The sequence below is a fragment of the Bacteroides sp. genome, from assembly GCF_052357945.1.
Lineage (GTDB): Bacteria > Bacteroidota > Bacteroidia > Bacteroidales > Bacteroidaceae > Bacteroides.
Map to the genome: position 1 here is coordinate 1 of NZ_DAWCXD010000014.1, position 57671 is coordinate 57671.

36 protein-coding genes, 1 tRNA gene and 1 pseudogene (1 of these 38 running past the window's edge) are annotated in these 57671 nt (G+C 40.7%); 22 read left to right on the forward strand and 16 right to left on the reverse strand.

The features are described 5' to 3' along the window. Positions 1–561: 561 nt before the first annotated feature. The 12 genes and pseudogenes from ACT8YW_RS05270 (at position 562) to ACT8YW_RS05325 (ending at position 20272) form a co-directional block, all read left to right on the forward strand. On the forward strand, positions 562–2061 hold the full coding sequence (locus ACT8YW_RS05270) for an IPT/TIG domain-containing protein (protein ID WP_444104250.1): 1500 nt from the start codon (positions 562–564) through the stop codon (positions 2059–2061). Between the two features lie 18 nt (positions 2062–2079). Next, positions 2080–5157 carry a SusC/RagA family TonB-linked outer membrane protein gene (locus ACT8YW_RS05275; RefSeq protein ID WP_444104251.1) on the forward strand — a complete coding sequence of 1026 codons (3078 nt, stop codon included), beginning with the start codon at positions 2080–2082 and terminating at the stop codon, positions 5155–5157. 15 nt (positions 5158–5172) lie between these two features. Beyond that, on the forward strand, positions 5173–7266 hold the full coding sequence (locus tag ACT8YW_RS05280; RefSeq protein WP_444104252.1) for a RagB/SusD family nutrient uptake outer membrane protein: 2094 nt from the start codon (positions 5173–5175) through the stop codon (positions 7264–7266). Between the two features lie 50 nt (positions 7267–7316). Then, a complete protein-coding gene (locus ACT8YW_RS05285) occupies positions 7317–8378 on the forward strand; it encodes a DUF4973 domain-containing protein (protein WP_444104253.1) in 1062 nt (353 codons plus the stop codon). 288 nt (positions 8379–8666) lie between these two features. Beyond that, positions 8667–9308 (forward strand): annotated as a pseudogene (locus tag ACT8YW_RS05290) (glycoside hydrolase family 88/105 protein); the annotation flags it as partial. 181 nt (positions 9309–9489) lie between these two features. Continuing rightward, positions 9490–10485: an endonuclease/exonuclease/phosphatase family protein gene (locus ACT8YW_RS05295; protein ID WP_444104254.1), complete on the forward strand. Its 996-nt coding sequence runs from the start codon at positions 9490–9492 to the stop codon at positions 10483–10485. Between the two features lie 105 nt (positions 10486–10590). Continuing rightward, positions 10591–13242, forward strand: a complete 2652-nt coding sequence (locus ACT8YW_RS05300; protein WP_444104278.1) for a glycoside hydrolase family 2 protein — start codon at positions 10591–10593, stop codon at positions 13240–13242. A 1-nt stretch (position 13243) separates the two neighbouring features. Beyond that, positions 13244–14389: a glycoside hydrolase family 130 protein gene (locus ACT8YW_RS05305; RefSeq protein WP_444104255.1), complete on the forward strand. Its 1146-nt coding sequence runs from the start codon at positions 13244–13246 to the stop codon at positions 14387–14389. Between the two features lie 74 nt (positions 14390–14463). Then, positions 14464–15567, forward strand: a complete 1104-nt coding sequence (locus ACT8YW_RS05310) for a glycoside hydrolase family 88/105 protein (RefSeq protein WP_444104256.1) — start codon at positions 14464–14466, stop codon at positions 15565–15567. Positions 15568–15741: 174 nt separating this feature from the next. Then, positions 15742–17775, forward strand: coding sequence for a hypothetical protein (locus ACT8YW_RS05315; protein ID WP_444104257.1), 2034 nt, complete (start codon positions 15742–15744; stop codon positions 17773–17775). Between the two features lie 31 nt (positions 17776–17806). Next, positions 17807–18796: a glycoside hydrolase family 43 protein gene (locus ACT8YW_RS05320; RefSeq protein WP_444104258.1), complete on the forward strand. Its 990-nt coding sequence runs from the start codon at positions 17807–17809 to the stop codon at positions 18794–18796. A gap of 84 nt (positions 18797–18880) precedes the next feature. Beyond that, a complete protein-coding gene (locus ACT8YW_RS05325) occupies positions 18881–20272 on the forward strand; it encodes an FAD-dependent oxidoreductase (RefSeq protein WP_444104259.1) in 1392 nt (463 codons plus the stop codon). A 479-nt stretch (positions 20273–20751) separates the two neighbouring features. Here the strand turns inward: ACT8YW_RS05325 and ACT8YW_RS05330 are convergent, their stop codons facing one another. From ACT8YW_RS05330 to xerD, 5 genes are all read right to left on the reverse strand, one after another. Continuing rightward, positions 20752–22278, reverse strand: a complete 1527-nt coding sequence (locus tag ACT8YW_RS05330) for a sensor histidine kinase (protein WP_444104260.1) — start codon at positions 22276–22278, stop codon at positions 20752–20754. A 125-nt stretch (positions 22279–22403) separates the two neighbouring features. Next, positions 22404–23942 (reverse strand): YifB family Mg chelatase-like AAA ATPase, encoded by a 1539-nt coding sequence (locus ACT8YW_RS05335; protein ID WP_444104261.1) that lies wholly within the window; start codon positions 23940–23942, stop codon positions 22404–22406. A 13-nt stretch (positions 23943–23955) separates the two neighbouring features. Beyond that, positions 23956–25026, reverse strand: a complete 1071-nt coding sequence (locus ACT8YW_RS05340; RefSeq protein ID WP_444104262.1) for a DUF4369 domain-containing protein — start codon at positions 25024–25026, stop codon at positions 23956–23958. 112 nt (positions 25027–25138) lie between these two features. Further along, on the reverse strand, positions 25139–26833 hold the full coding sequence (locus tag ACT8YW_RS05345; RefSeq protein ID WP_004323895.1) for a tetratricopeptide repeat protein: 1695 nt from the start codon (positions 26831–26833) through the stop codon (positions 25139–25141). 135 nt (positions 26834–26968) lie between these two features. Further along, complete coding sequence (gene xerD, locus ACT8YW_RS05350; protein ID WP_004323894.1) at positions 26969–27928, reverse strand: site-specific tyrosine recombinase XerD; 960 nt, start codon at positions 27926–27928, stop codon at positions 26969–26971. A 73-nt stretch (positions 27929–28001) separates the two neighbouring features. On the opposite strand from xerD, the gene aroQ reads away from it, so the two are divergent. The 5 genes from aroQ to ACT8YW_RS05375 are packed head-to-tail and all read left to right on the forward strand — an operon-like array spanning position 28002 to position 32166. Beyond that, a complete protein-coding gene (aroQ, locus tag ACT8YW_RS05355) occupies positions 28002–28421 on the forward strand; it encodes a type II 3-dehydroquinate dehydratase (protein WP_444104263.1) in 420 nt (139 codons plus the stop codon). A gap of 38 nt (positions 28422–28459) precedes the next feature. Then, complete coding sequence (gene pyk, locus ACT8YW_RS05360) at positions 28460–29917, forward strand: pyruvate kinase (RefSeq protein WP_444104264.1); 1458 nt, start codon at positions 28460–28462, stop codon at positions 29915–29917. A gap of 18 nt (positions 29918–29935) precedes the next feature. Further along, positions 29936–30580 carry an O-methyltransferase gene (locus ACT8YW_RS05365; protein WP_444104265.1) on the forward strand — a complete coding sequence of 215 codons (645 nt, stop codon included), beginning with the start codon at positions 29936–29938 and terminating at the stop codon, positions 30578–30580. 12 nt (positions 30581–30592) lie between these two features. Next, entirely contained in the window at positions 30593–30925 is a 333-nt protein-coding gene (rbfA, locus tag ACT8YW_RS05370; protein WP_004296522.1) for a 30S ribosome-binding factor RbfA, read from the forward strand. A gap of 17 nt (positions 30926–30942) precedes the next feature. After that, entirely contained in the window at positions 30943–32166 is a 1224-nt protein-coding gene (locus ACT8YW_RS05375) for an FtsX-like permease family protein (protein WP_444104266.1), read from the forward strand. Positions 32167–32954: 788 nt separating this feature from the next. Here ACT8YW_RS05375 and ACT8YW_RS05380 read toward each other — a convergent pair. Further along, positions 32955–33965 carry a 2-oxoacid:ferredoxin oxidoreductase subunit beta gene (locus tag ACT8YW_RS05380; protein WP_004302501.1) on the reverse strand — a complete coding sequence of 337 codons (1011 nt, stop codon included), beginning with the start codon at positions 33963–33965 and terminating at the stop codon, positions 32955–32957. Positions 33966–33968: 3 nt separating this feature from the next. Further along, the gene (locus ACT8YW_RS05385; RefSeq protein WP_444104267.1) at positions 33969–35819 is read right to left on the reverse strand and encodes a 2-oxoacid:acceptor oxidoreductase subunit alpha; all 1851 of its coding nucleotides are present in this window, start codon (positions 35817–35819) and stop codon (positions 33969–33971) included. A gap of 203 nt (positions 35820–36022) precedes the next feature. Here ACT8YW_RS05385 and ACT8YW_RS05390 point away from each other — a divergent pair. Continuing rightward, positions 36023–36094, forward strand: a tRNA-Arg gene (locus ACT8YW_RS05390). A gap of 174 nt (positions 36095–36268) precedes the next feature. Here ACT8YW_RS05390 and secDF read toward each other — a convergent pair. The 5 genes from secDF to ACT8YW_RS05415 form a co-directional block, all read right to left on the reverse strand. Further along, positions 36269–39292, reverse strand: coding sequence for a protein translocase subunit SecDF (gene secDF / locus ACT8YW_RS05395; RefSeq protein WP_444104268.1), 3024 nt, complete (start codon positions 39290–39292; stop codon positions 36269–36271). Between the two features lie 165 nt (positions 39293–39457). After that, on the reverse strand, positions 39458–41542 hold the full coding sequence (locus ACT8YW_RS05400) for a M3 family metallopeptidase (protein ID WP_444104279.1): 2085 nt from the start codon (positions 41540–41542) through the stop codon (positions 39458–39460). A gap of 31 nt (positions 41543–41573) precedes the next feature. Beyond that, positions 41574–42659, reverse strand: coding sequence for an endonuclease/exonuclease/phosphatase family protein (locus ACT8YW_RS05405; RefSeq protein ID WP_444104269.1), 1086 nt, complete (start codon positions 42657–42659; stop codon positions 41574–41576). A 4-nt stretch (positions 42660–42663) separates the two neighbouring features. After that, positions 42664–43569 carry a rhomboid family protein gene (locus ACT8YW_RS05410; RefSeq protein ID WP_128858323.1) on the reverse strand — a complete coding sequence of 302 codons (906 nt, stop codon included), beginning with the start codon at positions 43567–43569 and terminating at the stop codon, positions 42664–42666. Beyond that, positions 43550–44224 (reverse strand): rhomboid family intramembrane serine protease, encoded by a 675-nt coding sequence (locus ACT8YW_RS05415; protein WP_444104280.1) that lies wholly within the window; start codon positions 44222–44224, stop codon positions 43550–43552. Before ACT8YW_RS05415 ends, ACT8YW_RS05410 begins: the two co-directional genes overlap by 20 nt. Before the next feature lie 221 nt (positions 44225–44445). Here ACT8YW_RS05415 and ACT8YW_RS05420 point away from each other — a divergent pair, with 221 nt between their 5' ends. After that, positions 44446–44718, forward strand: coding sequence for an HU family DNA-binding protein (locus tag ACT8YW_RS05420; protein ID WP_004296482.1), 273 nt, complete (start codon positions 44446–44448; stop codon positions 44716–44718). A gap of 83 nt (positions 44719–44801) precedes the next feature. Next, positions 44802–46619, forward strand: a complete 1818-nt coding sequence (gene argS / locus ACT8YW_RS05425; RefSeq protein WP_444104270.1) for an arginine--tRNA ligase — start codon at positions 44802–44804, stop codon at positions 46617–46619. A 120-nt stretch (positions 46620–46739) separates the two neighbouring features. Here argS and ACT8YW_RS05430 read toward each other — a convergent pair whose 3' ends face one another. Both ACT8YW_RS05430 and topA read right to left on the reverse strand, forming a co-directional pair. Next, entirely contained in the window at positions 46740–48764 is a 2025-nt protein-coding gene (locus ACT8YW_RS05430) for an LruC domain-containing protein (protein ID WP_444104271.1), read from the reverse strand. 72 nt (positions 48765–48836) lie between these two features. Then, positions 48837–51182: a type I DNA topoisomerase gene (gene topA, locus ACT8YW_RS05435; RefSeq protein WP_444104272.1), complete on the reverse strand. Its 2346-nt coding sequence runs from the start codon at positions 51180–51182 to the stop codon at positions 48837–48839. Positions 51183–51521: 339 nt separating this feature from the next. On the opposite strand from topA, the gene ACT8YW_RS05440 reads away from it, so the two are divergent. Both ACT8YW_RS05440 and ACT8YW_RS05445 read left to right on the forward strand, forming a co-directional pair. Further along, on the forward strand, positions 51522–52127 hold the full coding sequence (locus tag ACT8YW_RS05440) for an HU family DNA-binding protein (RefSeq protein WP_004323869.1): 606 nt from the start codon (positions 51522–51524) through the stop codon (positions 52125–52127). Between the two features lie 58 nt (positions 52128–52185). Further along, a complete protein-coding gene (locus ACT8YW_RS05445) occupies positions 52186–53085 on the forward strand; it encodes an Rpn family recombination-promoting nuclease/putative transposase (protein ID WP_004323868.1) in 900 nt (299 codons plus the stop codon). A gap of 101 nt (positions 53086–53186) precedes the next feature. On the opposite strand, the gene ACT8YW_RS05450 is transcribed toward ACT8YW_RS05445, so the two are convergent. Together ACT8YW_RS05450 and ACT8YW_RS05455 are read right to left on the reverse strand one after the other, a co-directional pair. Next, on the reverse strand, positions 53187–54908 hold the full coding sequence (locus tag ACT8YW_RS05450; RefSeq protein ID WP_444104273.1) for a TonB-dependent receptor: 1722 nt from the start codon (positions 54906–54908) through the stop codon (positions 53187–53189). A 21-nt stretch (positions 54909–54929) separates the two neighbouring features. Continuing rightward, positions 54930–57671, reverse strand: partial view of a tetratricopeptide repeat protein gene (locus ACT8YW_RS05455; protein ID WP_444104274.1) — the 3' portion only. Its footprint extends 276 nt past the window's final position; the window shows 2742 of its 3018 coding nt (coding positions 277–3018); its start codon lies beyond the right edge, outside the window; the stop codon is at positions 54930–54932.

The window sequence follows — 57671 nt, forward strand, 5'->3', positions numbered from 1 at the left end:
ATTTGTTGTTAAAGATGGTTTGGGACTATTTTTTTATTAATTGGCCTGTTTTTATTACTATAAATGCAATGGTTTTTCTACTTTTGGGCAAATAATAAAATTCTTATGCTCGATTTTGTGTGAGCACATAATAAAAGAAAATAAATAAGGTAAAGAAAATGATGATTGTTTTTTATATGGTTAAGAAGGTTGTTTGAAGGATAATGTTTTTTATTTAAATTATATATAATGCAAAGACTTGTAATGAGTCCAACTTAAATCTTATGTAATGGATAACAAATATTTACTAATTGAAAAAATGAAGTGTCACTATGAGTGCATGCTGCTTGATGCATATGCTGGCGGGAATACTCTTGCTCCTATCGTGCGGAATCGGATAATAATGCTTCGATTGATGATTTTGGGAATACTACGAATTGCTATCTACAATTACAACCAAATGGTCTGAATACAATTAAGGTTTCTTCTACAGAAGAAAGTTTTGTGTTTCCTTTCCAAATTAAAGAAACTGAATAATCATATAAAATCAAGAGTTTATTAACAAATTTGCAGTACTAACTTATGAGAAAAAAAGTTTATTGGAAAAGTAGACATGGCTACTTATGGGGAGCTATGCTGATGCTGATTACTCTTTGCTTTACAAGCTGTAAGGAAGATGACGACCAAGTAGCAGGAGTATTTGATCCGAATACCCCCATAACTATCGCAGGATTTACTCCAGAATCATTAGGAGGAGGAGAAGATTTTGTTTTATATGGGAATAACTTTGGGAATGATATATCCAAGATTAAAGTCTCTTTAGGAGGTAAAAATGCCACAATAATCGGTGTAAACAATCACAATGTATACTGTTTGATGCCTATGGGAGCTTTTGATGGAGACATACAAGTAAGTATTCTAGATGATGATGGAGAGGTAATAGCTATTGCTGAATCGGAGAAGAAATATACCTACAAAAGGCAATGGCTGGTAAGTACTTGTGTAGGAACTTATTATAATGTAGGCAGTGATTATGAAGAAAAGGAAGGTCCTTTTGGCGACTGTGGAGCATTTAAAGATATATTATGGTTCTCTTGGGACCCCAAGTCTAATTTTGACAGGCTCTATTTCACGGGAAATTACAACCGATGCCGTTTAATCGATTTCAGCGTGGATAATGGTCCAGATAAAGAAAAAGGTTATGTTTACTATTTCACATCAGCTGATCAATTCGACCGTGTTTCCGTGATGACATGGACCATCGATGAAAATCAAGACATGATTCTTTCTCACAACCATTCCAGTGATTCCAAAATTGGTAATTACTTATTTACACGTTCTTCAAACTTCACGGAACAGTCTCCTTTGGGAATATATGCCCGTGGAGTAAATGGAACAATGGTACATCCTGAGACTAATGAGTTATATTATACTCGATATAGAGGCGGTGATATGTACAAATACAATTTTGACACCCAAGAAACGACATTTGTTTTTGCTTTAGCATACGCAACAGAAGCTTATAGATTAGTGATACACCCAACCGGGAAATATGCCTATATTATAGGTAATGAAAGAGATTTCATTTTACGAACAGATTATAATTATGTAACCAATACATTTACAACTCCATACACAGTAGTTGGGCAAGCCAACAGTCCTGGTTACCAAGATGGGATGGGAAGCTTTGTTCGTGTCAATGCCCCGTCGCAAGGAGTATTTGTTAAGAATAAAGATTATATCGGAACAAGATTAGACGGAGACGAATATGACTTCTACTTCTGTGATGCAGATAACCATTGCATACGAATATTAACCCCGGATGGCAAAGTAAGTACATTTGCGGGTAGAGGAAACGGTAAGACATCTGGTTATCAAAATGGAGAAGTACGTACAGATGCCTTATTTAACTATCCAAGAGCAATTGCATATGATGAAAAGCGTAACTGTTTCTATGTAGGAGATACAAACAATTGGATTATCCGTAAAATCGCACAGGAAGACGAAGATGATTATGATGATATTTCCGATGATGAAGAAGATAATAACATGGAAGAAGCGGCTTTGGAGAAAGAAAATTAGTAACAATAAACACACATAATGATGAGAAATTTTTTATTCACATGTATGCTGTTACTGGTTACTGTCGCTAATGTATGGGCACAGGAAAATATAACGGTGACAGGAACTGTAATGGATACAAACAATGAACCAATGATTGGGGTCAATGTATCTATCGAGAATATGCCCGGACTAGGAGCCATAACAGACATCAATGGTAAATTCACCATTAAAATGCCTCCCTATAATAAACTCGTTTTTACATATATTGGTTATGATAAGAAAATTGTTCTGATTAAAGAACAACGCGTAGTTAACGTAACAATGAAAGAATCAGAAGCCAACGTAATTGATGAAGTTGTAATTACTGGAACAGGTGCACAGAAAAAAATTGCAGTAACTGGAGCTGTAACCACTGTCGATGTAGACGATTTGAAAACCATACCTTCGACCTCTATTGCCGATGGTTTGGCGGGAGTTGTTCCTGGTGTCATGGGCATGCAGTCCAGCGGTCGTCCGGGAACAGTGTCTGAATTTTGGGTACGTAGTATTTCTACATTCGGTGCCAGCAATGCGGCATTGGTATTGGTCGACGGATTCGAACGGGATATTAATGAAGTGAACATAGAAGATATCGAATCGTTTTCTGTCTTGAAAGATGCATCTGCTACAGCTATTTATGGTAGTAAAGGAGCCAATGGCGTAGTATTGATCAATACAAAACGTGGTAAGGAGGGGAAGATCAATGTAGACGTGAAATTAGAAGGGTTCTACAGCACATTTACACAGGTGCCTGATTTTGTAGATGGTTATACCTATGCTTCCATGGCGAATGAAGCTCATACAACGCGTAACGAAGATCCCCTTTATTCAGCGGCAGAATTAGAGATATTTCGCAAAGGATTAGATCCAGACATGTATCCTAATGTAGATTGGTGGGATGTGGTTATGAAAGATGGAGCTTGGAGCTCACGTGCTACGTTAAACATGAGCGGTGGCGGCAAGACAGCACGTTACTTTGTTTCTGGAAGTTACCAAGACCAACAAGGTATGTATAAAGTAGACAAAGCTTTAAAAGAATATAACACCAATGCCAACTTTCGTAAATGGACATACCGTATGAATTTGGATATCGACATTACGAAATCAACATTATTAAGGGTAGGCGTTTCCGGTTCATTGCGTAAACAAAACGATACTGGAGCCGGACAAGATGATTTGTGGACTGCCATGTTTGGGTATAATCCGACAACAAGTCCTATTACCTATTCAGATGGGAAAATACCTGCAGATGAAAATTCGGATGCAAACTGGGGACGATATAATCCTTGGACATTAGCTACTCAAACCGGATATAATGAAAGTTGGACAAACAATATTCAGACCAACGTAACCTTAGAACAAAAGTTGGATTTCATCACCAAAGGATTAAGGTTTCTTGGACGTTTCGGGTATGATACCAATAACTCCAATTGGATTACCCGCAAAAAACATCCTGAACTATGGCAAGCTGTCAATCGCAATCGCGAGACCGGAGAAATTACATACCAGCGCATTGCAGAAGAACAAAAAATGACGCAGAGTTCCGGTTCGAACGGAGACAGAAAAGAATTTTTTGAATGGGAGTTACACTATGATCGCGGGTTCAAAGAACATCATGTGGGTGGGACACTGAAATATACCCAGAACTCCAAGGTTTATACGCAAGGGATTGGGACAGATCTTAAGAATGGATTGGCAAAACGTAATCAGGGACTTGCTGGACGTGCTAATTATAATTGGAACTATCGTTACTTTGTAGATTTTAATTTTGGTTATACCGGTTCGGAGAATTTCCATAAAGACTATCGCTGGGGATTTTTCCCGGCTATCTCCGGTGCATGGAACGTAGCTGAAGAACCATTCATTAAAAAGAACTTGGGGAAATGGATCAATATGTTCAAGATTCGTTATTCTTACGGGAAAGTGGGAAATGACAATTTAGGAGACGATCGCTTCCCCTATTTATACGATATTGAAACTATGAGTGACGGTGGTTACATTTTCTCTGACTATACATCAACAGCAATGTCATGGGATGGCATGCGTTACTCGTCCATCGCTTCTTCAGATGTAACATGGGAAATTGCCACCAAACATGATGCAGGCATCGATTTCTCATTCTTCAATGATAGATTAACTGGTTCTGTCGACTATTTCTATGAAACTCGTGATAACATTTACATGACTCGCAGTTATCTTCCTTGGATAGTAGGTGTAGAAAGTTCTCCAAAAGCAAATGTTGGTAAAACAAAGGCACAAGGATTTGACGGACATTTTGCATTGAAACAAAAAATAGGCAATGTAAATTTGACCCTCCGCGGAAATATGACTTACAGTAAAAATGAGGTACTTGCATACGATGAAGAGAACTCTATATATGGTTATAAACAAACTGTAGGACATCGAATCAATCAGGCAATGGGCTATGTGGCTTTAGGCCTTTTCAAAGACTATGATGACATCCGCAATAGCCCTACACAAAGCTGGTCGGAAGTAATGCCGGGTGATATCAAGTACAAAGACATTAATGGTGACGGCAAAATAGATACCAACGACAGGGTTGCAATCGGAGCCACAACGAAACCAAACTTAACTTATGGTTTCGGTATCTCTGCCAAGTGGAAAGACCTGGATGTGAACGTACACTTTCAAGGTGCCGGAAAATCAACCTACTTCATAGAAGGTTCATCCGTCTTTATGTTCCAACGTAAGGATTTCGGAAATTTATTTGCGTCATTAGCTAATAGTAATCGCTGGATATTAAGCGAGAACGAAGACCCGAATGCTGAATATCCCCGTCTGAGTTACGGCGGCAACTCTAACAACCAGCAGAAATCTACATACTGGCTGCGTGATGGCTCGTACATACGTTTGAAGACATTAGATATTGGTTATACTTTGCCGACTGCTTTGGTTAACAAAGTACATCTAAACAAAGTGCGTTTCTTCTTTGTAGGAACCAATTTGCTTACATTTTCCAAATTTGATCTTTGGGACCCAGAAATGGGAAGTACAGATGGGAAGGATTATCCGCTTAGTCGCACATTCTCATTAGGTGTATCTATTAATCTATAAACAACAGCAAATAATATGAAAAATATAATTCTAACATTATCAGTAGTTACAATTTTAGGATTTGGTTTTTCCGGATGTTCCGATTATCTGGATTCCGACTATCTTTTTGACGAGCGAATGACCATAGAAGATGTTTTTAGCAATAAAGACTATTCAAATAGATGGCTAGCCCGCGGTTATTATTTTTTAGGACATGATGATCTGCAAGAAGTATGTAGCAAAAAGCATATGCCCTTCAACTTTGCCGATGACATGTTTTTTGGCGATGGAGGTTATGAAAATTGGAGAAATGGCAATTATGATGAATCTGGATACGATGACAATAGCCAAGGGACATGGGAAAACGCCTACAAAGGTATACGTCAAGTTTCCATTTTCCTACACAATATTGACATGAATCAAGAATTTACAACAGAAGAAATAGCCGATTTAAAGGCTCAAGCACGTTTCTTGCGGTCTTATTTCTACTGGATGCTTCTCCGTACATTCGGTCCTATTCCTATTATTCCGGACGAAGGAATAGATTACACGCTGGATTATGAAGACTTAGCAATTCCTCGTAATACTTATGATGAATGTGCCAATTATATTGCCCAAGAGCTGGCAGCAGCAGCAGGATTGCCACTGACCAGAGGTTCGCAAAATATCGCACGCCCTACGCGTGGAGCCGCATTGGCACTTCGTGCACGCGTACTGTTATATGCCGCCAGTCCGCTGTTTAATGGGCAAGCGCCGGTAGAAGTACAAGCCGGCATGGTCAATCGAGACGGCACAGCATTGCTCTCTTCCACGTATGACGAACGTAAATGGGCTCTGGCGGCGGCAGCGGCAAAAGATGTGATGGACTTGGGTGTTTATGAGCTATATACTACTGGAGTCAGAACAGGTTCAACCGACCTTGCTTACCCAAACACACTTGAGCCACAGCCTGATCCCATTAATCATTTTGATGAGAAGAACTGGCCTAATGGATATAAAGACATTGACCCCTTTGAATCGTACCGTTCAGTATTCAATGGAACAGCTCCTGCTTATAGCAACCCCGAACTGATTTTTACACGTGGACAGAATCAAGGAAGTGAAGGTATTAATGTCATGGTACTTCACCAACTTCCACGCCGAGAAGGGAAAGGATACAACTCACATGGCATGACGCAAAAACAATGCGATGCTTACTATATGAAAGACGGGGGCGATTGCCCTGGGATGAATTCCATGTATGCAGGACAAGAAGGATATACCGATCCGCTTCGTTATAATAACGCGTCTAGACCTACTGAACTGGTAGCAGAAAATGAACTTGTAAATTATCCTGAATTAGGTCAATTAGGAACAGGCGTGTGCAAACAATATACCGGACGCGAGCCCCGTTTCTATGCATCGGTGTCTTACAACGGAAGTACATGGAATTTCCTAAATGCAGAAGCAGACCAAGATGAAGTTAAAAATGTTGCCATCTGGTATTATTTGGGGGATCCAAACGGTTTTAAACAAACATCTTACTGGTCACGTACCGGAATCGGAATTAAGAAATACGTACATCCTGATGATATAAGTAACACAACGGTTACTGCATACGATCAAAGTCGCATGACGAACAAAGTCGATCCAGCTATCCGTTATGCCGAAGTGTTGCTGATTTATGCAGAAGCATTAAACGAACTGACATCAGGCCAGACATATAACATCCCATCTTGGAATGAAAGTACCACTTATACTATCAGTCGCAACATTGATGAAATGAAAAAAGGTATTCAACCTGTCCGTATCCGCGCCGGTATACCTGATTATGAGAATGACATCTATCAAGATGCAAACAAATTTCGTATCAAGTTGAAACGCGAGCGTCAGATTGAATTGTTTGCAGAGACACATCGCTATTTTGACTTGCGCCGTTGGTGCGATGCTCCGTTTGAAGAACCGAAACATGTGTATGGATGTAATGCTTACTGTTCGGAAAACCAATACGTATTGTTCCATACTCCAGTAGAAACGCCATCCTTGCCCTCTATCTTCACTACTAAGATGTGGTTCTGGCCGATCAGCCACACTGAATTAAAACGTAATAAAGAGTTAAGTCAGAACGTAGGGTGGACAGATCCGGAATAAAACAAGTAAGTCGATAATTTTTTTTAGTCTGTTTTTAATACTAAAACAACATGAATAAACTATATATAATCTTTTTAGTAGCAACCACAGCTTTAGGTTGCGTGTCATGCAACAATGAGTGGGAAGATGAACAATTCTATCAAATGGCTTCCTTCAAAGCACAACCGAATGCCCAAGGAGTCACCACCACTTATGTACGCTATGTCTCAGAAGGAACAAGACAGTATAAACTACCTATTATCATTAGCGGTTCAACAATGAATTCTTCGAACAGAGACGTTCATGTAGTAGTTGATAATGATACATTAGAAACGTTGAATTATGAACATTATGGTGAGCGGGAAGAGCTCTATTTTCAACAGATGCCTGCAGATTACTACAGTTTTCCCGAAACAGTAACAGTTCAGGCAGGCGAATGTCAAACTGTATTACCAATCGACTTCAAGTTAGGTGGGGCCGATAATCAAACTCCTTTGGATCAAGCCGACAAATGGGTATTACCATTAACGATAGTCGATGATGAATCATATAATTATACGGCTAATCCGCGGAAATATTATCGAAAAGCATTGTTACGTTTTACGCCTTTCAACGATTACTCCGGAACTTATGATGGAACACAATTGCGAATAACGATGGAAGGTGCTCCTTCCGGTGAAGGTAATTTGCAGATCAACGAACACCGATCATTTGTTGTAGATGAAAATACGATTTTCTTCTATATGGGACATCGAGATATTGATTATTTAGACCGTAAGTTATACAAAGTCTTTGTAGAATTTACTGACGAAGATGTAGAAGGAGCACAGATCGGTGCTAAGAAACTTAATCTTTGGACTGACAATCCGGGAACCCAAGGAAATAATTTTACTATTCTCACGGAAGATGATAACGGAGATCCTTTTCAAGCATATTATACAAAATGGGAAGAGATGGATGCTACCAAACCTTATATGAAGCATATTTATATCATCCTATACATACGTTATGCATATGAGGATTATACTACTGCTCCGGGAGTACGTTTGAAATATACAGTCAGTGGTTCGTTATCTATGCAACGTGATTTGAATACATTGATTCCTGATGAGGATCAACAGATTCAATGGTAAAAGTGCTAATAAAAGTAAACATGGCTAACTGATGATTAATCTATGTTGCTAAACTGAAACGCAGGTTATCGTAAATTTTGATTTGATTCAGAATGGATTTGTGATAGCTTGCGTTTTAGACATTAAAAATGAAGACGTTTGTAACATTTATTTTTTAGATAAAAAATATGAAAATACACACTATAGGTTATTTTTAAACGTATGTTTAATGTTAGGTACTATTCTCTTTTTGTCTTGTGGCGGTGGTGATGATTCGCCACTTAATGAGAATGATCAGAGAGAAGATGATGGGCAGAAAAAGGATATAGTTGGCAAACTCGTTTATGGATTGATGATATGTATATGATTACAATTATACAGATACATGCTTATAAAGCGACTGGTGATATGAAATATGTTGAACGTGCCGCAAAAGAAATGGCAATGTATCTGGAGGAATTACAATGCTCAAATGGACTTTTCTATCATGCACCTGATGTTCCCTATTTGGGGGGACGTGGAAACGGATGGATGGCAGCCGGCATGACAGAAGTACTTCGCTTTTACCGGAATCAAGTCCGTATTATTCGCGTATTATACAAGGTTTTCAGACTATGATGACAAGCTTAAAGAATTATCAGACAGAAGAAGGGATGTGGCGACAATTGATTGATAAACCGGATTGTTGGATAGAAACGTCAGGTTCGGCAATGTTTACATACGCATTTATTGTAGGAGTGAAATTTGGTTGGTTGTCTCTAAAAGAATATGGAGAGGCTGCCCGTAGAGCATGGTTAGCTATGCTTACTTATGTTAATTCGGATGGTAAAGTCAGAGAGGTGTGTGGGTACCAATAATGATATACAATATTATTGTGCTCGGGGACGTAATACGGGCGATTACCACGGTCAGGCCTCTTATCTGTGGTGTACAACAGCTTTGTTAGAGTAGTAATTTATGTATTTTAATTGATATAATTTTGTTCTAACATAATTTATTGGTTCCATTTTTTTGTGAGTAAAATATTTTTCATATGATGGTTTATGGTTGTATCTATAAATAAAGTCGGTTGATATTAAATAATTTATTTATAGACTTATGTTTTTATTAGGATGAATAAATTCGTAAGATAATGTTGAAAAATACTTTGTTTGGGATTATCTTGACTGTTTTTAGCTTATTTTCAGCTTATGCTGAAGAGTGTGCAGGTTTTCCGCTTAATGCTAGTGGAGGAAAAGCTTATTATATTGAAATGGCAGCTGATGTAGATTGGAGAACTTCTGCTATTTGGGCAACACGCATTGTTACTAAGACTCTAAAGCTTGCAACCCAGAATTTATGGGGTAAGGAGACTTCTACAGTTATAGACTATTTTAACAAGATAGATGTGGATGTACTTTGTGCGCAGGAGTGTAGTAAACTTTCTGAAGCTGAAATAAAAGCACAGGGGCTTTATATACATACTCATTCGAACAATGGACAAGGAAAATGCAGTATCATATCACGTTATCCATTTTCAGGAATAACTCCGAATAAATATGGAGTTTATATCAACCTGGGTAAAGGGATTGTTGTCTTGGTGATGAACTGTCATGGTGCTTTTTATCCTTATGGACCTTATCAGTTGAATGGCATTGAATATAAAGGATTTCTTCCGACTACCGATGTCGATTATGTGATAAAAGTAAATAAAGAAGCACGTCAGGCGATGGTGGATAGACTGTTGGAAGACTTAGCTTCGGCTACTACTCCTTTTGTTTCTCTTTCAGGTGATTTTAACGAACCATCATGGCTTGATTGGACTGTAGATGCTCAATTGGCAGGTATAGTCCCTTATGTTGTACAGTGGCCCACGACTCGTTTGTTATGGGAAGGAGGAATAAAAGGAGATGCATACAGGACCATTCATTCGAATCCGGTGATACACCCTGGTTATACATGGACTCCTTTCCCAAGTATGAAAGATACTAGAGATCGTTTGGATCTAACTCTTTATACTTTGTCACCGAATACGACTGTAAGAGAATGTCAAATAATTGGTGAAGATACAAGTACATCGGATATTACTCTTTCGCCTTGGATTTTCGATCATAGAGGATTGCGTACAGAGTTTGTTTATACCAGATAAAATTTAAATTAAATATCAACAATCTTAAACCTATTAGTGAACATGTACAAGTTATCAAATTTTCTTTTTATTCTTTTATTGTTGTTCCTTTCTTCCCCTTTTTCCATGGGGCAAACTCCTCCGAATTTGTCAAGGTCATCAGATCGACTTTGGCTTGATTCTGAAATTGGTCATCAGGGCGACTACCAGTGGAAAATGATAAAAGCCGGAGATGCAGCAGACTCTGGCGAGAAGATCTCGTTATCAAATTATGAAACTGCCAATTGGATGTCCGCTATCGTACCCGGAACAGTGTTGAATTCTTTGGTATATAATAAAAAATACCCGGAGCCTTATTATGGAATCAATAATAAGATTGAATCTAAATTGATACCGGATATTTCTGAAACCGGACGTGACTTTTATACCTATTGGTTTCGGACAGATTTTACAGTCCCCCAGTCATTCAAGGGAAAAACTGTCTGGTTACAGTTGGATGGTATCAACTACCGGGCAGAAGTATGGGTGAATGGTAACTTGTTGAGCACGATAAACGGCATGTTCATTCAGGATTATATTGATGTTACGGATTTTGTGAAAATTGGGGAAAGCAATGGATTGGCTATTAAGGTTTATCCGGTAGATGTTCCCGGAAGTGCGAAGCCTAAATCTTGGGGGGCAGTTGGTGAGTTCCATAACGGTGGAAACGGTAACATTGGTTTGAATACTACGATGTTGATGACTGTAGGTTGGGATTTCACTTTTATGGATGGTATCCGTGACCGTAATACAGGTATATGGAAAAATATTTCTCTCTATGCTACAGGCAGAGTAGCATTACGCCATCCTTTCGTTAAATCTGAACTGAGAAAACCCGATTATGACCAGGCACGTGAGACTGTATCTGTTGAAATTATCAATCCATCGACCAGTAACCGGGTAATCAGTTGCAAAGTGAAGGGTGAAATTGTGGGTGAAAATATCACTTTTGAAAAGACCTTCCGACTGATGCGTGGAGAAGAAAAAATAGCTACCTTTACTCCTGAAGACTTCCCGCAACTCATCATTAACTCTCCAAAACTGTGGTGGCCTGTCAATAAAGGACCACAAAACTTATATGACCTGAAGCTGACAGTGTCAGTTGATGGCAAAGAATGTGATTCTGTGAAAACAAGATTCGGTATTCGTGAAATTGTCTCGGATAGAAAAACTCCCGATAAATCACGTGTCTTTTATGTGAACGGCAAACGATTATTTATTCGTGGTACCAACTGGATACCGGAAGCCATGTTGAGAACTTCAGATGAACGTACTTATGCTGAATTGCGGTACTCCCGCCAGTCCGGTGTCAACCTTTTAAGAATGTGGGGAGGCGGAATTGCAGAGTCTGATTATTTCTTCCAGTTGTGTGATGAATTGGGACTGTTGGTATGGCAAGAGTTTTGGATGACCGGTGATACTCGTCATCCACATGACAAGGCTCTCTATATGAGTAACGTTGAGTCTACCGTAAAACGTATTCGCAATCATCCATCTTTGGCTTATTATGTTGCTTCTAATGAGAGTACAGAAGTTACCGATACTCCTGAATTATTGAATAAATTGGATGGTACACGTGGATTCCAGATGCAGTCCGAATGTGAAGGAGTGCATGATGGTAGTCCTTACAAACAGGTAAATCCGATGCAGCATTATGAAAATACGGCCTCTCCCAGAGGAAGCCGTGTAGACGGATTTAATCCGGAATACGGTGCACCTACTCTTCCGACTGTGGAAATCCTTCGGGAAATGATGGATGAAAAAGACCTTTGGCCTATCAATAAGGAAGTATGGGATTATCTGGATGGAAATGGTTTCCATCTGATGAGTACTATGTATACAGACCTGGTGAATAACTACGGAAAATCATCATCCATTGATGAGTTTGCGCAGAAAGGGCAATTGTTGGGAGCTATTAATTCGAAGAGTATTTGGGAAGTATGGAACTACAATAAGCTGGATTATGGTGATCGTTTCTGTTCCGGACTTCTGTTCTGGTATCATAACTGCTCTATGCCTCAAGTGGCTTCCCGTATGTGGGACTGGTCTTTGGAACCGACAGCATCCCTTTATCATACTGCCAACTCTTTAGAACCATTACATGCGCAGTTTGACTATCTTAAGAATACAGTATCTGTAGTGAATGATTATTATCGTGAATTTAAGAATTATAAAGTGATAGCACAGGTTTATGATATTAACAGCAAGAAAGTATTTGAAGAATCAGCAGTGGTTAATCTGCCTTCGGATGGAGTGGTGAATGATGCGTTGACTATTCGTTTCCCGGAAAACATATCTCAAGTTCACTTTATTAAACTGATTCTGAAAGATGAAAAGGGAAAAGATGTTTCTTCCAATTTCTATTGGCGCTCTAATGATAAATATGAAGGAAGCAAGACTTTGACAGGTCCGGCTGCTTCAGGTTTTGAAGATTTGAGTAAACTGAAACAGGCAAAAGTGAAACTTACTTATAAAGTAAGAGAAGATAATAACAATTACTTTGTAGATATTACTTTGAGAAATACCTCCGGGCAGATTGCATTCTTTAATCAGCTGCAATTCCTGAATTCAAAGATGACTCCGATACGTCCGTCATTCTATACAGATAATTTCTTCTCCCTGATGCCGGGTGAAAAGAAAGCAGTAACCATTGAAACTGCAAAAGGAAAATTGAAAGATGGAGCTGTGTTGGCACTGAAAGGCTGGAATATAAGTAGACAAGAATATAAACTTAGATAAAATGAAATATAGACTCATAATTGGCATATTGTCGGCATATGGATTTATAACTCCCCCTTTGCTAGACACTTCTGTTATCGCTGATGAAGAACAGACAAAAGAATGGGCAATAGGTCCATTCTTACGTCCTAGTGAAGTTAATCCTGTTATTTCTCCGCAGCCGACCGAATTTTATTGTCCAATGCAGAAGCAACAGATAAGATGGGAAGAAAGCGATACTTTTAATCCTGCAGCCACAGTGAAAAATGGAAAAATTATTGTTCTTTATCGGGCAGAGGATAGTTCGGTACAGGGCATTGGAAAAAGGACATCACGCATTGGTTATGCTGAAAGCAAGGATGGAGTTACGATGACAAGACTTGATGCTCCTGTACTTTTTCCGGCTGATGATGAATTTGCTGATATTGAAAATCCAGGTGGTTGTGAAGATCCTCGGGTTGCAGTGACTGAAGATGGGCTTTATGTAATGCTTTATACTGCTTGGAATCGTAAGAAAGCTCGTCTTGCTGTAGCTACCTCCAGAGATTTGAAAAAGTGGACGAAACACGGACTTGCTTTCGGAAAGGCATACAATGGGCGTTTTGCTAATCTATTTTGTAAATCGGCTTCTGTACTGACAAAACTGGTAGGAAGTAAACTGGTGATTGATAAAGTGGATGGTAAGTATTTTATGTATTGGGGTGAGTATGCTGTTTACGCGGCTACTTCTGATAATTTGATAGATTGGTATCCGGTATTGAATGAAAGGAATGAATTGAAGAAGCTAGTTCAGCCACGTAAGGGGCATTTTGATTGTCAAATGACAGAATGTGGCCCTCCAGCGATTCGTACAAAGAATGGTATTGTGCTTCTGTATAATGGAAAGAATGCCGGAAATGATAGAGATACAGATTATCCAGCCGGTGCATATTGTGCAGGGCAGCTATTGTTTGATAACGACGATCCTTGTAGGGTCTTAGATCGTTTGGATAAGCCTTTCTTTGTGCCGGAAGCTCCTTTTGAGAAGAGTGGACAGTATAAAGATGGAACTGTGTTTATAGAAGGGCTCGTTTATCACAAAAAGAAATTATATCTCTATTATGGTTGTGCCGATTCAAAAGTAGCGGTGGCTGTATGTGATGCTGTAGAAAAATTAGAGGTGAAATAACTTTGTTGTAATTGAAAGTATCAAAAACAAAGATTAATTAAATATATTGTCGAATAAATTTAAGATTAAGTTTTATGTATAAGAAGGTATTAATATTATTGTTTTTTATCCCTTTCCAGTTGTTATTTGCTCAAACCGATATGTTGAAAGATTTTCCTGAAGGATATACCCCAAAAGAGATAGGCAAACGAATAGCATATCGCTTTTTAACAGAAAAACATGCGCTTCATGTTGGTAAATGGATTGGCTATCCGGAAACCTTCTACTGGAGTGGCGCCTTGCGATATGCTGATGGAGCGAAAGACAAAGAGCTTATTCAACGTTTACAAGAAAAGTTTGATTTCTTGTTTACCGAAGAGAAGATTTTACAACCTATTATGAACCATGTTGATTTGAATATGTTCGGTAGTCTTCCTCTCGAATTCTATTTGGTGACGAAGGATCTGAAATATCGTTATTTAGGTTTGCCTTATGCCGATTCGCAGTGGGAGCTTCCGAGAAATGCGAAACCGCATGAAAAGGAATGGGCAGAAAAGGGTTATTCTTGGCAAACACGTTTATGGATTGATGATATGTATATGATTACCATTGTACAGACACGTGCCTATAAAGTAACGAAGGATAAGAAATATATTGACCGTGCTGCTAAGGAGATGGTGATGTACTTGGATGAGTTACAACGTCCGAATGGCCTTTTCTATCATGCCCCGGATGTGCCTTATTATTGGGGGCGTGGAAATGGCTGGATGGCTGCCGGTATGGCGGAGTTGCTTCAGTGCCTGCCTAAAAAACATAAAGATCGTGCACGCATTATGGAAGGCTATCTCAAAATGATGGAGAGCCTTAAAAAGTATCAGAATCCGGAAGGACTTTGGAATCAATTGATTGACAAGTCTGATTGTTGGACTGAAACTTCTGGTTCAGCAATGTTCACTTTTGCCTTTATTAAGGGTGTTCAAAATGGATGGTTAGATGCAGAAGCTTATGCTCCGGCTACCCGAAAGGCGTGGATGGCTTTAGTGCCATATCTCAATGAAAAAAATCAGGTGGGCAATGTCTGTGTAGGAACGAATAAAAAGAATAGCAAACAGTACTATTATGACCGTCCGCGTCGCACTGGTGATTTTCATGGACAGGGACCTTATTTGTGGTGTGCTGCTGCCCTTATGGAAAAATAATCGTTTCTGTATGGAGCTCTAGTTGAGGCTTTGGAGGGAATTTTTGCCAAATTGGATAATTTTTTTTATTTATAGCCCAATTTGTTTTATTCAATGTGGAGGATGTTCTTTAACTTTGCCTTAACAATTTAGTACAAATAGAATCAGGCGGGCTGATTCACATTAATGTTTTATATGAGTTTGAAATATTTACTTTGTGGGATGGCTTTTGTAGCATGTGCTACTATTGCTAGAGCTTTTAATAATGTGCCGGAATCGATTTCTGCATCTATTTTCTTGAAAGTTCCAGGGAATGACGCGAAGCGTTATCTATTGACTTTTCAGAAGTCTCAAAATAATAACGGCACTTATTATTTGGAGAATTCGGAAAAGATGCCGTTGACTGTATCTCAAAACATAGTAGATGGTGATGATGGGTTACGTATTAGTGTGTCTATTACCGCATTGGAAGATATTTACTTTAATTACAGTCAGCAGGTGGCAACAGATTTCCGTCATAACGATTGCCTATTCTATATGCCGGGGTTCTGGTATCGGCGTAATCTGCGTTCGCCCAAGGAAGCCCCTTCATTTCATACTTCAGACAGTTGGATTGTAAGTGAAGACAGGTTAAGCGCGCCTCTCACCGGGATTTTCTGTGAGAAGAAACAACGTTTTATGACTGTCAACAGACTGGATAAATTTGTAAATAGCACGTTGGCTACCCATCGTGAAGGTGAGATTATTCTCTCGGATAAAACGTCTTTGGGATATACCGGATTTGAAAATAAGGACGGGGTTGCTACTCTTTCTTTCGGCTTTCCTTATCGGGAGGCTCCTAAAAGTTATATCCGTAAATTGACATTAGCTCCGGCTGTAACGGCTTATCAGCATCTTAAAAAAGGAGAGACGATTTTGTTGACTTGGCAAATTACTGAAGGTGAAGCTAAGGATTACTCTGATTTTGTGCGCCATACTTGGGAATATTGTTATGATACATATTTGCCTAAACCTGTAGATACTCCCTATTCAATTGAATATATGAAGCAGACTCTTAGCCAATTTTTTGTAAGTAGTTTTGTTGATAAATATCCGTTGGTATATAATTCGGGTATACATCTTAGAACAGATGCGTGTACAAGTAATGGGCAGGCGGAAGTCGGTTTTATAGGGCGTGTTCTTCTGAATGCATTCAATGCCTGGGAATATGGTTGGGAATGTAACCGGGAAGATTTGAAGGCTAACAGCGCCCAAATATTCGACAGTTATTTGAAGAATGGTTTCACGGAAGCAGGCTTTCTCAAGGAATCGGTAAATTATGACAAGAACTTTGAGGATCCTGTTCATAGTATCCGTCGTCAATCGGAAGGACTTTATGCAATTTTTCATTTCCTGGCTTATGAAAAAGAAAAAGGTCGTAAGCATCCGGAATGGGAACAGCGATTGAAAAACATGTTGAACATGTTTCTGCAATTGCAAAATGCTGATGGTAGTTTTCCACGAAAGTTCCGTGATGACTTCTCGATTGTAGATAAAAGCGGAGGAAGTACTCCTTCGGCTACATTACCTTTAGTCATGGGATATAAATACTTTAAGGATAAACGTTACTTGGATAGTGCTAAGCGGACTGCGGATTATTTGGAAAAAGAACTGATTTCTAAGGCCGATTATTTCTCGTCTACTCTTGATGCGAATTGCGAAGATAAAGAAGCGTCACTTTATGCTGCAACTGCTACCTATTATCTTTCATTAGTTACTAAAGGGGAGGAACATAAGCATTATGCTGATCTGACGAAGCAAGCCGCTTATTTTGCATTATCGTGGTATTATTTGTGGGATGTTCCTTTTGCTCCCGGACAGATGCTGGGTGATATTGGTTTGAAAACACGTGGCTGGGGAAATGTTTCGGTAGAAAATAATCATATTGATGTGTTTGTATTTGAATTTGCCGATGTACTTCGTTGGTTATCGAACGAATATAAAGAATCCCGTTTCTCGAACTTCGCAGAAGTGATTTCAACCTCTATGCGGCAGTTATTGCCTTATGAAGGACACATGTGTGGCATTGCCAAAGTGGGTTACTATCCGGAAGTTGTTCAACATACCAGTTGGGATTACGGGAAGAATGGCAAAGGATATTATAATGACATTTTCGCACCCGGATGGACTGTTGCTTCTTTATGGGAATTATTTACTCCGGGGCGTGCCGAGATTTTCTTAGAAAAATAATTTAAATTGCTGGTATAGGGTCTCTTAAAGTATGAATAAACTCTTTTATTCGTTATTGTTCTATTGTTTATCTGTTTCTCTTTCTAATGAAAGGGAAACGGATAATTCGCTTTTATTCGAGCAGGCAAATGAGTCATCTATGTTGATAATAGAGGACCGTTTGCCTATTGCCGATCCTTATGTGTTGTTTTATAAGGATAAGTACTATGCGTACGGCACTCGCACAAATGGCTTTGAAGTCTATATTTCTGATGATTTAGAGCATTGGAGACGTGGGGATAGACTGGCTTTGTCACCGCAAGACTCTTGGGGGACAAAGTGGTACTGGGCCCCTGAGGTGTATTATATAGAGTCAGAGAAGAAGTTTTATATGTTCTATACGGTAGATGAGCATATTTGTGTTGCCACTTCTGATAGTCCGGAGGGGCCTTTTGTGCAGGATGAAAAGAAGCCGGTCAGAGAAGAAAAAGGCATTGATGCTTCGTTGTTCATGGATGATGATGGTAAAGCATATCTCTATTTTGTTCGTTTTACAGGAGGCAATGTGATTTGGGGGGGGGAGATGAACTCCGATTTGAAAAGTGTAAAGGAAGAGACTTTGAGAGAATGTATAAAGGCTGATGCCAGTTGGGAATTACAGCAAGCTAAAGTAGCGGAAGGCCCCTCACTTCTTAAAAGAAACGGGGTATATTATTTGATTTACTCTGCTAATCATTTCAGAAGTCAGGATTATGCAGTGGGATATGCTACGGCTACCTCTCCGCTAGGACCTTGGAAGAAATATGACGGGAATCCTATTTTGTGCAGAAATAAGGATGTGGCTGCAGGATTGGTTGGAACAGGGCATGGAGCACCTTTTTTATGCAGGGATGGAGGTTACAAATATATTTATCATGCTCATTCGAGCGTAAATCGTGTAGAACCACGTACCTCATATTTGAATGATTTGATTTTTGGAGATGATGGAGTGATTTCTATCGTGGGAAATGTTATTAAACCTGTGGTAGAATCATCTGAATAAAGATTGTGCCGATAACTTAGCTTCTTTGATCTATCAAGAGCAGTAGGTTATATCTAAATACTATAAATAGACAAATAGATTATTATGACTACAAGAAGAGATTTTCTTAAAAAAGCAGGGTTACTCACTGCATCTTTTGCTGTCCCCGCTCTTAATGCGCAAGGGGAAACAGTGCAATCTAAGATACGTTTGAAGAATACCAAGATTGCAGTGGATGATCGGTGGGATGTTATTGTAATTGGTGGAGGACCTGCTGGATGTACTGCTGCGATATCTGCAGCCCGGGAGGGAGCTAAGACTTTGCTGATTGAGGCAATGGGACAACTTGGCGGTATGGGAACAGCAGGTATGGTTCCGGCATGGTGTCCGTTTTCTGACGGCGAAAAGATTATTTATCGAGGTTTGGCGGAAAAGATATTCGAGGCATCAAGAAAAGGAGTGCCTCATGAGAGAAAGCAAAAACTGAATTGGGTGAATATAAATCCTGAATATTTGATGCAGGTTTACGATCGGATGGTCGCTGAATCGGGGGCAAAAGTCCTTTTCTTTTCGAGGGTTGCTGCTGTTGAGATGTCAGCTGATGATACGGTAGATGCTATCATCGTAGCAAATAAATCCGGGCTTGTTGCATTCAAAGCAAAAGTCTTTATTGATGCGACGGGAGATGGAGATGTGGCTACCTGGGCAGGTGCTTCATTTAAAAAGGGAGGTGAGGATGGTATACTGCAAAGTTCTACTTTGTGTTTCTCGTTTGCCAATGTCGATAGCTATAACTACAATCTCATAGGTCCTTCATTGCATACGAGTAACAAAAATAGCCCTATCTTTGACGCGATTAAGTCCGGAAAATATCCATTGATAGGCAGACATTTCAATAGTAATCTGATCGGTCCGGATGTGGTACAATTTAATGCAGGACACATTGATAATGTTGATTCGACCGACCCATGGGCTACTACACGGGCGATGGCTACCGGTAGGCAAATTGCTGAACAATACTTGGAGGCACTGAAAGAACTTCAGCCTAAAACTTTTGGTAGCGCTTTTGTTGTAAAGACTGCCTCCTTGTTGGGGGTTAGAGATAGTCGTCGGATTGAAGGGGATTATACGTTTACTTTCCAAGATTGGCTGGAGCGTAAAACATTTGAAGATGAGATCGGACGTAATTGTTACTATATTGATGTTCATAAACCGGGGCATAAAGAGACGCGTTACAAGAAAGGCGAATCTCATGGAATTCCTTATCGTTGCTTGACTCCTAAAGGTGTGAAGAATCTATTGACCGCCGGACGCTGTATTTCTACTGATGAGGAAGCTTTTGGAAGCTTACGAGTGATGCCACCTTGTCTGGTGACTGGTGAAGCTGCCGGAATGGCTGCGGTACATGCTATCAAACAAACAAAGAATGATGTTCATAAGATTGATGTAGGTTTTCTACGCAAAAGATTAAAAGAAGAGGGGCAATATTTCTTATAAATACATTAGGGATGAATTTTATGGGATGTTCCTCTTGACAAATCCTTTTAAATGTTGTATCTTTATAGTCCGGAAGAGAGCTTAAACCTTGTAAATAACAGATAAAAGAATATGAAATTGATGGCTTGAATGGTATAATATTATAACAAATCTGGACGCGCTCCCTAATAAATATTGGGAAGGATATACCGGATATAGGCAAAAAGGCTGCAAATTTTATGAAATTTGCAGCCTTTTTGTTGTAAAAGATGGATCTATAAACTCGGAAATCCAGTGGCAGAGTTTCTAATAAAATCAGATACCGTTCTTAATAAACTACTCAAAAGTTTATTAAAAACGTGAGATCCGTTTATATAGAAAATTGTTCATATTTTTGTATATTCTCAAGTTTGCGTTTGGAACATTCTAGGTTAAAGGTAGCTATATTTGACAAGCCGGAAAGTAATCAAGTGAGACAGCAGTTTTTCTGTTAGCTAAATTTATACGTGAAGCTCCAGAACGAACCGTGTTCCTTTCGTATAATTCGTATCCAGTGTCAGGCTTCCGTTCATCTTGGCAGCAATTAGTGAACAGATCGGTAATCCTAGTCCATCTCCTGTAGTCAGGTCTTTCACTTCTGTGAAAGGTTTGAAGAGATTTTCCTGTTGCTCTGCCGGAATTCCAGTTCCTGTATCCGTAACGATGAATTGGTGCGTGTGCGCTCCCCGTTTCTTGAATTCGAGACTGATACGACCCTGGTCGGTGTAGAAAGCGGCATTTTTCAGTAAATAGAGAAGAATGCGTTTCAATTGTTCCTTGTTTGTCTTTACCTGAAGTTTTGGTGCATTGACTGAAGATGTGACATCCTGTTTTATGTATTCTTTAACTTTATCCATCACATTCTCACAGAAAGTTCCCACGTTGATTTCACTTAGTTCATAAAACTCGGTTAATGAGTTTTCCAAAGATGACAGTTCTTGAATGTCATCACTGAATTTCTTCAAAGCTGCGACTTGTCCCTGCATTTGGGCCGCTTCTTGAGGAGCCTTTTGTGACAGTTCTTCGGCTGAAGTAGCCAGCGTATTCAGGGTAGGCTCCATTTGCGAAGATATATTCTGTATGAATTTGGTTTTTAGCTCGTTGTGTTCATTGGCAATTTTTACACTTTTCTTTAATTTACGATTGTTGGCGATGAATCGTAGCAATATCACAGCCAGTATTGCCAGGCCGGCTACCAATATGACTGCCAGCACACAGAGACCTATGATTATATATTGCTTGGCAGATAGTGAGTCGTCCTTTTCCTGTATGGTCAGTTGGCTTTCGTCATATTTTCTCTTCAGTACATTTAGTTCGTCTTGTGCGGTTAATGCTTTTACCGAGTCTGTCCAGACAATGAAACTTTCGTAAGCGCGTTCCATCAGTGGAGCATTATTGCCTTTTCGTGCAATATTGATAAGATTCTTGTAGCAATCGCTCACTTTGGCGTAGTCCTTCTTTTCCTTATATTGGTTGATAAGTTTGCGGAAACAGGCATCGCCTTGTGTACTTTGGTTGAAAGTATAGTAATAATTGGCTTTTGTATACAACAGTACCTCCGTTAGGGAGTCATTCTTTGCAAGATTAGCCATTTCTTCCAGTTTGTCCAACTGAGTCTTTGCTTGTGCGGGATTTTTCAGTGCGGTGTACATCTGCAATCGTTCCTTGTTTATAAGGAAACGCAGGTCATAAAAGACTTTCTTTTTATTCTGTTCTCCGGTCCATAGAAGCTGCTCCATGTCACGGCAAAGCTCGAATCCCTCTTTGTAAAAGTTCTCTCTGACGTATAAAGCATTAGCCTGAACGCCACATTCTATTGCTTGTGGATAGTTTTCGCGGCTTGCAAATGCTTCGTATGCTTTTTTGAATAAGTAACGTGCTTTGATGTAATCTTTTTGATTAAGACTGCTTTGTGCTTGTTTTTTTAGTTCTGTGGCTCTGTCTTGGGGAGTTTGCGCATAAGCCATTATGCTCAAACAAAATATCATTAAAAGACTTGTTATCGACGTTTTCATATTTATTGCATATTTGTTTGTCACAAATGTAAAACAAATATATGAAAAAAGATAGTGTTATCGATGAAATAATTCTATTCTGTTTCTATTCATTATTATTATCCTGCCCAGTTCTCTCTGTCGAGATTCCGATAGCTGATGGCTTCTGCCAAATGACTAGGAAGTATTTGTTCTGCTCCTTCCAAATCGGCGATTGTACGGGCAACTTTTAAAATCCGGTCATAGGCTCGGGCAGACAGATTGAGCCGTTCCATAGCATTTTTCAGTAATGCGAGTCCTTTGGCATCCGGTTGAGCATACATTGCAAGCAGTTTGCTGTTCATTTGTGCATTGCAATAAATTCCGGTATATTCGGTGTATCGTCTTTCCTGCATTTGACGGGCTTTTATCACTCGCTGTCTGATGATATTGCTCGATTCTCCCTGTCTTTGATCGGAAATCTTATCAAAGGGTACAGGTACAATCTCTATCTGAATGTCGATGCGATCTAATAATGGACCGGATATCTTATTCAAGTACTTTTGAACCTGTCCGGGGCTGCATACGCATGCTTTTGTCGGATGGTTGTAATATCCACAGGGGCATGGGTTCATGGATGCAATCAGCATCAGATTGGCCGGATAGCTGATAGTACTTTTGATGCGGGAAATAGTGATCTGGCGGTCTTCCAATGGTTGACGCAACACTTCCAGCACTCCTCGGTTGAATTCCGGCAATTCATCTAAGAAAAGTACCCCATTATGTGCCAGACTGATTTCTCCGGGTTGTGGAAAACTACCTCCGCCAACCATCGCCACCTGGGAAATTGTGTGGTGAGGGTCGCGGAATGGGCGTTGGGAAATCAATGATGACCCGCGTTTTAGTTGTCCGGCAACTGAATGTATCTTGGTGGTTTCCAGACTTTCACCCAGAGAAAGAGGAGGAAGAATGGAAGGAAGGCGTTTGGCCATCATCGATTTACCGCTACCCGGAGCACCTACCATTATTAAGTTATGCCCTCCGGCTGCTGCAACTTCTAGTGCCCTTTTTACATTCTCTTGCCCTTTAACGTCTGCAAAATCCAAGTCACAGTTCGTCTGTTGTTGATAGAATTCTTCCCGTGTATTAACAACAGTCGGCTCTAATTCGCGTTCATTATTGAAGAATTCGACGACCTCCTTGATATTACTGACTCCGTATACTTTTAATTGATTGACAACGGCCGCTTCCCGTGCATTTTGTTGGGGGATGATTAGTCCTTCGAAACCATCTTCGCGCGCTTTGATAGCAATGGGAAGCGCACCTTTGATAGGCTGTATACTTCCGTCCAGGCTTAGTTCGCCCATTAACAAATAGCGGGAAAACTTCTCGGAAGAGATTGTTTCGTTAGCTCCTAACAATCCGATGGCAAGAGGCAAGTCATAAGCTGAACCCTCTTTACGGATGTCCGCTGGTGCCATGTTGACTACTATATTGCTAGTGGGCATTTTATAACCATTCACCAGCAATGCGGAAATAATACGTTGATGGCTTTCTTTGACCGCAGAATCCGGAAGGCCGACGAGATAGAACATACAGCCGCGCGAGCTGTTAACTTCGATTGTGATGAGTGTTGCATCAATCCCTTGAACAGCCGCTCCGAATACTTTAATTAACACGTTTGATTACTGATTATTTTTTCTTCTTATTGTCTTGTTTTTCCTTTTCTTCAGCAGCAGTGACTACTTCCTCTATTTTCTTCTTCAATTGTTCTCCTTTGAGGTTTTTTGCGAGAATCTTACCGTCTGCCGACAGAAGAATGTTGCTAGGAACTTGCTTGATGGTGTATTGTTTGGCTACTTCGGAATTTAGTCCGCCAAAATCACAGACTTGCTCCCAATTGAGCGTATCACGTTTTATAGCATCCTGCCATTCTTGTTTATCCATATCAAGGGAAATACCGAGCATGGCTATATGTTTGTTCTTCTTATATTTCTGATAGATCTCTTTTAACTCGGTATTGCTTTGGTGATTGGAAATACTATCTCCCCATGAAGCCCAAAAGTTGATTAACAGGTTCTTTTTCTTGAAATCTTCTGATGACCGGGTAATTTTCTCTCCTTTTATATTAGATAGACTGAAGAAGGGGGCATATTTGCCTGTCTCTATTTTCTCTGACAGCGAGATGGCTTCATTGAGTTGTTCGATATACAGCTTGTCTTGCAATATTCCTGTCATGACTTCAATTAGTTTCTTTATTTTGTTGAAATCGGGCGAATCTTTCTGAACAAAGTATTTATCCAACAAGTAGAGGCTGACAAAAGAAGAATGATGCTTCATGATGAATTCTTCTGCTTTTTGCTCTAAATCTTTCTCGGATGGGGTAGGCAGGCTATTTAGTTCTTTCTGAAAGGTTGTAAACTCTTCATTATATATATTACCATTGATATCCAGATATTCCGGGTGATTGATATCTCCTTTTATTTTGATTTGATTTCCTTTGTCAAGGAAGATTGGATATTCTGTCTGATTGTCAATAAGTAAAAAGGCAGAAGTAATGGTGTCTATTGAAGCTGTATAAGAGAATTTATCGTTCTTCGCGAAAATGGTATCTATCCGGTCGAATGATTCGTCCATTCCATACAGATAAAGCGTATCTGTGCCCAGACCTTTGATTTCCCCGGTTATGCTAACCTTCTTTGAAGATTTACCACAACTGCATAGACAAATGATTATGAGGATTAAAATGCTGCTCTTTTTCATTGCTTTGAATTCTTTTCTGCGAAAGTACGGTTTTTACGGATAAAAAAAAAGAATTGCCCGTCATTTATAATGACAGGCAATTCTTAATATTTAAAATAGAGTGGTAATTCTCTTATTTAACGATGCTCATGAAATCTGCATTTGTGAAGTATTTTGCAAATTCCAGGTCAGTAGCTGCTTTCTTAGCTAATGAAGAATCTTTAGCAACTGCGCTCTTCAAGCTGCTTGTTACCATAGAAGAATTGTTAGTTCTAGCACCTAAAACCGCCATCAGGTAGTCAGTGTAAGCATCAGGTCTTTCTACGTTAGCCAACGTATTTTTAGCTTTGTTGTAGTCCTTAGCAAGGATTTGAGCCAAAGCAGCACTGTTAGTCTTAGAGTCACCGAATGAGTTAACTGCTCTTTCGTATTGACCTTGAGCGATGTACAGGTTACCCATAGATTCGCCAAGTTCTTTTGTTCCGGCAGCTTTACCGAAGTATGCTTCTGCAGCAGTTTTGTCACCCTTCATCAAAGAAACCAAACCTAAGTTCATGTTAACTTCAGGAGTAGCATTAACGCTGGCAGCTTTCTTGAAGTAAGATTCAGCTTTGTCAATGTTACCAGCCTGGTAAGCTAATTTACCCAAGTTGTTGTAACCACGGTAATCGTTCGGGAATTGTTTGGTAGCTTGAGTATAGATAGCTTCTTGTTTAGCAGGATCGCTAGTCAGTGTAGCAGCATACAGCAATTCTTCTACATTCAGTTCAGAAGGATTAGAAGAAGCCAGTTTAGTGATTTCTTCGTCAGACTTACCGATGATTTCATAGTTCAAAGTCAAACGAGAACGACGCAACTGAGGAAGAATAGTGTTAGCCAATTCTTTGTATACAGCAGAGATGTTTTTGATTTCGCTTTCTCTTTGAGCAGGGTCTTGGTACATTGCAATAACGCGGAGGATCAACTCTTTGTCTTGGATGTTAGATTTAGAAACCAGTTCTTGGAAACCTTCCCAGTCCTGTGCAGTATATTTAGCATCGATCGGAGCGTCGATTTTTGCTTTCTTCAGGTCTTTGCTCAACATCTTAGTAGTGTTGTCTTCGCGGTTTTCAGCAAGAGTAGTATTCAAGCTTACACCACCATCAGGAGAAGCGTATGCAGAAACTTCGATGTTGCTGATCTTCTTGTTAGCAGCTTCGTTTACGTTAGCTACTTCTTTGTTGAATTCTTTAGCAGTCTTCAATTCGCTGGAACGAATGTTAGCCTGTTGGATCAAGAACATGATGTTAGCATCGTGTTTTTCTTTGATGATACGTTGGAAAGCGTCTTCGCCCAATGCAGGGTTAGCGTTACCTAATGTATTGTTTACTAATTCAGAAGTAGAAATTACACCATCAGCAATTTTCACAGCAGGAATAGTAACTACTTTCTTACCGATAGTAGCTTTGAATTCCAGGTACAATTCAGACTTAGCCATTTCCGGAACATAGTCGAAAGAAGTTTTCATAGTGTAGCTACCGCCCATCTTGTAAGAGATAGTCTGGTCGTTACCTTCCACTTTTTCGCCTTGGAAAGTAGCTGGTTGGCCTTTAGCTTCGCCGCCATTCCATTTCAAAACCGGAGTAACTTCTACAACCGCTTTCTTGTTGAAATACTTTTCAGGAAATTTACCATTGATGGTCGCAGGAACTTTACCACCTACTGCCTCCAGCACTTGCGGAGTAACAGTGAAGTAATCAGCTGATAATTCACCCATTTTTTTGCTGCAAGAAGAGAATAATGCAACAACCATTGCCATGAGTAAAGGCAAGTACAACTTCTTAGTCATTTTAGGTATAAATTAAATGTTTGTAATTGAAATATCGTCTATTTGCCAACCTCCTTCTGCTCACACAGAAAAAGTAACGCAAAGATATTAATTCTTAATATAATTATATAGATAAGGGGGCGATTTTATCATAATTTAATGAAATAACTCCTCTTTTTCTTTCCGGTACTTGATATTTCGCGGGTGATGCTCAATAATCTCACTACGAAGCATGTTGCGGTCAATGTGTGTATAGATTTCCGTTGTCGCAATAGATTCATGTCCGAGCATGCATTGAATGGCCCGCAAATTGGCTCCACCTTCCAGTAAATGAGTGGCGAAGGAATGCCGGAAAGTGTGCGGACTGATGTTTTTGGTAATGCCTGCTTTTTCCGCTAATTCTTTTATCATGTGAAAGATCATAATCCGGGAAAGGCCTTTGCCTCTCCGTTGGCTGACGAAAACGAAATCCTCATGCCCTTTTTTTACTTCAATTTGGTTACGGTCTGGTATGTAAAGTTTTATTTCATTAATGGCTCGTGGAGAGATGGGGACGAGGCGCTGTTTGCTTCCTTTTCCTTCTACTTTGATAAAACCTTCATCAAAATAAAGGTCGGACAGCTTGAGGGTGACAAGCTCCGATACGCGAAGTCCGCAACTGTATAATGTCTCTAAAATAGCTCTGTTTCGCTGTCCTTCGGTTTTGCTGCGGTCAACGGCAGAGATGATCCGGTCAATTTCCTCCACGGTCAGTACTTCAGGAAGTTTAAAGCCTATTTTAGGTCCTTCTAATAACTCACTGGGGTCTGCTTCCAGGTAGTCTTCAATAATGAGAAAACGGAAGAATGATTTGATTCCTGATAAGATGCGGGCCTGTGAACGGGGGTGAATGCCAATATCGTGTAATCCGGCTGCAAAATGTTGAAGATCAGATAAACATACGTCTAGTATCCCTACCTTTTCCTGCTCCAAAAAGTTTATCAGTTTGTACAGATCCGTAAGATAGGCATCCAGCGTATTAGGAGATAAAGACTTTTCCAGTTTGAGATACTGCTGATACTTCCTGATTATCACCTCTTGTTGTTCCTTCTTCTTCTTTTTTTCGTTGATTTCCATTTCTTTTTTCTACCTTTGCACCTTGAAATATTGTTCTTTGGATACAAAGGTATATAAAAAACAGGATTGCGCGATGAAGATACAAATTATTAATGGCCCGAATATTAATCTGTTGGGTAAGCGTGAACCTTCCATTTACGGAAGCGTTACATTTGAAGATTACTTGGTTGATCTTCGCAAAAGATACGTTGACGTGGAGATCGACTATTTTCAATCGAATATTGAGGGTGAAATGATAGACTGCATACAGCGGGTAGGATTTGATGTGGATGGCATCATTCTGAATGCAGGTGCGTATACACATACTTCCATAGCCTTGCAGGATGCTATTCGCTCTGTGACGTCTCCGGTGATTGAGGTACATATTTCCAATGTGCATAATCGGGAGTCTTTCCGACACGTATCGATGATTGCTTGTGCCTGCAAGGGAGTGATTTGTGGCTTTGGGTTGAATTCGTACCGTTTGGCCTTGGAAGCTTTGTTAGATAGATAATAAATAAGGTAATATAATATATAATAGGTAGAAAGACTATGTTATTGAAACAGACTAAAATTGTGGCTTCCATCTCGGATAGACGTTGCGATGTGGATTTTATAAAACAGTTGTTTGAAGCTGGGATGAATGTGGTGCGTATGAATACAGCGCACGCTAGCCGTGAAGGTTTTGAAGCTTTGATTGCAAATGTACGTGCTGTGTCCAACCGTATTGCGATCTTGATGGATACAAAAGGTCCGGAAGTTCGTACGACGGCTAATGCAGAACCAATTCCATATAAGACAGGTGATAAAGTAAAGATTGTAGGTAATCCGGATTTGGAGACAACCCGTGAATGTATCGCTGTTTCATACCCGAACTTTGTGGCCGATCTAAATATCGGTGGTATGATCCTGATTGATGATGGTGATCTGGAACTGGAAGTTATTGATAAGACTAACGATTATTTGTTGTGTGAAGTCAAGAATGATGCTACTCTGGGAAGCCGTAAGAGTGTAAATGTTCCGGGTGTTCGCATTAATCTTCCTTCATTAACGGAAAAAGACCGTAACAATATCCTTTATGCTATTGAAAAGGATATTGATTTTATCGCTCATTCTTTTGTACGCAATCGTCAGGATGTGCTTGATATTCGTGAAATTCTGGATGCTCATAATAGTGATATTAAGATTATTGCTAAGATTGAGAATCAGGAAGGAGTAGATAATATCGATGAAATTCTGGAAGTGGCAGATGGTGTAATGGTGGCCCGTGGTGACTTGGGTATTGAAGTTCCACAGGAACGTATCCCGGGAATTCAGCGTGTACTGATTCGCAAATGTATTTTGGCAAAGAAGCCGGTAATCGTTGCTACTCAGATGCTCCATACGATGATAAATAACCCTCGTCCGACTCGTGCGGAAGTGACTGATATTGCTAATGCAATCTACTATCGTACAGATGCATTGATGTTGAGTGGGGAAACTGCTTATGGTAAGTATCCGGTAGAGGCAGTGAGAACAATGACTAAGATTGCTGCCCAGGCTGAAAAAGATAAATTGGAGGAAAATGATATCCGTATTCCATTGGATGAGAATAGTAATGATGTTACGGCATTCCTTGCTAAACAGGCAGTGAAGGCTACCTCTAAGCTAAAGATACGTGCCATTATTACTGATAGCTATAGCGGACGTACTGCCCGCAATCTGGCAGCTTTCCGTGGAAAGTATCCGGTGTTGGCTATCTGTTATAAAGAAAAGACGATGCGCCATTTGGCTTTGTCTTATGGTGTGGAAGCTATCTATATGCCGGAATTGGCTAACGGACAGGAATATTACTTTGCAGCATTGCGCCGTTTGTTGAAAGAAGGTCGTTTACAGCCTTCTGATATGGTTGGTTATTTGAGTAGTGGTAAGGCGGGAACGAAAACATCATTCCTTGAAATTAATGTAGTGGAAGATGCTTTGAAGCATGCAGAGGAGACTGTATTACCTAACAATAACCGCTATCTGTAATTCGTAAAGATTTGTTTTATGCAGGAAACCGAATCGATAGACGAATATATTTTGCAGCATATTGATCCCGAGAGCGATTATTTAAAGTCGCTCTACCGGGACACACATGTAAAACTGCTCCGTCCCCGTATGGCTTCCGGGCATTTGCAGGGACGGATGCTAAAAATGTTTGTAGAAATGATTCGGCCTCGTCAGATATTGGAAATAGGAACGTATAGTGGCTATTCTGCCCTTTGTCTGGCGGAAGGTCTGGCCGAAGGTGGGATGTTGCATACGTTTGAGATCAATGATGAACAAGAGGATTTTACCCGTCCATGGTTGGAAAAATCACCATTTGCCGATAAAATTCGTTTTTATATAGGTGATGCTTTAGAACTTGTTCCGTGTTTAGGTGTTACCTTTGATATGGCTTTTATTGATGGTGATAAGCGTAAGTATATTGAATATTACGAGATGACGTTGGCGCATTTATCTGCAGGCGGTTATATCATTGCTGATAATACTTTGTGGGACGGCCATGTTCTCGAACAGCCTCGCAACACGGATGCACAGACGATTGGTATTAAAGCCTTCAATGATTTGGTGGCGGAAGATGTGCGAGTGGAAAAAGTGATACTGCCTTTACGTGACGGATTAACGATTATAAGAAAAAAAGTAAGATAAAAGAGTAGATTTATGGAAACAACCAGACAGAATAAGATATCTCGCCTGTTGCAGAAAGAGCTAAGTGAGATATTCCTGCTTCAAACAAAGTCCATGCCGGGCACATTGGTCTCTGTTAGTGCAGTTCGTATCAGTCCTGATATGAGTATTGCCCGTGTTTACCTCAGTGTTTTTCCTTCGGAGAAAGCAGAAGAGATGGTGAAGAATATCAATAACAATATGAAATCCATTCGCTATGAGCTTGGAACTCGTGTGCGTCACCAGTTGCGCATCATTCCCGAGCTGAAATTCTTTGTGGATGATTCATTGGATTATATTGAGAAAATAGATTCATTGCTGAAGTGAAATAATTCATTGCAGAGGTGAACTTTCCTTTTTATATAGCCAGGCGTTATCTTTTCTCAAAAAAAAAGCATAACGCTATTAATATCATATCCGGTATTTCCGTATGTGGGGTAGCTCTTGCTACGCTTGCTTTGGTTTGCACTCTTTCCGTTTTTAATGGTTTTCAGGATATGGTCGCTAGCTTTTTTACGGCTTTTGACCCGCAGTTGAAAATTACGGTCCGTAAAGGAAAAGTCTTTGATGCGCAAGATAAGCGAATTCGCGCTGTTTGTGCACTTCCTGAAGTAGAGGTGTTTACAGAAACACTCGAAGAAAATGCGATGGTGCAATACAAGGATCGCCAAGCTATGGTTGTATTAAAAGGTGTGGAGGATAACTTTGAAGAACTGACTGCTATAGACAGTATACTCTATGGTGCAGGTGAATTTCTTCTTCATGACTCTATTGTGAACTACGGGGTTATGGGAGTGGAACTGGTTGCGACTTTGGGTACAGGTTTGGAATTTGTTGATCCTCTTCAGGTTTATCTACCCAAGCGAAATGCCAAAGTGAACATGGCAAATCCCGGCGCTTCTTTTAATCGTGATTACCTGTATTCTCCGGGTGTCGTGTTTGTTGTGAATCAGCAAGAATATGACGGGAAATATATTCTGACCTCTCTCGATTTCCTCCGTGAGCTTCTGGATTATACAACAGAAGTCTCTGCGATGGAATTGAAATTGAAACCTAATGTAAATACTTCATCGGTACAATCTAAAATAGAAAACATACTGGGTAATGATTTTGTTGTTCAGAATCGTTATCAACAGCAGGCAGATGTTTTTCGTATTATGGAGATAGAGAAACTTATTTCCTATTTATTTCTGACCTTTATCTTAATGATTGCCTGTTTCAATGTAATTGGTTCTCTTTCCATGTTGATTTTGGATAAGAAGGATGATGTAGTAACTTTGCGGAGTCTTGGAGCTAGTGATAAACTCATCTCCCGAATATTCCTTTTTGAAGGACGTCTCATTTCTCTTTTCGGTGCTATTTCCGGTATTGTTTTAGGATTAACCCTATGTTTTATCCAGCAGAAATTCGGCATAATTTCATTGGGAGGCGGTGGTACTTTTGTTGTAGACGCCTATCCTGTCAGTGTCCACGTTTGGGATATCGTGCTAATTTTTATCACAGTTTTAGCAGTTGGTTTTCTCTCTGTATGGTATCCTGTACGTTATTTAAGTAAGAGACTTTTATAGCTAAATCTATTGTGATCTCTTTCTTGATTTATGTTTTAACTATTTATTTTTTGAATTAGCATGAAGCGCTAATTTTGATTTATTATCGATGCTTATCAGAAGCAGGTTGATGTAACAAGGGAGGATATTAGTTAGGCAGATGGATAATACAATGGTAATGATTTGTCGCAGATTATTCAAAAACTATGCGTTTGTGTGGTATATCTAATTTAATGTGGCTCAATTTAGGTGAAAAAAAGTTTATGAGAAATTAGATTTCAAAGATGATATAAATGGGGATTTGAACGTGTTCAGTAGACTTTGCCATTTATGATAGAAAAAGCAATACTAGTATTGTACTTAAATTAATAATCTTTTAAACATCTTTATCTATGAAGAATTGACAGCCATCATAGTACATAAAAAATCGGATAAATATTGCTATATTTACCCGATAGTAATTCCTTAATTAAATCAATAAATCCAAAATTGTTTAACCTGAAAAGAAATTCTTGTAATAAAGAAAACAGTTTTTTTACAATTAAAGAAAATAGTTAATCTTTTTTGTATTATAAATATCTTTTTTATGATTCTGCTTTTAATTACAATCAATAAAATAAGTTGTAATTAAGAAGGCTTATTTTCAATGCAGTATGAGAATACGATAGTAAGAATATTTTAAATTATGTAGGGACTTGTTGTAAGTCTTTTTTTTCTATATGAAAGTCGATAATGGATCATAGATAAAGGCGTAGAAAGAGAACTAACTCTCAATCTACGCCTTTACTATTTTATGAGTTAAAGCAGCATTACTTCACTTCCCAAGTATCATTAGTCATTAGCAATTCCTGGAAATTATGATATTTCTTCTTGCCTTTGATTTCTTCAATCTGTCCAATTACAGCATCATTGTAAGTTGGAGCATCTACATCGCGGATCACACCGAGTGCAATCGGGAAATCAGGACCTTCCATTAACGCCAGCTTCAATTGAAGCGTATTATCCTGGCAGTGGGCATCGTGAATAAGAATATCTTTTTCTGTGATACCATTCTCACCAAGTTTCACCACTTTCAGTCCGAAACCTTCCTGCATCAATCCGAATTCCTTGTTTTCACCGAACAACATGGGTTTGCCATGTTCCAGATAGATAGCGTTCTTGGCACGTCCTTCTTTGGTGGCTACAGAAGCATGAGTTCCATCGTTGAAGATCACGCAGTTTTGCAGGACTTCTACAACAGAGGCGCCTTTGTGATTAGCGGCAGCTTTCAATACCTCTACAGAAGCGGCACCGTCTACTGCAATACAACGTGCAAAGAAATGTCCACGGGCGCCAAAAGCAAGTTCTGCCGGATGGAATGGATCTTCTACGGTACCGTAAGGAGATGATTTAGTTACAAGTCCACGTTCTGAAGTCGGTGAATATTGTCCCTTTGTCAAACCGTAGATACGGTTGTTTAGCAGGATCATATTCAAATCAATGTTACGGCGTAATGCGTGGATGAAGTGGTTACCACCAATTGCCAGACCGTCACCGTCACCGGAAATTTGCCAGATCGTCAAATCAGGGTTGGCCACTTTTGCACCTGTTGCAACAGCAGCGGCACGTCCGTGAATCGTGTGGAAGCCATACGTATTTACATAGTAGGGCAGGCGGGAAGAACAACCGATACCGGAAATGACGGCAATATTGTGCGGAGCTACTCCCAGTTCGGCCATAGCTTTGTGCAGTGAGTTCAGGAAAGCGTGGTCACCGCATCCCGGACACCAGCGAGGTTGGCCTGATTTATAATCTTGTACGGTATATACTTTATCGCTCATCTTTTATTCCTCCAATAATTTAGTGAATGCATCTATCAATTCTCTCGTAACGAAAGGTTGTCCTTTCACTTGGTTGAACTGGCTGATGTTCAATCCGGGTATCTTCATCCGTAAATAACCTGCGAATTGTCCCAAATTCTGTTCAGCTACTACGATCTTCTTGTATTTACGCAATACATCGGCTGTATTCTTTGGCAGCGGGTTGATGTACTGGAAGTGTGCGAAAGCCACTTTCTTTCCATGATCGCGCATAAAGTCCATAGCCAGACGGAGATGACCGTACGTGCCGCCCCAACCAACAATCAGTAAATCTGCATCTTCATCACCCAGTACTTCGAGTTCGGGGATATAGTCTGCAATTTTATCTACTTTAGCCTGGCGGAGATGAACCATCTTATTATGGTTTTCTGGTTCGGTAGAGATCGCACCTGTTTCATTGCTCTTTTCAAGACCGCCGATGCGATGCATGAATCCTTCAGTTCCCGGAGTTGCCCAGTAACGTACGCCGGTTTCTTCATTGCGTTGGTATGGAGTCCAGTTACCAGCCATGTCCGGAGTCACGTATGGAGGATTGATGGCAGGATATTCGTTTAAGTTAGGAAGTTTCCAGGCTGCCGAGCCGTTAGCAACGAAAGCATCTGTCAGCAATACAACCGGAGTCATGTGTTCCAGAGCAATCTTACATGCCATGTATGCGGCATCAAAACAGTTCGTCGGTGAAGTTGCGGCAATCACCGGCATCGGGCTTTCACCATTGCGTCCGTAAAGAGCCTGCAATAAGTCTGTCTGTTCTGATTTAGTAGGCAAACCTGTTGACGGACCGCCACGTTGCACATTCACAATCACCAATGGAAGTTCGCCAATTACAGCAAGGTTCATAGCCTCACTCTTCAAACAAACACCGGGGCCGGAAGTAGTTGTTACAGCCAAAGCACCGGCAAAAGCGGCACCGACGGCAGAAGCACAACCTGCGATTTCATCTTCGCACTGTACGGTTTTTACTCCCAGTGATTTATGTTTAGCTAATTCGTGCAGAATATCAGTGGCCGGAGTGATAGGATAAGAACCCAGGTAGAGCCCCAGACCTGCTTTTTCAGCTGCGGCAATCAGTCCGTAAGCGGTTGCTTTATTACCGTTGATATCTGTATAAAGTCCTTTTGATTTCGGAGCTTTGCTTTCAATCTTATAAGTAGAGACAGAAGCATGAGTGTTTGCTCCGTAGTTGAAGCCATCGTTCAATACCTTAATATTAGCTTCTGCTATTTCGGGTTTCTTGGCGAATTTCTCGCGTAGCATTTTTTCAGCAGCAGCAAGGTTACGGTTGAACAACCAGCAAACCAATCCGAGTGCAAACATATTTTTGCAACGGAGAATCGATTTATTATCCAATCCGGAGTCCTTCAAGCTCTCTTTACACATGGAAGAGATGGGAACTTCAAGTACTTCCTGTTTTACGCCTAATTCCTCAAAAGGATTGTCAGTCTTGAATTGTGCCTTTTCCAAATCTCTGGCTTCGAATGAGTCGGAGTCGGTAATGATAAGTCCTTGCGGTTTACAGAATTTGATTTGTGTTTTCAGTGCGGAAGGATTCATAGCCACTAATACGTGGCAACGGTCTCCGGGAGTGTAAACCTGTCCGGCACCGATGTGGACCTGAAAACCGGAAACACCGGTCAGTGAACCTTGCGGGGCGCGGATGTCTGCCGGGTAGTCAGGGAATGTACAGATGTCATTTCCTACCGTAGCCGACACGTTCGAGAAGATGTTGCCGGCCAGCTGCATACCGTCGCCGGAGTCGCCGGAGAAACGTACTACTACTTCCTCCAATTCTTTAACCATCATTTCGTCTGCCATAACTTTAATTACTATATTTAATTTAAAAACTGATTTTACTTTCAATTTGTGAGCACAAAGGTCGGAAAGTTAATCGAATTATCAAAATAAATCGAACTTTATTGTCCTATTGACGCCAAATATTTGAAATATCTGAAAGGAACCTGTATTTTTATTCTTGTTAAATCGACAGAAACCGTTATCTTTGCAAGCAAATTTGAAGCGGCCTTGTAGTTCAACGGATAGAATAGAAGTTTCCTAAACTTTAGATAGGGGTTCGATTCCCCTCGGGGCTACTACGAAGAATCTGTGAGAAGTTGTTTTGTTTTGCTTTCATATCGTATCTGGTTTTAAGTTTAACAATGGCTTCTTTTAAGATGAACGTCTTATAGCTTCTATTTGTTTTAATAATCAATAGAAAAAGCCTCTACCGAATGTTCGGAAGAGGCTTTTTCTATTTCTGGGATTTATCATTCTTCCGTAGTTGATGCTACGACTTTTTTGTTCTTCATCATGTTGTATGCAATCGGAGATGCAACGAACAGTGAAGACAATGTACCGATAATAACACCGAGGATCATTGCGAATGCAAAGCTGCGGATTGAATCACCACCGAGGATGAAGATACACAACAGTACGATTAAGGTACTCAATGAAGTATTGATGGTACGAGCTAGTGTTGTGTTCAAAGAGTCGTTGAACAACTGACGCTTGTCACGTTTCGGATACAAACCGAAGAACTCACGCACACGGTCGAAGATTACCACCTTGTCATTGATAGAGTAACCGATAGCCGTCAGGATAGCACCGATAAATGTCTGGTCAATTTCCAGTGAGAACGGAACGATACCCCACAACAGTGAGTAAGCACCGATGATGATGACAGTGTCACAAGTCAAAGCCACTACTGAACCTACACTATAGGCAATGTTGCGGAAACGAAGCAGGATGTAAAGACCGATAGCGATCAATGCTAATACTACAGAGTAGATAGCACCTGTCTTGATATCGTCTGCGATACTCGGACCTACTTTCTGTGAACTGATGATACTACCACCTGTGTGATTATCGCGATCGATAAATGTTTGCAATGAGATGTTCTGTGTCAACAACGGTTTTACTGCGTTGTACAGACGTTCTTCGATTTCAGAATCGACAGTGTTACCATTTTCGTTGATACGGTAGTTGGTGCTGACACGAACAGTTCTCTTGTCTGTTCCGATAGCAATTACGCTTACCGTTGCTTCACCGAAGTCGTTAGAAATCAAGTCACGTACTGCTTCCGGTTCTATCGGATGCTCAAATTGCACCTTATAGTTACGTCCACCCGTGAAGTCGATACTCTGGCTTAGTCCACGAGTCACGAACGAAGCGATACAGATGAGAATCACAGCACTAGTGATGATAAATGCCTTCTTGTTAGTTCCCATAAAGTCAAAATGGGTATTGACAAACAGGTTCTTTGAGAATTTCGACTGGAACTTGAGATTCAACAACTTGTCTTTAGACATAAAGTGATCATAGAATACGCGTGTCATAAACACAGCAGTAAAGAATGAACAAAGAATACCAATGATTAATGTCGTTGCGAAACCACGGATAGGACCTGTACCGAAGTTGAACAGGATCACACCGGTGATGATAGACGTTAAGTTAGAGTCAAAGATCGCTGAGAAGGCATTGGAATAACCGTCGGATAAGGCTTGTTTCACTCCCTTACCACTACGGAGTTCTTCCTTGGTACGTTCGTAGATAAGTACGTTGGCATCCACTGCAATACCTAATGACAATACGATACCGGCAATACCGGACATTGTTAAGGCAGCCTGGAAGGAAGATAGAATCCCCATCGTAAAGAAGAAGTTCAGGAATAGAGCAACGTTAGCTACCATACCCGGTATGAAACCGTAGAGGAAGCACATGAAGCACATTACCATCACCAAAGCAACGATGAATGAGAACATACCTGCGTTGATGGATTCCTGACCCAGTGACGGACCAACGATATCTTCCTGTACGATGTGAGCCGGAGCCGGCATCTTACCTGATTTCAATACGTTTGCTAAGTCCTTTGCCTGTTCAGGAGTGAAATGACCTGTAATCTGTGAACGTCCACCTGTGATTTCAGAGTTTACGTTTGGTGCAGAATATACATAGTTATCAAGAACGATAGCGATAGAACGACCGATGTTTTGTTTAGTCAACTGTGCCCAACGACGTGCACCGTCAGAGTTCATAGTCATGCTGACAGCCGGTTTGCTGTATTGGTCAAATTCATCTTTCGCGTCTGTTACTACATCACCTTCCAACGGAGCTTTACCGTTGCGTTCGGTAGACTTGATAGCATATAATTCGAACGTCTGTCCTTTCTTGTCAAATTCAGAAGGAGAAACACCCCATTTCAAACGAAGGTCTTTCGGGAGTTCTGCTTTAACTTCCGGCATAGCCAGATATTTGTTGATATCAGCAGTGTCTTTGTAGTTAGCGTAACCGATCACAGGACCTTGTCCGCTAGAGTTCAACTGCAGGATAGCCAACAGAGGGTATTGCTTTTTAATTTCTGCCAGGTTAGCTGTTGAATTATCTTCAGTAGTTGTAGCATCCCCTTTCAGGGCAGCAGCAAGACTGTCGGCAGCACTTACGTTTTTCTTGGCCGGAGTAGCTTCTGCAAGCGGAGTTTCTTTGGTGGAATCTACAGCAGTAGAGTCTGCATCTGTCTCCTGTGCTAATACAGCGCGCAATTTAGCATCGGCAGATTGCATGGCAGGAAGAACCTCCTTAGCTGTATAAGTTTCCCAAAATTCCAGGTTAGCAGAACCTTGGAGAAGTTTTCTCACACGTTCCGGCTCTTTGATACCCGGCAATTCCACCATGATACGACCCATTTTGTCTTCCAGGCTCTGGATATTCGGCTGAACAACACCGAAACGGTCGATACGGGTACGAAGTACGTTATATGAGTTTTCAACAGCAGCTTTTACTTCTGCTCTCAATACTTTTTCAACTTCTGCATCCGATGATTTTTGGTTAACTTTGTCTTTCAACTGTTGTGTTGCGAAGAGTTCGGAAAGTTTTGCGTTAGGAGCAGCTTTGTGGTATTCTCTGACAAACAGGGTGATGATATCGTCCTGGCTGTTTACAGCCTGTTTTGCAGCTTCTGCCAATGCATTGTTAAAAGCTTCATCCGGCTTGTTGTCAGCCAGTGCTTTGATAACATCAGGTACAGAAACTTCAAGGATAACGTTCATACCACCCTTTAGGTCCAAACCTAAACTAATCTCCATCTCACGACATTGTTTCAGCGTCCAGTTACCCAACCACACTTTCTCGTTGGAGAGAGAGTCGAGGTAGTCTTGTTCCACTTTCGGGTCGCCGTTCGCAATTTCTTTCGCCTTGTTGGTATAATGGCGTGTTACGAAGGAGAAGGAGAGATAGAACACACATACCAGTGTGAGTAATACCGCAAAAACCTTTACAAATCCTTTGTTTTGCATTTTACTTTTAATTTATGATGATTACTTTTTTAATTTAATTTTCAGTTAAATTCTGTCGTACACAAGTTCTTTTTGTCGCATACAAGGCTGCAAATATAGTTTTTTTTTCACATTCATGTGTAATAAGCCCTCAAATATTTGATGTTTAAGGGCTTTTTTGCTGAATTATTTCATTCCTCTGTTTTTCAGTAACGGTTCCAGGCTTGGTTCCGCTCCACGGAAATTCTTATAAAGCACCATCGGGTCTTCGCTGTCTCCCTTCTCCAATACGTTATGGCGGAACAGGTCGGCGGTGTTTTTATCAAATACTCCATGTTCTTTGAAAGCTTCGAAGGCATCATTGTCCAATACGTTGGCCCATAGGTAACTATAGTATCCGGCTGCGTATCCGCCGATGATATGATTGAAGTAAGTCACGCGGTAGCGGGGCGCAATTTCGGGGATGAGATCAAGCTTGTCCATGGCTTCTTTTTCGAATGCAAGCATATCCATATTCTTTACATCCGTTACGGTGTGCAAGTTCATATCGAGGATGGCGGCAGCCAGTAATTCGGTGGTCATGAAGCCTTGGTTGAAAGTCCTCTGTTGCAGTATCTTTTCGATGATTTCATCGGGAATCACTTCTCCTGTCTGATAATGTTTAGCATACATTTTCAGCACTTCCGGTTCGGTTGCCCAGTGCTCATTGATTTGAGAAGGAAGTTCTACAAAATCGCGTACTACATTAGTGCCTGATGTTCCTTTGTATTCGCATTTTGTCAGCAGTCCGTGCAGGGCGTGACCAAATTCGTGAAACAGGGTTTCCACTTCATCCATGGTCAATAAAGAAGGAGTGTCGCCTACCGGCTTGGTAAAGCTGCAAACGTTGCATACCAACGGACGGGTTGTTCCGTGTTGTTCACGATAGTTGCTCATCCATGCACCGCCGCTTTTTCCGGGACGCGGGAAATAGTCTACATAGAAGATACCGAGCTGGGAACCGTCTGCGTCTTTCACTTCAAAGACTTCTACATCGGGGTGATAAGTTGGTATGCCTTCCAGTTTGCTTAGGGTGATGCCATATAATTTGTTGGCTACGGCGAAAGCACCATCGCGTACATTTTCCAGTTTGAAGTAAGGTTTTGTATCCTCTTCAGACAGATTGTATTTCTCTTTCCGTAGTTTTTCGGTGTAATACCACCAGTCCCATGCTTCCAGCTTTTCTCCTTTTCCTTCCTTATCCATTAACTTCTGGAGTTCGCCAGCTTCTGCTTTCGCTTTGGGGAGTGCATAGCTCCATAGATTGTTCAGAAGGCTCATTACGTTGTTGGCGTTCTTTGCCATGGTTTCATCCAGGACGAAGTTTGCATAACTGTCGAAACCTAATAAGTTCGCTTTTTCCAGGCGGAGAGAAACGATCTTGCGGATGTTTTCCTTGTTGTCGTTTCCGTCGTTGTTGTTGCCGCGGTTGATATAAGCTTTGTATATTTGCTCCCGAAGCGGGCGATTTTCAGAATATTGCAGGAAAGGCAGACGGCTGGCGTTGTGCAGGGTGAACAACCATTTTCCCGGTTGTCCGGCTGCTTTCGCTTCTTCGGCTGCACTTTGGCGGAACCATTCAGGCAATCCTGCCAGATCTTCTTCCTTGTCAACGAAAAGTTGGAAGGCATTATTCTCATTCAGCACATTGTTGCTGAAAGTGATGCCAAGTGTAGAAAGCTCCTTGTTGATTTCGCGGAGGCGGGCTTGATCTTTTTCGCTAAGGTTTGCTCCGGAGCGGATAAATCTTTTATAAGTCTTGTCCAGCAGGCGTTCTTGTTCTGATGCCAGGTTTAATGAATCTTTCTTTTGGTAGACATCGTTCACCCGTTTGAATAGTTTCCCATTCAGGGAGATATTGTCATTATGTTCCGAAAGAACCGGTGCCAGTTTGATGGAAAGTGCGGTCAGCGAATCAGTGGTTTCCGCATCTGTCATATTGAAGAAAATGGTGCTTACCCCGTCTAAGATGGGGGCACTGTTATCTAAAGCTACAATCGTATTCTCAAATGTTGGAATTTCCGGATTTTCGATAATGGCTTCGATATTTTGATTCTGTTCTTCTATACCTTTTAGAAAGGCAGGTTCATAGTGCTCTAATTTGATCTTGTCGAAAGAAGGAACACCATACTCGGTTTGAAACTCTGTAAAGAAAGGATTGCTTTCTGTTTTCGTAGCACAGGAGTACATCATACAACTTACTGCTAAAATGGTTAGTGTCTTTTTAATCATCATAAGTGTTTTTTATTAGAGTTTTCAGTTCTTATCGTTTACTGATATAGCACCAAATCGGGTAATGGTCTGATGCCTTGATAGACCGGTCTACAGTGCAGTTGTAGGCCTTCAGGTTGGGGCTAATCAATATATTGTCTATGCGGAAATAGAATTTGTTCAGATTGTAGGAAATACCCAATCCTTTGCCGGATTGTGTGAATGCATCGTCCAGTTCTTGAGTCAGGATGCGGTGTGTGTACGAAATGGAACCATCGTTGAAATCACCGCATACGATGGTTGTCGGGTATTTACTTTCGGCAATGACTCTTGCCACGGAATCTGCTTGTGAAGCCCGAATGGCCGATGCTTCCGCTAGTTTTCTTATTAACTGTCTGAGTCCAGTTTTTACTTTCTTGGCATTCGGGTCTTTAATCATATCTTCATAAATCCCTCTGTCTTCTTTGGTGAGTTTGTTAGATTCCAGATGATTGTTGATTAATGTAAGAGTGTCATTATTCACATTCAGTACATATCTCATGGAACCGTTATAGTTGCTTTTATATTCGATAGGATGTATCGAAAGTATAGGGAATTTGGAGAAACAGGCAAGCTGAACATCTCCTTTTCCTTGCTGGTGGATGGATTGATAAGGATAGGCCTTCAATGCTTTTTTTACATCCTGTTCTGTCAGATACTTTTTATTGGTGGCAGTGTTGTATTCTTGCAGACAAATGATATCGGCATTGCTATTTGCAAGATAAGACAATATAGGGTTTTTACCGTCTTTCTTTTCCAGATTGCTGAAACTCATTACATTGTACGACAGAATTTTGATGCTTCCTTCCGGAATAGTTTTAGTGGTGGAGTTGAAAGGGATATAAGTCCGTATCTGTGGAATACAAATGAGAAGGCCAATGGCGGGCAAAAGGGCATAGCGGTAATTAACGAATGCCCAGAAACCGATAAAAATTAAATTGATAGTCAGGAAGATCGGAAATGCAAGCCCCAGACTGGAGGCAAGTGGATTTATTTTCGGGTTAAGGTAAGGACTATAAGCACTTAGTATCAACGTTCCCACAAAGAGAGCGTTGACAGCAAGTATCAGATATGTGACAAATTTGCCAATATGTTCCATTCTTTTATCTTTTGCTTGCGTCGAACAAGCTTTTCTTTTCTTCTGTTGTCAGACTGTCGTAGCCGGATTTTTTAAGTTTTTCCAGAATACGGTCTACTTCATCAGACTGTGCTTTCTTTTGAGCGTTGTAATCATAATCCTTCTCACGACCGGTAGCACTGTTGCCGTAATGTACTTTCATTTTCGGTTTCCGTTTCCATGTTTTCTTCTGAAACAGAGAGATGAAACCATCCAGAATCCAGTTGATCCAGGAAGTTAAATCAGTTCCTTTGCTTAGGCTGGCAGCAAACCAAAGTCCTGCAAGGGCACCGCCTAAATGGGCGATATGTCCTCCGGCATTGCTTGAGGTAATGGACAATACATCAATTCCGATAACGATCAGTGCCAGGTATTTGAGACGGATGGCACCGAAAAGAAAAAGTTGTACCCTGTAATTAGGCTCACGATAAGCCGTGGCAGCTACGATGGCTAACACGGAGGCTGATGCTCCTACTAATGTTGCCCCCGCTACTTGCGAGCTGAATAAAGGAAATACATTGTAGGCAATCATATACAGCAAACCTCCACAAATACCTCCCAGTACATATAAACCTCTTAAATGTTTTGCCGAGAAAAAGTAGAGAAACAAACTTCCGAACCAATACAGCCAAAGCATATTGAATAGAATATGCAGGATGCCGGCATGCATAAACATATAAGTAAATAACGACCACGGCTGATGAATAAATCCGATAAAGGATGCCGGCAGGGCAAATATACCGAATATATCGGGGGTACTTACTTCAAACAGTCGCAAGAAAACGTTAATCAACGTGCCAATCACAAAGATGCCTACGTTGATATAAATCAGTTGGATAAAAATATTTCCTCTTCTGAATGTCTCTTTTAAATCAGCTATAATATGTCCCATTGTTGTTGCTTTTTTTTCTCCAGTACAAAATCAGGATCAATCCGAATAACATTCCTCCCAAGTGAGCAAAGTGAGCGACATTATCTCCGGCGCTATTGGTAAGCCCTGACCATAATTCAATCGCGGCGTATCCTATAACGAAGAACTTCGCTTTGATAGGAAATGGCAGCGGGAAGATAAACAACCGGTTATTGGGAAATAACATACCGAATGCCAGCAATATGGCGTAAACGGCTCCCGAAGCACCTACGGTGGTCATCATGTTCAAATACTCTTCCATTGGGATAATACCTGTACCTATATTCACTTGTGCGTAGTGGCTAAGTTCCGTTACATATTGAATATACTGCACTCCTTCCTGGATAAGTCCCGCACCGATACCGCAGAGAATATAGTAGAAGAGGAAACGTTTGGGTCCCCAGGTTTGTTCGAGAATCGGTCCGAACATAAAAACGGCAAACATATTAAAGAAAATGTGACTGAATCCACCGTGCATGAACATATAAGTGATTAGCTGTGCCGGATTAAAATCACTTGCAAGGAAAAAATGTAATCCCAGATAATTCGTTAAATCCAGGCCGTAACGTTGGGCTACGATTGTCCCGAAAAATACTAGTACATTGATAATTATCAGGTTTTTAGTTACAGTTGGCATCATTTTAATTTCTGAATATTTAGATAATAGACGCAAAAGTACGAATAAATTCTGTTTTAAAGCATGAAAAACGCTTCCTATTAGCTCTTTTTCAATAATTTGCTGCGTTTTTTTTATGTTTTTATTTGATATGTTGTTTTGTTCGGCTATATTTGTGGAATCAATCCATTGTGGGATAATCTTTTGTGTAACATATATATTAATTAATCATTTTACGTATTATGAATAAGTCTGACCTTATTAGCGCAATGGCTGCTGAAGCTCAAATGAGCAAAGCCGATGCAAAAAAAGCACTTGATGCTTTCATCACTTCAGTTACTAATGCTATGAAAGCTGGTGACAAAGTATCTCTCGTAGGTTTTGGTACTTTCTCAGTAAGCGAAAGAGCTGAAAGAACTGGTATTAACCCTTCTACAAAGGCAACTATTACTATTCCTGCTAAGAAAGTTGCTAAATTTAAAGCTGGTGCTGAATTATCTGCAGCTGTTGAATAAGATAGATAGTTGAAAGAAATTAAGAGAGGAGACGTGATGCGTCTCCTTTTTTTGTATCTTTGCGCGCAAGAAATAACTTGATTATGAAGATAGAAGATAAACTTGTAGCGTCCGTCCTTAACGGACTCAAAGCACTTTACGGTCAGGAAGTTCCTGAAAAGATGGTGCAGTTGCAAAAAACGAAGAAAGAATTTGAAGGACATTTGACGTTGGTGGTATTCCCTTTCCTGAAAATGTCAAAAAAAGGACCGGAGCAAACAGCACAGGAAATCGGTGAATATCTGAAGGCAAACGATCCGGCTGTAGCAGCGTTTAATGTGATAAAAGGGTTCTTGAACCTGACTATTGCATCGGCTACATGGATTGAATTGCTGAACGAGATTCAGGCGGATGAACAGTACGGCTTGGTGCAGGTCACTGACGCTTCTCCATTGGTGATGATTGAGTATTCTTCTCCGAATACAAACAAACCGCTTCACTTGGGACACGTGCGTAATAACCTTTTAGGCAACGCATTGGCTAATATTGTGGCGGCAAACGGCAATAAGGTAGTCAAAACAAATATTGTAAACGATCGTGGTATCCACATCTGTAAGTCCATGCTGGCATGGAAGAAATACGGAAACGGTGAAACTCCTGAAACTTCGGGTAAGAAGGGTGACCACCTGGTAGGTGATTATTATGTATCTTTCGATAAGCATTATAAAGCGGAAGTAAAGGAACTGATGGCTAAATTTACAGCGCAGGGAATGAGTGACGATGAAGCGAAAGCAAAGGCTGAAGCTGAATCTCCATTGATGCAGGAAGCCCGCGAAATGCTGGTGAAGTGGGAAGCCGGTGATCCGGAAGTACGCGGATTGTGGGAAATGATGAACAACTGGGTATATGCCGGATTCGACGAAACCTACAAGAAGATGGGTGTCAGCTTCGACAAGATCTATTATGAATCCAATACTTACCTCGAAGGAAAAGAAAAGGTAATGGAAGGTCTGGAAAAAGGTTTCTTCTACAAGAAAGAAGACGGTTCCGTATGGGCCGACCTGACTGCCGAAGGACTGGATCATAAGCTCCTTCTCCGTGGTGACGGTACTTCTGTCTACATGACTCAGGATATCGGTACGGCTAAACTTCGTTTTGCCGATTACCCGATTAATAAGATGATTTATGTAGTAGGTAACGAACAGAACTATCACTTCCAGGTGCTTTCTATCTTGCTCGATAAACTTGGTTTCGAATGGGGTAAGAGTCTGGTACACTTCTCTTACGGAATGGTGGAACTGCCGGAAGGTAAGATGAAATCCCGTGAGGGTACGGTAGTTGATGCTGACGACTTAATGGAGGAAATGATTGCCACTGCTAAAGAAACTTCACAAGAACTTGGCAAACTGGATGGTTTGACACAGGAAGAAGCTGATGATATTGCCCGTATTGTGGGTCTGGGAGCATTGAAATATTTCATTCTGAAAGTCGATGCCCGTAAGAATATGACATTCAATCCGAAAGAATCTATCGACTTCAACGGTAATACAGGTCCGTTTATTCAATATACTTATGCACGTATCCAGTCTGTACTTCGGAAAGCTGCCGAATCAGGTATCGTAATTCCTGAACAGATTCCGGTTGGTGTTGAATTGAGTGAAAAGGAAGAAGGGCTGATTCAGATGGTTGCCGACTTTGCTGCTGTTGTAAAACAAGCCGGTGAAGATTACAGCCCGTCTATTATTGCCAATTATACTTATGACTTGGTGAAAGAATACAACCAGTTCTATCATGACTATAGTATTCTGCGCGAAGAGAGTGAGGCGGTGAAAGTATTCCGTATCGCTCTGTCTGCTAATGTGGCTAAAGTTGTTCGCTTGGGAATGAATTTGCTGGGTATCGAAGTTCCTTCCAGAATGTAAGACTTTCTCTGAACAAAATATACTTCTGCGGGGTTTCTTTTATATATAAAAGGAACCCCGTATGTGTTTTATTCTCCCCATCCAATATCCGGGCTGCTCTTATTTAAATCGTATCAATCTTTATTTGTACCAATCTTTATTTTGTTTCCCATTCGATGATACCCATCCAGAGAACTTGGGATATGATTGATCGATTCGTTTCCCTTCCTCTGGAACCGGGAGATTACTTACCGGCATATTGATAGCAAACGGCATCAAGTCTGCAGAAACATAATACATCCCTTCTTCTGGTCTGTAGATGTCTTTTCCGGTTCCCAGTAACGATAAGTCGGCTTTGTCAGTCGGGGGATAATTTATCAGATGTAATTCTTTGCCTCTACCCTCGTTGGAACTGATGAAGATAAACGGGTTGTAAGGAGGTACCACATCTTTCTCACTAGCTCCATCAAGCGTGATGGTTACAGTATATTTTTTCTTTGATTCATCAGTGATATTTTTGAATTTTGTCATGTCGTCATACAACAATATGGTTGGGTGAGACTGTCCAGGCTCTGTTTCTTTTCCTTCCATGTATATAGAACTTGATAAACCACTGGCATCAGGCCCCGTTATTTTTACGCTCTTGACATTGCTGTTTGAGAGGTTGTGCAATTGATATCCAAATCCGTTTTGCAGATAACCGCCACAGTGCTGTAAGATAAATTTGTCTTCTATTTCGTAAATGCGATTGTCAAGAGCATTTCGGGTCATCGTACAGGTGTACTTTACCATTACGTCATTCATATCGTAATCACCTAACTTAGGCCATAAGTCTTCAAAAGCCAGTGTACCGGAATAAGAAATTTTATATTGCTCGGGGATTGCTTCGGGGTCCTCAGGCAGTGGAGGCAATGTCGGGTCAATAGCATTCTTTTCTGACGTATGAATATAGAAGATGGCATCTGCATAATCGAAGTCAATGTTATCTTCGAATCCTACTGCTACAATCTGCCCGGACTTGGAATCACGGAGAGATACAGTTCTTTGTGTATTATTCGTGTTTAGATTCCTGGTGGAGTAGCGTGCCCCCATACCTTTTATGATATCGCCCACTTTGTCTTTATCTGTTTCTGAGGTGAGTTTGCTCTTGAATCCCATACCTTGCAGGCACCAGCCAATTGTGACTCCTGCAGGAAATTTGTCTTCGTATTCCCGTGTGTCTTCATTCCAATATTTGAGTTTTATTTCTTCGCCACACACTAATGCTCCTGCTCCTAAAGTCTTGTAAATAGGAGAGGTGTTTGGAAATGCGATTATTTGTTTTATATCACTCGCGCTCTGGGGCGGATTGTTGGTAGGATAGGTGTAATATCCAACTGTATTGTACCATGCAGCAGAGCTGGCTATAAATACGAGACTCACTTCGGTCGGGTTAATAATTGGAATATCTGAAGTCATTTTAATGGAACCATCAAAAAACTCCGGATAATTCTGACTGATGTTCATAACCTTGCTTTTACCGCTCTCATCTTTGACTGTAACCTTTCTGAAAACATACTTGATGTTGTATAGTACGTCTGCCGGAGGTATGTTTATTTTAGGTTCCAGGTTGGTTGGCCTTCCGCTGTTATCCCAGTCTGCATCGGGAAGAACATGCCATTCTTTTAAATAGGTATGTTGGTTCACGGTCACTCCTCTGGTTTTTGATGCCGTTTGTGAGCGTAAGGCAGCGATATATGCATCTTGATTAAATGAAAGTCGACGACTGTCGTCAATCGTTAGTTTAAGAGGAGATACGGTGGCTAAATAATCCGATGATAACCATACTTCCGAGAGGTCCGCCGGGATATTCATCTCTCCGCTGAATTTGCCTTCTTCGTCTGTAACTGCACGGTAGATAGGCTCTATGTCCTTTTGGGACACGCTGCCGTCAGCTGAGTATTCAATGGGATCTTGATCGTAAATGTTAAAAAGGACACGATAATTTTTGCTTTTGAAACAATAATTGATATCCAAAGCGACAGCTTGGGTCATGTTGAAGTCGAAGTATGCCTTTTTTGGCATATGCCTTCTCTCCCAAGATAAGTCACGCTCTTTGTCCATGCAACTGATGGAAGCTATGGTAAGCACTCCTATCATTAAATACTTTAAATTTGTTTGCTTCATAAGTTTGTGTATTAAAAGATAAAGAGCAAATATATACATTTAATTATATAATTTGCTCTTTTTCTAGTTTTTTTATTTCTTTTTCGCGAATCGTCCTTTTTTTGTGGTCGCTGGTCCTTTTTCATCTTGTAATTTGATGAGTTCCAAACAGCTAGCCAAACTCAAATCCTGCGGGACGATATCTTTAGGAATTTTATAATTAGAACCCTTATAGGTAATATAAGGTCCGTAACGTCCGTTCAGAATCTCAAGTTCCGGCTCCTCTTCAAACTTCTTGATGTGGCGTTCCGTTTCTTTCTGGCGTTTCTCCAGAATCAGCTGTTCTGCCTCTTCCAAAGTAATTTCCATCGGGTCAAGTGTTTTCGGGAGCGATACATATACCTTATTGTGCAGGACATACGGACCGAAACGCCCTACGCCTACACTGACTGATTTTCCTTCATATTCGCCCAGTGTACGAGGTAATTTGAATAATTCCAGTGCTTCTTCCAAAGTGATGGTTTCCATGGATTGACCTTTTTTCATTTGTGCGAAGCGTGGTTTTTCTTCATCTTCTACAGTACCAATCTGTACAACAGGACCGAAGCGACCAATCTTAACAGAAACAGTCTTACCTGTTCCCGGTTCTTCTCCCAGAATACGTTCGCCTACTTTATGTTCCGTCTTGATAGCCAATGTATTTTCTACAGACGGATGGAACTTATCATAGAAATTCTTCATGATAGAAGTCCATTTCACTTCTCCTTCTGCAATCTCGTCAAATTCCTTTTCTACGCTAGCGGTAAAGTTGAAATCCAGAATGTCCGGGAAATATTCGGTAAGGAAATCATTTACTACAGTGCCGGTATCCGTTGGGAATAACTTAGCCTTTTCTGCACCGGTAATTTCAGTATGGTTTTCATCCTTAATCTGACCATCTTTCAATGTCATGACATTAAACTGCCGTTCTTCCCCGTCTTTATTACCTTTCTCCACATATTCGCGTTGTTGGATGGTAGAGATAGTAGGTGCATACGTAGACGGACGTCCGATACCCAGTTCTTCCAACTTGCGTACGAGACTTGCTTCCGTATAGCGTGGAGGACGTTGGGTGAAACGTTCGGTTGCGATGATAGGGCCGTGTTCCAACTTCTGGCCTTTTTTCAGAGGAGGAAGCAGGTGGCTCTCATCTTCCTGTTCGTTGTCATCATCATAAGATTCACGGTATACACGCAGGAATCCGTCGAACTTAATCACTTCGCCGATGGCTGTAAATACATCGCTGCTGCCACTTATTGTTATGGTAGCAGTTGTCTTTTCCAGTTCCGCATCTGCCATTTGTGAGGCAATGGTGCGTTTCCATATCAAGTCGTACAGTTTCTTTTCCTGTGCTGTTCCTTCAACGGACTGGTTTTCCATATAGGTAGGACGGATAGCCTCATGCGCTTCTTGTGCACCTTTAGTCTTTGTTTCGAAATGACGGGGGTGTACGTAGCGGTCACCCATCATTTTGATGATAGCGTCTTTACTGCCTGCTGTCGCAAATTCCGAGAGGTTGACAGAGTCTGTACGCATATAAGTGATGAATCCCGATTCGTATAAGCGTTGCGCGAGCATCATGGTCTGCGCTACGGTATATCCCAGTTTGCGTGCGGCTTCCTGTTGCAGTGTAGATGTCGTGAATGGAGCAGGAGGCGTTTTCTTGACCGGGCGGGTAGTAATATCGTCGATGGTAAAGCTTGCTCCCTGACATGCGTTGAGGAAAGCTTTTGCTTCTTCTTTTGTTTTAATGCGGCGAGCCAGTTCAGCCTTCATCTCCACCAGTTTTCCGTCCGTGTCCGGAACGAGGAATACGGCAGTGATGCGATAAGCAGCTTCCGTTTGGAAAGCATGTATTTCACGTTCACGTTCAACGATCAGGCGGACAGCGACAGACTGAACACGTCCGGCAGAAAGTGCCGGTTTCACTTTTCTCCAAAGCACGGGAGAGAGTTCGAAACCTACGATACGGTCCAGAATCCGTCGTGCTTGCTGTGCATTTACGAGGTTGAGGTCAATGTCGCGTGGTTGTTCAATTGCTTTTAAAATAGCGCTTTTCGTAATTTCATGAAATACGATTCGTTTTGTGTTTTCCGGTTTTAGTTTTAAGACCTCATACAGATGCCAGGCGATCGCTTCTCCTTCGCGGTCCTCATCGGATGCGAGCCATACGGTTTCTGCGTCTTTAGCTTCTGTCTTCAGTGTGTTAACCAGAGCCTTTTTGTCTGCCGGGATTTCGTAGCTGGGTGTAAAATTCTTCTCTACGTCGATGCTGAATTCTTTTTTCTTCAGATCGCGTATGTGTCCGTAACTAGAAAGGACTTTAAAATCTTTCCCAAGAAACTTTTCAATCGTTTTTGCTTTTGCCGGAGACTCGACAATGACAAGGTTTTTCTGCATAATTCTTTCTTTTATAATGGCTTGTACCACAATATTCGGGGACAAAAGTAAAAAAAAAGATTCTCCCTACCTTATATTATAAGGAGAATTTAATAAAATCTTAAGATTTACATTTTATTGCAGGAAATAAAATATCAATTGGTATAGGTTAGTTTCTCTATATTCTACGTACATTTGTCTCATTAGTAAGTTAGTTTTCGTTTGACAGTTGTCAAACGAACGCCTGACAACTGTTGAGCTATCGCTTGACTATAGTCAAACGGAAACTGAATAGTAAATTGAATAAATAATATATTGGAAGAGAGAAATTAATCTTTTCCAATGAAAAACTAATAAGTAATGAGTGTTAATTATGACCTTTATGAGACTCCCAACCCTGATAAGAGTGGAGAAGAACTACCACTGCATGCACGTGTCGTTTTGAAAGGCAGTTATACAGCCGAAGAATTTGTAGAACAAGTGACTGCATTTCAGCATATGCCTCATGCGCAAGTGGTAGGTGTCATAGAAGCTATCTCGAAAGAACTAAGACATTTGCTTTTGAAGGGATTTTCCGTTGAATTGGGTGATATTGGTTATTTTACTCTTTCTTTGAATGTGAACAAAGAAGTGACTGATTCAAAAGACTTGCGTTCACCGTCAGTATCTCTTAAAGATATTAATTTGAGAATCAACCGTCAGTTTAAGAAGGATATTGAGACTGAATTGGTATTACAACGTTATCATTCGCCTTTTCGTGTGAAGAATCCATTAGCAGAAGAAAAATGCTTGCAGCGATTAAATAAATTCTTAGAAAAGAATCCATGTATTAATCGGCAGGATTATGCCTTACTTGTTGGAAAGACAAAAACACAGGCATTGCAGGATATTAATGCATTTATTGAAAAAGGGATTTTAAAAAAGTATGGAGCGGGACGATCGGTAGTCTATATAAAGGTAGGATGAGTCATTTTATCGGATATATATACTTGATATTAAACATTTTCTGCTTACCTTTGTTTGCATGAAAAAAGAAAATGGGAAAGGAGACGAACCTATGGCTAGTAATTATATTCGTTTCGATTGGGCTATGAAACGCTTATTGCGTAATAAAGCCAACTTTGCAGTTCTTGAAGGCTTTCTGACTACTCTTCTCAATGAAAAGATTGTCATTCAGAAATTGTTGGAAAGTGAAGGAAATCAAGAAGATGAGTTTGATAAGTATAATCGTGTTGATATGCTTGCGGAGAACTCTAAAGGAGAACTTATTCTGATTGAAGTCCAGAATAACAATGAGTATGCGTATTTCCAACGTATGTTGTTTGGTACTTCTAAATTGGTGACCGAGTACATCAATCGTGGAGAAGGTTATGATAAAGTACGCAAAGTGTATAGCGTCAATATTGTCTATTTTTCATTAGGCAATGGAAAGGATATAGTATATCATGGTAAAACGGAGTTCAGAGGGATTCATCAGAATGATGTGCTGGAGTTGACTCCGTTCCAAAAACAGACGTTTAAGGTCGATGCTGTCAGTCAGCTTTATCCTGAATATTATATATTAAAGGTGAATGACTTTAATCAGGTTGCCAAGAGTCCGTTGGAAGAATGGATTTGTTATCTGAATACAGGTGATATACCAGATAGTGCTACTGCTCCCGGTTTGACGGAGGCCCGTGAACGATTGAAACTCGATAAAATGACGAAAACTGAACTTGAAGCATATTATCGTCATTTGGATAATATTGTAATATTGAAAGATAATATATTGACAGAACGTGCAGAGGGTCGCGCGGAAGGTCGTGCAGAAGGACGTGCGGAAGAAAAAAGAGAAACAGCACGTAATATGAAGGCTTTGAATATTCCTATTAATACTATTTCACAGATAACAGGTCTGTCGGCAGAAGAAATACAAGGTTTATAAATCTATTGGTGACGGATTTGTAGTGAAGACAACAAAATAATTGAAGTTTAAGTTTTTGAGAAGGGGCGTTATCCGGAAATGGAAACGCCCCTTTCATTAATTTAGAATCGGAAACTCAATCCTCCTAAGAAATTGAATCCTTCCGTAGGATAACCTAAATAATATTGATATTTCTTGTTTAGCAGGTTATGTACTTGCGCATAAACAGATACTCCTTTGAATACATTATAGCTGGCTCCGATATGCAAATCATTAATTGCGGTCATTTTTGCATACTCTTTCACTTCTTTCCGGTTGATGTAATCATAACCCAGATTTATGTTAAGAGCAGAGATCGGATGAATACGTACATTGAAAGACATTTCACTGACTGGTTTCACAGCCAACAGATATTCCTCTGTTTTGCTGTCCCAATTACGGTAAGTATATTTAGCTGATATTCCGAGGATATCTTTGTAATCGTAACTGATTTCACCGCCAAGGTAGAGATTATCTGTATTATCTTGAGCAAAAGAAAGATAAGAACCTGAATGAATATTACTTGGGTCAAAACCTAAATAAGATAAGTCGTTCTTTAGATTCTGATAACCACCGAACATGTTGAACCAAAGTCCCGGATAAGGGCTTGCTTTGAATCCGATACTACCGTTGATTTGCTCGTAAGTATCATAAGGACGTTGCACATATCCCAAAGTAGCAGTGGTATTTGCCTCCGGCAGTTCGCTGTAAGGACAGATCTTTTCTAATTTACGGAAATCATTCAGTTGCTTACCACCAGTTGCTTTTGCATAAACAATGTAGCTATCAGAAAAAATATACTGTGCAGTGATATCGGGTGAGATACGGAAAGACTTATCAAATCCGAAAGATAAATCTACATTGGCTCCGATATGCAATTTCCAGTCATCATTATCCAGTTCATAATATGGATTTAAAAGAAGCGTTGTGTAGTTCTTGAAATATTCATCTCCGGTGGAAACATTCTTTGTATATCCGCTGTAGAGAAGATTGTTCATTTCCAAAGCGATAGTTATTAATTGTTGGTCGCCGATAGCTCCCGTGACATCGCCTTTGGTACGTATGATTGTCTCCTTGATACCTGTATTGGCTTCAGATTCATTGAACATGTTATGCTGGCGTTCATACATCAACAGATTTGTTTCTGCATTGAAACGCAGTGGTGCAGTCTCATTAATGAAATGAATGCCCGCATGAAAGTCACCGGATGTGAATTTCTGTTTGCTGTTTACGCTTTCCGGTTGGAAGTTGAAGTTGCTCAATCCGAAGTTTCCGGCAATATTTAAGTCTAGTTTATTAAATTGGTGTGTGTAATCTACATTTGCGCGTGTGCGATAATAAAATGCATTCCATTTTTCGGAGTCTGTGAAAGGAAGCGTTAGTTTACCATCCATTCCATCCATTTGGAAACGTACATTCAATTTGTCTTTCTTCGACAGGCGGAATAGATAATTGGCAAGAACATCCAAATTGCCATAATTACCATATCCGGCACGTATATATCCCGGGGTAGTGCCAAGTTGAACTTCTTTTCCGGTATAGGGGCGCATCAGGCTTGCCGGAACGGAAGTAGCCGGAAAGAACGTTGTAGCATACTCTACTTCTTTCTTACTCACTGTCGGTTCTTCTACTTTAGGCAGGACATTTACTTTCGAAGCGTCCATAATGTCCGGGTTATATTCTTGTTCCACAACGACCGTGCGGTTCATTGTCGTATCCTTCGGTTGGGTCGTTTGGGCTTGAAGGCAGGATGGCATTGAGATTGCCAATGCGAGCCCTCCTATTATATAATGAGATCGTTTCATACTTTTCTATTTTTTTTATTCTCAATTCTCAACTTTCAATTTACGAAGTCTGCTTTCAATCATGCTTTGAATATCGTCATTACCCTGGTAATTCTGTTGCAAACTTAACAGATACTGACGTGCATCCAGATCTTTACCTGTAGCGTGGTAAACATCGGACAGAAGGACAAAACTACGTGCCAGCCAATAAGCATGAGGTGTGCTCTGTTCTATATAGTTGAGCAATTCTTTCTCTGCAGCGGCATATTCTTTTGCATCATAGAGTGATTGTGCAACCTGATATTTTGCTTCGGCACCGTAAGAGTTACGTGTATCTTTTGCCAGTTCACGATAATCTTCCAGTGCTTTTTTGTCAGCCTTTTGCTTGGTGTAGGCTTTAGCACGGTAATAAAGAGCTTCGTTCCTTAACTCCGGACTAAGTTTGGCTTCTGCAAGCAGGTCGGTAGCTGCATGGATGGTTTCTATGTCATCTCTCAACAGGAAGGCGCAACGCAAAATTCCTGTTTCGGCAAGTTGGCGACGTTCTACGTTAGTTGCTTTTTCTTTCAGCATTTTATAGCTAGCCAATGCTTCGGCCATGTTTTGTTGGTTGAACTGCATTTCGGCACGCAAGATTAGCGCTTCTTCTGCAAATGGGTTGTTAGGATACTCCAATAACTTACCGGAATGGAGAAGAACCATATCGTAATTCTTCTGTTCGTTACCAATCAGGCAGAGGTAATAATGCGCATTCAAGCTGAAAGCACCTTCCGGGAAAGTCTGCAAGTATTTGTTGAGACTTGTTTTGGCTTCTTCCATTCGGCCTTTTATATAAATCTTTTCTGCAGCGGCATACGTAAGTGAGTCTTGTTCATTGGCATCGAAACGGATATGTCCCGGCATGGCATTTGCTAAAGCTGCAAATTCGTCGATGCGGTTCAGGTCTACATAAATAGATTTCAAGTCACGCATGGCAAGGCGGGCTTCTTCGCTGCCCGGATATTTTTCGATTACTTCCTTGTAAGCTCCGATAGCCTGATTGTAGTCTCCTTTCTGATAGTACAATAATCCGATTTCTGCAGCGGCTTTCCGGCTGACAGGACTTTCGGGGTATTTGCTTAGCAATTCTTTGAAAGAGGTAATGGCTTGATTGTTGTTATCCATCAGGACATAAGAACGTCCTTTCTCATAAATGGCATTTACTGCATAAGGAGAAGAAGGATATTTACCCACCAGTCGGTTTAACAAAGTGATTTTGCCGGAATAATCTTTCTGTAGTCCCGATACGAGAGCGAGTTGATAGAAAGAATAGTCGCCGGAAGGAGTATTCATTTGTTCCGCTTGTGAGTAGTAATGTTTGGCTTCTTCGAAGCTGCGTACATGCAGGTAACAGTCACCGATACGGTTATAGGCATCGGCAAGCGCGGTTGTATTTTCACCTTTTTCCAGTTGGATGTACTTTTGGAAATAATTGCTTGCCTGTGTATAGTCTTTGCGGTGGAAAGCGATATACCCTAGGTTGTAGTTGGCAAGTGCGTACATTTCGTTATTGGGCTGGGTGGTGAGTTGCAGGTAAGCGTTGAAGTCACGGGTTGCTTCCGTCATTCGGTTGAGACGGTAGTAAGATTCGCCGCACCAGTAGTAAGCGTCTGCTTTGGTCTGCCGGTTGTATTGTCCGATGGCGATGGATTGATTCAGATATTTAAGAGCCTGTGTGAAATCAGCATTGGCAAATGCTTGTGTACCTAGTTGGAACAGGATTTTCTGTTTGGCTTCCAATATTTGTGCACTTGGTTTGGCTATCCGGTCGATGGATTTCAGAGCTGCATCATAACTGCGGGTATTCATGTAAACTTCTACCAAATAGCTGCTGACTTTTTCAGCGTAAGGAGAAGTTGGGAATTCATTCAGGAACTTCTCGAAGGCAGTGACGGATTCGCCGAAAGCGGAAAAGGAAGTTTCATGCAGGCAAAGAGCGTAATTGTAAGCTGCCTGTTCCTTGATTTGCATATTAGCGCTGGAGGCGGCTGCCTGTTCGAAAGCCATGCGGGCTTTGCTTTTTTCCGCCAGTTGCAGATAAGAGAGCCCCATGTGGAGGTATGCATTTTGAGTAAGGGCATCATTGGCAGTTGTGACCTTGCCTAATGTTTCGGCTGCTTTGGAATAGACTTTCGTCTGATAGTAGGAGAGCCCTAACATATAAAGAGCATCGCGACGTGGAGCCGAATGATCTTTATTCAGGTAATTGTTGAATGCTTCCACAGCTTGGTGATATTGTCCGAAGTGGTAGTAGGCATCTCCTAGAATGCGATACATCTCTGCGGCATGCTCGTTATTTGGATAGGTCGACAGATAGTTCTGTGCTACAATCTGTGCTTTATCGTAGTTTTGAAGCTGTGCATAAATTTCGGCAATGTAGTAGGGGACAAGTGCCTTGTACTTCGAATCGTCCTGCAACGGCATGAAACCTTTCAGTGCTTCGTTATAGCGTTTTTGCGTATAGCGGATATAAGAGAGATAATAATCACAGTCTTTGGCATATTGGGGACTGTTGGCGCGCAATGTTTCAAACCAAATTGCGGCTTCTCGTAGATTATCGGTTTTCAGATAACAGGTAGCCAATTGATAAGTGCAGTCATCCCGTTCTTCATTACTCAGTAGACCGAGGTCGGCAGAGTTGAAGAGTGCCAGTGCTTCGTCGTATTTTCCTTCATAGAAATAGCAGGAGGCTAATAGTGCATAAATACGGTTGGCGTAAGGAGTGTCCGGATAACGGTCGAGATA

Excerpts from the sequence above, each read along its gene's own strand:
- ACT8YW_RS05285 (WP_444104253.1), top strand. The coding sequence starts at position 7,317 with ATGAATAAACTATATATAATCTTTTTAGTAGCAACCACAGCTTTAGGT.
- ACT8YW_RS05305 (WP_444104255.1), top strand. The coding sequence starts at position 13,244 with ATGAAATATAGACTCATAATTGGCATATTGTCGGCATATGGATTTATA.
- ACT8YW_RS05385 (WP_444104267.1), bottom strand. The coding sequence starts at position 35,819 with ATGGCAGACGAAATGATGGTTAAAGAATTGGAGGAAGTAGTAGTACGT.
- ACT8YW_RS05310 (WP_444104256.1), top strand. The coding sequence starts at position 14,464 with ATGTATAAGAAGGTATTAATATTATTGTTTTTTATCCCTTTCCAGTTG.
- ACT8YW_RS05415 (WP_444104280.1), bottom strand. The coding sequence starts at position 44,224 with ATGCCAACTGTAACTAAAAACCTGATAATTATCAATGTACTAGTATTT.
- rbfA (WP_004296522.1), top strand. The coding sequence starts at position 30,593 with ATGGAAACAACCAGACAGAATAAGATATCTCGCCTGTTGCAGAAAGAG.
- ACT8YW_RS05445 (WP_004323868.1), top strand. The coding sequence starts at position 52,186 with ATGAAAAAAGAAAATGGGAAAGGAGACGAACCTATGGCTAGTAATTAT.
- secDF (WP_444104268.1), bottom strand. The coding sequence starts at position 39,292 with ATGCAAAACAAAGGATTTGTAAAGGTTTTTGCGGTATTACTCACACTG.
- ACT8YW_RS05420 (WP_004296482.1), top strand. The coding sequence starts at position 44,446 with ATGAATAAGTCTGACCTTATTAGCGCAATGGCTGCTGAAGCTCAAATG.
- ACT8YW_RS05380 (WP_004302501.1), bottom strand. The coding sequence starts at position 33,965 with ATGAGCGATAAAGTATATACCGTACAAGATTATAAATCAGGCCAACCT.
- ACT8YW_RS05400 (WP_444104279.1), bottom strand. The coding sequence starts at position 41,542 with ATGATTAAAAAGACACTAACCATTTTAGCAGTAAGTTGTATGATGTAC.
- ACT8YW_RS05300 (WP_444104278.1), top strand. The coding sequence starts at position 10,591 with ATGGGGCAAACTCCTCCGAATTTGTCAAGGTCATCAGATCGACTTTGG.
- argS (WP_444104270.1), top strand. The coding sequence starts at position 44,802 with ATGAAGATAGAAGATAAACTTGTAGCGTCCGTCCTTAACGGACTCAAA.
- ACT8YW_RS05295 (WP_444104254.1), top strand. The coding sequence starts at position 9,490 with ATGTTGAAAAATACTTTGTTTGGGATTATCTTGACTGTTTTTAGCTTA.
- ACT8YW_RS05340 (WP_444104262.1), bottom strand. The coding sequence starts at position 25,026 with ATGAAAAAGAGCAGCATTTTAATCCTCATAATCATTTGTCTATGCAGT.
- ACT8YW_RS05345 (WP_004323895.1), bottom strand. The coding sequence starts at position 26,833 with ATGACTAAGAAGTTGTACTTGCCTTTACTCATGGCAATGGTTGTTGCA.
- ACT8YW_RS05275 (WP_444104251.1), top strand. The coding sequence starts at position 2,080 with ATGATGAGAAATTTTTTATTCACATGTATGCTGTTACTGGTTACTGTC.
- ACT8YW_RS05280 (WP_444104252.1), top strand. The coding sequence starts at position 5,173 with ATGAAAAATATAATTCTAACATTATCAGTAGTTACAATTTTAGGATTT.
- ACT8YW_RS05365 (WP_444104265.1), top strand. The coding sequence starts at position 29,936 with ATGCAGGAAACCGAATCGATAGACGAATATATTTTGCAGCATATTGAT.
- ACT8YW_RS05405 (WP_444104269.1), bottom strand. The coding sequence starts at position 42,659 with ATGGAACATATTGGCAAATTTGTCACATATCTGATACTTGCTGTCAAC.
- xerD (WP_004323894.1), bottom strand. The coding sequence starts at position 27,928 with ATGGAAATCAACGAAAAAAAGAAGAAGAAGGAACAACAAGAGGTGATA.
- ACT8YW_RS05315 (WP_444104257.1), top strand. The coding sequence starts at position 15,742 with ATGAGTTTGAAATATTTACTTTGTGGGATGGCTTTTGTAGCATGTGCT.
- ACT8YW_RS05320 (WP_444104258.1), top strand. The coding sequence starts at position 17,807 with ATGAATAAACTCTTTTATTCGTTATTGTTCTATTGTTTATCTGTTTCT.
- ACT8YW_RS05325 (WP_444104259.1), top strand. The coding sequence starts at position 18,881 with ATGACTACAAGAAGAGATTTTCTTAAAAAAGCAGGGTTACTCACTGCA.
- ACT8YW_RS05270 (WP_444104250.1), top strand. The coding sequence starts at position 562 with ATGAGAAAAAAAGTTTATTGGAAAAGTAGACATGGCTACTTATGGGGA.
- ACT8YW_RS05450 (WP_444104273.1), bottom strand. The coding sequence starts at position 54,908 with ATGAAACGATCTCATTATATAATAGGAGGGCTCGCATTGGCAATCTCA.
- aroQ (WP_444104263.1), top strand. The coding sequence starts at position 28,002 with ATGAAGATACAAATTATTAATGGCCCGAATATTAATCTGTTGGGTAAG.
- ACT8YW_RS05410 (WP_128858323.1), bottom strand. The coding sequence starts at position 43,569 with ATGGGACATATTATAGCTGATTTAAAAGAGACATTCAGAAGAGGAAAT.
- pyk (WP_444104264.1), top strand. The coding sequence starts at position 28,460 with ATGTTATTGAAACAGACTAAAATTGTGGCTTCCATCTCGGATAGACGT.
- topA (WP_444104272.1), bottom strand. The coding sequence starts at position 51,182 with ATGCAGAAAAACCTTGTCATTGTCGAGTCTCCGGCAAAAGCAAAAACG.
- ACT8YW_RS05430 (WP_444104271.1), bottom strand. The coding sequence starts at position 48,764 with ATGAAGCAAACAAATTTAAAGTATTTAATGATAGGAGTGCTTACCATA.
- ACT8YW_RS05330 (WP_444104260.1), bottom strand. The coding sequence starts at position 22,278 with ATGATATTTTGTTTGAGCATAATGGCTTATGCGCAAACTCCCCAAGAC.
- ACT8YW_RS05440 (WP_004323869.1), top strand. The coding sequence starts at position 51,522 with ATGAGTGTTAATTATGACCTTTATGAGACTCCCAACCCTGATAAGAGT.